Genomic DNA, 57,671 nt, shown 5'->3' with positions numbered 1-57,671 from the left:
GTAAGGGGTAAACTCCAATGGGTCCAAGCTCTCGAAGCAGGTATCTCATACAATGCCAGCGTAATAAATAGAACGGCGAGACAACAGCCCAACAGCATTTTTTGCAACGTCCGATAGCGAATCCACAGTGTAACCTCGTTTTTACGATTATTTTTTTGCATAACAAAACGCCTCCGTCCTATACAGATACTAATAATCTATATGGGACGAGGCGTGTAGATAGTACAACTCAGGCATGAACAAATTCCTTCATACCTTCAATCAGCACTTGAGCAACCTCCGGTCGTGTAAATTCAGGTGGCGGGCAAACCCCAGAGCGCAACAATTCCCGTACCTTGGTGCCCGAGAGCGTTAAATGTTGCTCCTTGGGATGTGGGCATGTTTTACTTGAAGCCATGTTTCCACATCGGGTGCAATAAAAGCTGTGTTCAAAGAACAATGGAGTAATCCCCAGCTCTTCAGGTGTAAAGTGCCTGAAAATTTCCTGTGCCTCGTAGGTACCATAATAGTCTCCTACACCAGCATGATCCCTTCCAACAATAAAATGGGTGCAGCCATAGTTCTTTCGCACAATAGCATGAAAAATGGCCTCTCTAGGGCCCGCGTATCGCATGGCAGCAGGAAATACCCCCAGAAAAGTCCGATCAGCCGGATAATAATTGTCCAGCAGCACCAGATAGCTCTTCATACGCACATCTGCCGGAACGTCATCTGACTTGGTTTCACCAACGAGTGGGTTTAGAAACAATGCATCCACAATCTCCATCGCGCTTTTTTGGATGTACTCATGTGCTCGGTGTACCGGATTTCGTGTTTGAAAACCGACCACTGTTTTCCAGCCTTTTTCTGCAAAATAGTCGCGTGTCTGTGATGGTGTATAGTAAAACTCACTAAATTGTGTGGCCTCCGGCCGATTCAGCACTTGCACAGATCCACCAACATACGTAGCAGGTCGATCTAACAGTTTGTTTACGCCAGGATGAGCCGGGTCATCCGTCTTGAATACTCTTCTGGCTTCCTCAGCCTGATCTACCTGATAAATACTTTCAATATTAAGTACAGCATAAATGGTACCGTCTGTTTCCCCCACTAAAGCCACCTGCTGACCTAATTTCAATTCACTGGCTATACTTTCTGCAACTGCAAGAGTAATGGGAATACTCCAGACTGTACCATCGGCAAGACGCATATCTGTTACCACTGACCTATAGTCAGATTCATTCATAAACCCCGTCAAAGGAGAGAAAGCCCCCACTCCAATTAAATCCAGATCAGAAATGGTCCATGAGTTTACACGGATAGGAAACAATTCCCTCGCAGTCTGCAAAAGCGCTTTTTGTTCCGGGCCTGTAATGATTTTATCAACAAGTGTTCCGCCATGCGGAAGAATTGCAGTCATAATGCACTTCCCTTCTTCTTCATAAATATGACTCATAGCTACCTGAATATCATTTTATTGATGGAGCCCGCATTCCGTTTTCTCATTGCCAGACCAACGACCTGCACGAGGATCTTCACCTGGTAGGACCTCACGGGTACATTGCTCACAACCGATACTTGGATAATTGCGGTCATGCAATGGATTATACAGCACTTCATGAGTGCGGATATAGTTCCATACATCCTCGGATGTCCAGCTTGCCAAGGGGTTAAATTTAACGAGTCCAAACTTTTCATCATACTCTATCTTTTTTGAATTCGCACGAGTAGGGGCCTGATCGCGGCGAATACCGGTAATCCATGCATCGTATTGCGACAAAATGCGTGTCAGCGGCTCAACTTTGCGTATACCACAACATGTGTTAGGATCTGTTTTCCACAGTTCCTCTCCATGTTTAGCCGCTTGCTCTTCGGGAGTAATTAAGGGAGAGACTCTAACAAAATCCAAGTTGTACCTGGCCTTCATCTGATCTCGCGTATCGTAAGTTTCTTGAAAATGAAAGTCGGTGTCCAAGTAAAAAATGTCGGTGGAAGGGCTAATTTTTTGAAGCATGTCTACTAGTACTACATCTTCTGCTCCGAAGCTACAAGCAAAGGTAAGATTGGGAAATGTAAGAACAGCATACTGGATAATTTCCTCTGGCGTAGCATCTTCCAGTTCAATTGCCTTGACTCTAATCAACGCTTCTTTCTCCAATAAATTCATTATCAATGCGCCTCCATATGAAGATTCATAAATAGTGTCACTCCAATACCGACTAAACTAATAAGATTAAATACAGTATAAAACTTTCTTAATCATTGTCAATCCAAGGCAAAATGTCCTGATGCAAGCATTTATCCACCCAAACTTGTAGGAATGTTGTTCTGTCAGCATTCTTTAATGCTTTCTTGCGTATCCAACCAAGTTCATTGACTTTATATAAAATATTCTTATACCAAACATTTGAGAATGGTACATAAGCTCTTTGGTTACTAAAGGTAACTATTGTAGCTGAAAGTATGCTTGAATTAGGGATTTTTTCCGTCAAGAAAGATGGCTTGTTCTCCACCCTGTCGAAGACAAAGATGTACTAACAGTACGCTTTTAAAAAAAGGCCTTTCTTATACAACAACATATGGAAGTAGTTTGGTCCTTGAAGGAATATTCCCTATGGTGACTTTGGAAGAGCAAACCGAACGTACGGATAAGCATTTTTTTGACAACCTATCATGCTACGTAAAATCACTTGGTTGAATGATTTGATAGCCAAAATGTTTTTTTGTACTTAACGTCTGCTTGCGGATTTTCTGAGTAAAATGCTTTAGAGTCAACTAGGAGCAGCGTATCCTAATCCTGTGCCCAGTGCGAGGCAGCCATCGGTAATACTGAACAACTTTGGGTTACTTGATCATGCAAAACTATCTATAGAAGATAACAAGCATCGTTTCTGAATCTAAGATTATCGAAGGACGCCAACTGAGGGATTTGAAAATACCTTTAGCTTCAGAATTCTTATTCTGCATTCAAAAGATGAAGTCCGTATGTGGATAAGTTCAGAAGAGGGTAAAAGCGAAATAGCATTTACCCGAATTTTTAGCCAGATGAAACCACTATACTATTCTGGAGCTCTGGCGTCAGCGATACCTTCATTGTGGAAATTATAAAAGAAATGACTCCGCACTGAATTCTTATTATGCCTCTATCCAATCCTATAGCGCTTGTAGAGGCAATTACCGAACAATTGATCCACTGGACACAAACAAGGCTCTTATCGCTCTGGAAGTCTTTTTAAAGCCTGTCATCAATGAGGAGCGATTTTATGAGAGTAAACAGTCGGACAATACAATAGTGCTCCTGGTTATAGTTTAGGGCGATTGCTGTGTAGACTATTTCCATTACCAGTAACATGTACATCGCCGTTACAATTGTAGCAGCTTAGGCAGCGGACATTGCTAGGCTAAGGATCGTCCTGCTGCCCAGTGCGCACAAATAAAAAGAGGTATTCCTTGCCCTATCCCTAGCTGCGCCCAAAACAGCTCTACAAGAGGCATAGACAACCCCTCCAGAACATATCAAGGAGATCTTTACATAAACAGGTGATACCAAAGTATCCTCACAAAACAGCACTTAGCAAAGAATATTAAGACCAGGCTAAACTAAATAGCCGGACAATATATTTAGTCACAGGTTATAAACATTACAGAATAAACTACGTTGAAATAGCAAACTGTATTTGTGTATAACAATATCATCTTCAATTCCTTCGTGGATAACTTCTCGTTTTCCGTGCATTTGCATGCGGTTATTTATGTATTCGCTGAAACATGCCGAAACTCATAGCTTTAAACTAGGTCTACTTATCCACATGTGGGTAATGATTAGGAAATTAAAAAAGAACCCTTTCCATAAGGAAAAGGTTCTTCTGTATTCGAAATATTAACGTTTCGAGAACTGTGGTGCACGACGAGCGGCTTTGAGTCCGTACTTTTTACGTTCTTTCATACGTGGGTCACGAGTCAAGAATCCTGCTTTTTTCAAAGCTGGACGGAATTCCGGATCTGCTTTCAACAGAGCACGGGAAATACCGTGGCGAATTGCGCCGGCTTGACCAGAGATACCACCACCATGAGCGATAACGAGTACGTCATAGCTACCAACTGTTTCTGTCAGGTTCAGTGGTTGTTTTACGATCAGTTTGAGAGTTTCCAAACCGAAATATTCATTAATATCACGCTTATTGATGACAATGCGTCCTTCACCCGGTACGAGACGAACACGAGCTACCGAATGTTTACGACGACCTGTCCCATAGTATTGTACTTGTGCCATGAAACTGTCCTCCCTTTTAATTATCCGCGAAGTTCGTAAACTTCAGGTTTTTGTGCTGCATGTGGATGCTCAGTGCCTCTGTAAGCTTTAAGTCTCAGCTTCATTTTCTCGCCTTGACGAGTTTTAGGAAGCATACCGTGAACAGCCAATTCCAACATGCGCTCAGGCTTGTTCTTAACCATTTCTTGTGCAACCGTTACTTTCAGACCACCCGGATGCAGGGAGTGACGGTAGTATTTCTTGTTCTCCATTTTTTTACCGGTCAATACGATTTTTTCCGCATTGATTACAACAACAAAATCACCTGTGTCCACATGTGGTGTAAATTGTGGCTTGTGTTTGCCGCGAATCAACGCAGCCGCTTCGCTTGCCAGACGACCGAGCGTTTTGCCTTCGGCATCAATGATGTGCCAGTTGCGCTCAACTTCATTTGGCTTCGCCATATACGTAGTACGCATGAAAAGTATCCTCCTTAAGTTCGTTAACAGAAATCATCATTTATCTTCGTTCGTTAAGTTGCTGCATTATTGATGGATTAGATGTTACTTTAAAGTGATTATCTTAATTGGGGCTGTGGGAAAGCCATTAAGAAAACACAACTTTTATATTACAGGATAACCATCAATTCCGCAAGGGTAAAATCAATGTTTTTTGATGTTTTCGTCGTACTCTACATTCCAGAGCGTTAAAGCGTGTCCAACAGCCGTAGGTCCAGCCTTTGAACGACTTTTCGCCTCCAAAATGGAAGGAATATCATCCGACGATTTTTTGCCTTCTCCCACTTCCAGCAAAGTCCCCATAATAATCCGAACCATGTGCTGCAAAAATCCGCTACCTGTAATATAAGTATGGATAATTCCCTGATCATCCGAGCCCGGACGTGAAAAGGAATGGTCTACTGTCATATAGGCTTCGTAAATAGTGCGAACATGATTCGTCTTTTGGGAACGTCGAGATGCGAACGAAGTATAGTCAAAGGTGCCAACTAAATGAGCCAACCCTTCCTCCATCGCTCTTACATCCAGACTCGTTGGATGATGGGCCTGTGTACGACGGTGAAAGATGTCCGGAAACCGGTTCGCATTAATACTGTACCGATATGTCTTCCGCTTCGCCATGCGGCGTGCATGAAAGGACATTGGCACCTCTCTCGCATCCGTAACGATGATATCACGAGGCAACCAGGCATTAAGTGCCAGACACCAGCGCTGTATTGGAATCGGCGATTCAGTGTGAAAATTGAATACCTGCCCGTATGCATGTACACCTGCATCTGTACGGCCTGAGCCTGTAATTTTAAGACGCTCGCCCGTCAATGAGTAGATAGCATGTTCAAGGCAGTCCTGAATGGTGTTACCGTTAGGCTGCGTCTGAAAGCCATCATAGTGGGTTCCGTCATAGTTCACCTTCATGCACAAGTTCCGCATGCTTCTCACACCTTTATAGGGGTAGTCTCTGGCCTTACAAGGAATAACCGAACATAACAAAGGAGAAGCCCCTCAAGGACTCCTCCAAGAGAAAAAAAGGGTTGTTCAGAATCAAGCCGATTCTGTCCACCCTTCCCTCATCTTCGCCTGTTTACGCGCGGTCAACCAATTCCAGATATACCATTGGAGCGGCGTCGCCACGACGAGGTCCCAATTTCAAGATACGAGTGTATCCACCTGGACGCTCAGTGTAACGTGTAGCCAATTCGCTAAACAGCTTTTGGATTGCATCCTGCTCACCATCCAAAGTTTCACGGCGAACGAACGCAGCCACTTGGCGACGTGCGTGCAGATCTCCTTTTTTCGCTTTGGTGATCAGTTTTTCAGCAATAGAACGAACTTCTTTTGCTTTAGCCTCAGTAGTTTGGATACGCTCATACAAGAACAGATCGGTTACCAAATCACGAAACAAAGCTTTACGGGCACTGGAGTTACGGCCCAATTTTTGGTATGCCATGTAATTTCCCCTCCTTCACAAAAACGTTGCTGTACTATTCTTCCGTACGAAGTCCTAAACCAAGTTCCTCGAGCTTCTCTTGTACTTCTTCCAAAGATTTGCGACCCAAGTTACGGACCTTCATCATATCTTCTTCAGATTTAGTCGTGAGTTCTTGTACCGTATTGATACCAGCGCGCTTAAGGCAGTTATAGGAACGGACGGAGAGATCCAGCTCTTCGATCGTCATTTCAAGAACTTTTTCTTTCTTGTCTTCTTCTTTTTCAACCATAATTTCAGCATCTTTAGCCTCGTCCGTGAGACCCACGAACAACATCACATGCTCGGTCAAAATTTTGGCTCCAAGGCTCACTGCTTCCTCGGGACGAATACTTCCGTCAGTCCAAACCTCAAGTGTCAGCTTGTCATAATTCGTAACCTGGCCGACACGCGTATTTTCTACGCCGTAGTTCACGCGTGCAATCGGAGTGTAGATGGAGTCGACGGGAATGACGCCGATCGGCTGGTCATCACGTTTGTTCCGATCCTGCTTAACGTAACCGCGACCGCGATTGGCAAAAATACGCATGTGAAGTCTCGAACCCGGTCCGAGCGTAGCAATGTGAAGATCCGGATTAAGAATTTCCACATCACTATCCGCACGGATATCTCCTGCCGTTACAACTCCTTCGCCTTCCGCATCGATTTCGAGTACTTTCTCTTCATCCGAGTGGATTTTAAGCGATAAAGCTTTCAAGTTCAGAATGATCTCCGTTACGTCTTCCTTCACACCGGGAACCGTTGCAAACTCGTGCAGAACCCCATCGATTTGAACCGATGTGACTGCTGCCCCCGGTAACGAGGATAACAGAATACGGCGAAGCGAGTTTCCAAGCGTCGTACCGTATCCGCGTTCCAGCGGTTCTACTACGAATTTTCCATAGGTGCCATCATCATTGACGTCAACCGTCTCAATTTTCGGCTTTTCGATTTCTATCACTGCAATATCCCTCCTTCAAAACGTCGCTCCTATATGAAACATTCACCTTATCCATAGTCTATCATGCAGTATACCTAAACATCCATTCTTGGCAGTTTGTGCCGGATCTATACTACACGCAGAGGAGAAATCTCATTAGACGCGACGACGTTTTGGAGGACGGCATCCGTTATGAGGTACCGGAGTTACGTCTTTGATCAGGTTAACTTCCAAACCAGCAGCTTGCAAAGAGCGGATTGCTGCTTCGCGACCTGCACCAGGTCCTTTAACCATGACTTCGACAGTTTTCATGCCGTGTTCCATAGCAGCTTTAGCAGCAGTTTCTGCGGCCATTTGCGCTGCGAATGGAGTAGATTTACGGGAACCACGGAATCCCATGCCGCCTGAGCTGGCCCAAGAGATTGCGTTACCGTGTGGATCTGTGATCGTAACGATCGTGTTGTTGAACGTGGAACGGATGTGTGCCACGCCAGTCTCGATATTTTTACGGTCACGGCGTTTTGTACGTACAACTTTTTTCGGTTTAGCCATTGAATGTTATCCTCCCTTCTTATTTCTTTTTGTTCGCTACAGTCCGACGAGGACCTTTACGCGTACGAGCATTAGTTTTAGTACGTTGTCCGCGAACAGGCAACCCACGACGGTGACGAACACCACGGTAGCAGCCAATCTCAGTCAGACGTTTAATATTCAAGGAAATTTCACGACGCAGATCGCCTTCTACTTTAACTTCTTTGTCGATCGTTTCACGTAATTTGCTCACTTCATCTTCAGTCAAATCACGAACACGCGTGTTTGCACTGATGCCTGTTTCCTTCAAGATTTTCTGAGAAGTCGTTTTACCGATTCCGAAAATGTAAGTCAAGGCGATCTCAACGCGTTTGTCACGTGGCAAATCCACACCAGCTATACGAGCCATTTTACGCTACACCCCCTTCTATTAACCTTGTTTTTGTTTGTGTTTCGGATTTTCGCAAATAACCATTACATTCCCTTTGCGGCGAATGACTTTGCATTTTTCGCAAATAGGTTTTACAGAAGGTCTTACCTTCATGTTGATTACCTCCTCCAAGCTTTACCCTGGTAAAACTCGCTTCGTGAACATTCACATCGTTTTGCCGAGCAAAACAAGTTTTTTTAAATGATATACGTTTAATAAAAACCTGCATGAATTACTTGCGGTACGTTATACGGCCTTTGGTTAAATCGTAAGGCGATAACTGTACAACCACCTTGTCGCCTGTCAAAATACGGATAAAGTGCATCCGCAGCTTTCCGGAAACATGAGCAAGAATTTGATGACCGTTCTCCAGCTCTACCTTGAACGTAGCGTTCGGCAGTGGCTCGATTACCGTACCTTCAACCTCAATGACATCTTCTTTGGCCAAAGTCAGTCTCCTTTCTCTTCAGCTTGGTATTCGGACGAATCCAGGAAAGTTTTCACTGCATGGCGCAGCTTTCCATTCGTCACCCGACCGCTTTCGTTTAAACTGTTTACAATCTCGCTACTAATCTTTGGCTGAGGCACCAAATGAAGAACATTTTTCTTCTTCGCTTGATCAAACTTTCGTTTATCCCCATCCGCAATATATACAAACCTGCTATCTGCTACTGAAACGACAACCGCAATCTGTCCGGCACCTCTGCCTTTCAGAATCTTCACCAGCTGACCGATTTGCAGGTTTCCTTGCTGAATCATTCCAATCACCTACGCACTCAGTTTCGTGAAAATGTCCATGCCGCCCGTTTCGCACGTCACCGCTTGCTCGTTATGAGCACATGAGGTTACGTTGATCGTAACGACCGTCCAGTTGTCTTCCAGCGTCCCTACATGGTGAGAACCTATTTGAATCATAGATTCAATAGCCAGCACAATGCCGGTTTTCAGCCTCGGCCCCTGCTCAGGAATACCACGGTTTGGATTCTCAATATATTGCCGAATGGCATGCGACATTGTAAACTGGCGAGTTTTCGCGATGATATCGCCTTTGTTTAACTTGCTTTTGCCGGGAAATCCGTGCACCAGTTGTTCGTTGACTGAAGCGCAAATGCTAGCAGGAAAACCGTTATAACCTTTAAAAGACGGCACAGCTCCCTGACTGCGAATATACCGATCAGCTAAATGATCAAGTTCACCGGTCGTAATACCGGGCTCGATGTGTCCTGCCAAGAAATGATCCGTTTCCGTAACTATTCTCTCAGCTTTCCTCATAAAGCTTGATTCCGCCCCCCGACTTGCAAATGATCATTACAGCTAACCCCGCAACAAGGACACGATATTTTGGGAAACCACATCAATATCCTGTTCTCCGTCGATATGACGCAGAAGATTCTGGTTCTCATAAAACGTGAGGAGTGGTGCTGTTTTATTACTATATTCGTCAAGTCGTGTTCTTACGCTATCTTCATTATCGTCAGGACGCTGATAGAGTTCCCCACCGTCTTTGTCGCAAATGCCTTCAACCTTAGGAGGATTAAAGACAATATGATAGCTAGTTCCGCAGGTTTTACAAACCCGCCGTCCTGTGATTCGTGCCAACAAGTTGTCACTATCCACTTTCAAGTTAATAACGTCATCTAGCTTCGTATTCAAACGACCCAAAATTTGATCCAAGGCTTCAGCCTGAGCCAAAGTTCTTGGAAAACCGTCCAGCAAGAACCCTTTCTTGCAATCTGGCTGTTGCAGCCGTTCTTCAACGATGCCGATTGTTACGTCATCCGGAACAAGTTCACCCTTGTCGATATATTCTTTAGCTTTAATGCCAATAGGTGTTCCCTGTTTCATCGCTAGGCGAAAAGCATCACCTGTCGAGATATGAGGAATGCCGAATTCCTTCACAATGACATCTGCTTGTGTACCTTTACCAGCCCCCGGAGGGCCCATGATCAAAATATTCACAATCTGTCACTCCTCAAGACGACCCCTACACAAGAAACAGCACAAAAGGTGCCGGTAAGCATGCGAACATCCTAAGCCGGTACCTATTGCCTATTTGTTGATGAAGCCTTTGTAATGGCGTTTGATCAGTTGGCTTTCGATTTGCTTCATTGTATCCAATGCTACACCAATGATGATGAGCAATGAAGTACCGCCAATTTGCACGGAACGAGGCAAGCCCGAAAGCGAACCGAAGAATACCGGCAAAACGGATATGACTGCCAGAAACAAAGCTCCTGTCATTGTCAAACGTGACATTACTCGTGTCAAGTATTTCTCCGTGGCTTTACCCGGACGAATTCCCGGAATATAACCGCCGTTTTTCTTCATATTGTCGGCCATTTGCTGCGGATTCATCTGTACAAAGGTATAGAAGAATGTGAAACCGATAATCATTACGACATACAAAACCATGCCCAGCGGCTTGTCATAATACAAGTAAGTGGTAACCCACTTAGCCCAAACATGATCTGCCCAGAAACTCGCAATAATTGTCGGGAATTGCAGCAATGATACCGCAAAGATTACCGGAATAACGCCTGCCGCATTAATTTTCATCGGAATATGCGTATTCTGGCCACCGTACATTTTGTTGCCAACTACACGTTTCGCGTATTGTACCGGGATTTTCCGAATACCTTGCTGGATGTAGATAACACCAACAATAATCAGAACAATCACCAGAGCAATTATAATTGCCTTCAGAATATTCATAAACAGCTGATCCGCCTGAATAAACTGAGATTCTACAACCGTCCGAATATGTCTTGGAATACCCGCCGCAATCCCTGCGAAGATAACAATAGAGATACCATTGCCGATTCCCTTTTCGGTAATTTGCTCACCGAGCCACATAAGGAACGTAGTTCCTGCTGTAAGCACAATGGCAATGACCAGATAATCTGCAAAAGTGGCTCCTGGAATCATCGCTGCACCGTACAGTCGATTAAAGCCAATCGACGTTCCGAATGCTTGAATCAGGCCAAGTATCACCGTACCATAACGCGTAATTTGAGCCAACTTCTTTTTACCATGCTCTCCTTGTTTAGCCCATTCCGCAAGTTTCGGAATCACGTCCATTGACAGCAACTGTACAATGATGGACGCTGTAATATATGGCATAATCCCGAGGGCAAAGATCGAAAACTGATACAATGCGCCCCCTGAGAAGGTGTTAAGGAGTCCAAACAACTCGCTTCCTGCTTGATCCTGAGAAGTAAAGACTTGCTTGTTCACGCCGGGAACCGGCACGAAGGAGCCAATACGATATACAAAGAGTATAAACAGGGTGAACAGGATTCGGGTTCTAAGATCCTCAACCCGCCATATATTTTTCAGGGTCTTGAACATTAGATCACCTCGGTTTTACCGCCGGCAGCTTCAATTTTCTCTACCGCAGATTGAGAGAACTTGTTCGCTTTAACTGTCAATTTCACAGTGATTTCACCGTTACCCAGAATTTTAATTCCGGATTTGGCGTTTTTCACAATGCCATTGTTCAGCAAAAACTCAGGGCTTACTTCTGTACCCGCTGCAAAACTGTTCAAATCTTCGATATTCAAAACCGCATACTCTTTACGAGTAGGATTTACGAAACCGCGTTTAGGCAAGCGACGATACAGTGGGTTTTGACCACCCTCGAAGCCCGGACGTACACCACCGCCGGAACGAGCGTTTTGACCTTTATGACCACGACCAGAAGTTTTACCCGTACCGCTACTAGGACCACGACCCAAACGTTTACGTTCTTTGCGGGAGCCTGGAGCTGGGGAAAGCTCATGTAACTTCATCGTTCGTTGCACCTCCTTGATTATTGTTAAAATACTTTATTACTTAAGCCTCAATTTCTTTAACAGAAACCAAATGGCTAACTTGATTAATCATCCCGCGAATAGCTGCATTGTCGGGTTGAACTACTTTATGGTTGATTTTACGCAAGCCGAGCGTTTTAACAGTCGTTCTCTGATTACCAGGACGGCCGATCAACGAACGAACGAGGGTAATTTCTAATTTCGCCATGATATTCCCTCCTTAGCCCAGCAGCTCTTCGATGGATTTGCCGCGCAATTTTGCAACTTCTTCAGCGCGTTTCAAACGGGACAAACCTTCCAAAGTCGCATTGACCATATTCATGGAATTCGAAGAACCCAAAGATTTTGTCAAGATATCACCTACACCAGCAAGTTCCAGTACAGCACGAACCGGACCGCCAGCGATAACTCCAGTACCTTCCGATGCCGGTTTCAACAGAACCCGGCCAGCACCGAACTTACCTGTAACAAGGTGAGGAATTGTTGTTCCTACGAGTGGAACGTGAACCAGGTTTTTCTTAGCATCTTCAATACCTTTGCGAATTGCATCAGGTACTTCGCCAGCTTTACCGATTCCAGCGCCTACCCAGCCGTTTCCGTCGCCCACTACTACCAGAGCACTGAAGCTGAAACGGCGTCCGCCTTTGACAACTTTAGCTACACGATTAATATTTACTACTCTTTCAGTCAGTTCCAAAGTATTCGGATCTACACGCAAGTCGTTAACCTCCTTTTGAGAAATGTCTTAGAATTCAAGGCCTGCTTCGCGAGCTGCATCAGCCAAAGCTTGAATCCGTCCATGATACAAGTATCCACCACGGTCAAATACGATGTTAGCATGACCTTTTTCTTTCGCACGTTTAGCAACGAGTTCGCCAACCTTACGAGCTGCTTCTACACTACCGCCGTTTTTGATTTCACTGCTCAGTTCTTTATCCATAGTGGATGCAGATACCAATGTTACACCAGCTACATCATCAATCAGTTGTGCGTAGATATGCTTGGAAGAGCGGAATACGTTCAAACGAGGACGTACAGCCGTACCTTCGATTTTCTTACGTACACGCAGATGTCTTCTGACACGTGCTTTATTTTTATCTTGTTTTGTAATCATCTCAAGTTTTCACTCCCTTCAGTTTGCCTTTTAAAACTTTATACTAAGACGCACTGGGTAAAAAAGAAGTACGAAGTCTTTCCAGCAGAAAGACCGCACAAAGTCGGTAAGAAACTTATTTCTTCTTACCGGCTTTACCTTCTTTACGAATGATGCGCTCGCCTTCGTATTTAATCCCTTTACCTTTGTACGGTTCAGGTTCACGAACGGAACGAATTTTAGCAGCGTAAGCACCTACACGCTCTTTATCAATTCCGCGAACGATGATTTTAGTGTTCGAAGGAACTTCGAATTCGATGCCCGCTTCCGGTGTGATTTCAACCGGGTGAGAGTATCCAACGTTCAAAACGATTTTATCTCCGGATTTGCTTGCACGATATCCGACCCCAACCAGCTCCAGAGATTTTGAAAACCCTTCAGTTACACCACTTACCATGTTGTTGACAACGCTGCGGGTTGTTCCATGCAAAGAGCGGTGAAGTTTGTTGTCCGAAGGACGAACTACATTAATTTCATTGTTTTCCACAGTAACGGACATGTCTTTATGAAGCTCACGAGTCAATGTTCCTTTAGGACCTTTAACTGTGATTGCTGTGTTGTTCAAAGTCACGTCAACACCACTTGGTACTGTGATTGGTTTACGACCAATACGGGACATATCTGTTGCACCTCCTATCTTTTAAACGTTATCTTACCAAACGTAGCAAACAACTTCTCCGCCGGCTTTGGACTGACGCGCTTCTTTGTCGGTCATGATACCTTTGGATGTTGAAATGATTGCGATCCCGAGTCCACCCAGTACGCGTGGAATCTCATTGCTCTTCGTGTAAACGCGAAGACCTGGTTTACTGATTCTTTTCAAACCTGTAATAACACGCTCGTTGTTCGCACCGTATTTCAAGAAAATACGGATGATCCCTTGTTTGCTATCTTCAACAAATTCCGCATCACGAATGAATCCTTCACGTTTCAGGATGTCGGCGATTTGTTTTTTCATTGTAGATGCAGGCATTTCTACTGTTTCGTGACGAACTGTGTTCGCGTTACGAATACGAGTAAGCATATCTGCAATTGGATCAGACATAGTCATTGTGTATAAACCTCCTTCCCAAACAGGACTTTTTACCAGCTTGCTTTTTTCACGCCAGGAATCTGGCCTTTATAAGCTAATTCACGGAAGCAAATTCTGCAGATCTTAAACTTTTGCAGTACCGAATGTGGACGACCACAACGCTCGCAACGAGTGTAAGCACGAACTTTAAACTTTGGTGCGCGTTGTTGTTTGACTTTCATCGAAGTTTTTGCCACTTAGCCTGACACCTCCTAAATAGTTTCGGAGAACAGGGTGTCTTTAAAATCAGACGCCCGAAACGTTATGCCAACATTATTTTGCGAAAGGCATGCCCAGCTGAGTCAGAAGCTCACGGGACTCTTCGTCAGTTTTGGCAGTCGTTACGATAACGATGTCCATACCACGAACTTTATCAACTTGATCATACTCGATTTCCGGGAAGATCAACTGTTCTTTCAGACCAAGCGTGTAGTTACCACGTCCGTCGAAAGCTTTTGTTGATACACCATGGAAGTCACGTACGCGAGGAAGAGTAATGTTGAACAATTTGTCCAAGAAATAATACATACGCTCGCCACGAAGTGTTACCTTTACACCGATTGGCATGTTTTCACGCAATTTAAAACCTGCGATAGATTTTTTCGCGCGAGTGATTACTGGCTTTTGACCAGCGATCAGCTGCATGTCGTTGAGAGCTGAATCAAGCACTTTGGAGTTTTGGACTGCGTCGCCAACACCCATGTTGATTACAACTTTCTCGATTTTAGGCACTTGCATCACTGTTGTATAGTTGAACTTCTGCATCAAAGCAGGAGTGATTTCTTTCAAGAAACGTTCTTTCATTCTTGTTGTAGCCATGAATCATATACCTCCTTTCTTTAAAAAATAATTAGTCGATCACTTCGCCAGAACGTTTTGCAATGCGCACTTTTTTTCCGTTGTCCAAAACTTTGTAACCAACACGGGTTACTTTTCCGCTCTTCGGATCAATGTGCATAACGTTGGAAACGTGAATCGGAGCTTCTTTCTCGATGATGCCGCCTTGTGGATTCAGCTGATTAGGCTTTTGGTGTTTTTTAATCATGTTAACACCTTCCACAAGCACACGGTTTTGACGAGGGTAGGCAGCGATAACGCGACCTTTTTTACCTTTATCTTTACCTGTAATCACCAGAACAGTGTCGTCTTTTTTGACGTGCAGCTTGTTGTTATGGGATTCCAGAACTTTTTTCACTTTTGGCATTTCGTACACCTCCTACGGGCACATTTTAAGGTGAGTTTAGATCACTTCCGGAGCCAAGGAAACGATTTTCATGAAGTCCTTGTCACGAAGTTCGCGAGCAACTGGTCCGAAAATACGAGTACCACGTGGGCTCTTGTCTTCTTTAACGACCACTGCTGCGTTCTCGTCAAATCCGATGTAGGAACCGTCTTTACGGCGGATAGAACGTTTAGTACGAACAACAACCGCTCTTACTACATCACCCTTTTTGACAACGCCGCCTGGTGTTGCTTGTTTTACGGAACAAACGATCAGGTCACCAATTTGAGCTGTACGACGTCCCGTACCACCGAGCACACGGATACACATCAGTTCCTTCGCGCCGGAATTGTCAGCTACAGTCAAACGTGTAAATGGTTGAATCATTTATTTATCCTCCTTTCGGAAAAACTACACTACATTAGATTATAACAGCTTTTTCAACGATTTCGACCAGTCTCCAGTTTTTGTCTTTGGACAAAGGGCGAGTTTCCATGATTTTAACAGTATCACCGATTTGTGCAGTGTTGTTTTCATCATGAGCTTTGAATTTCTTAGTTACTTTAATGCGTTTATGGTAGAGATCATGTTTTTTGTAAGTTTCTACAGCAATCACAATCGTTTTATCCATTTTGTCGCTGACTACTTTACCGACTAATACTTTACGGGCATTACGTTCGCTCATTGTTGGCCTCCTTCCTAATTACAGGCGGATTTTCCACCCGGTCTGATATCTTAGCTAATCCCAAGTTCTCTTTCACGGATCACAGTTTTAGCACGAGCAATTTCCTTACGCACAGCGCCGATCCGAGTCGGGTTATCAAGCTGACCGGTAGCGAGTTGAAAACGAAGGTTAAAAAGTTCTTCTTTAAAACCGGAGATCTTTTGTTCGATTTCAGCAGTGGTTAGGTTGCGGAATTCACTAGCCTTCATTTGCTTCACCACCCAATTCTTCACGTTTCACAAACTTAGTTTTGATTGGCAGTTTGTGAGCGGCAAGACGCATTGCTTCACGAGCAATCTCTTCCGGAACACCAGCAAGTTCAAACATAATCTTGCCTGGTTTCACTACTGCAACCCATTTTTCTACGTTACCTTTACCACTACCCATACGAACCTCAAGAGGCTTCTGAGTAATTGGTTTATCAGGGAAAATTTTAATCCAAACCTTACCACCACGTTTGATGTAACGAGTCATCGCAATACGAGCAGCTTCGATTTGACGGTTAGTAATCCATGCAGGTTCAGTAGCTTGCAAACCGTACTCACCAAAGTTCAGTGTAGTACCGCCTTTTGCACGCCCCTTCATATGACCACGTTGTTGTTTACGATGTTTTACGCGTTTTGGTACCAACATGATTAGTTGCCTCCTTCCTGAGGAGCTTGTTTCTTAGCTGGAGGAAGAACCTCTCCACGATAGATCCATACTTTTACGCCAAGACGGCCGTAAGTAGTATGAGCTTCCGCTGTACCATAGTCAATGTCGGCACGAAGCGTATGCAGTGGAACAGTTCCTTCGCTGTACCCTTCGGAACGAGCGATTTCGGCACCGCCAAGACGTCCGCCTACTTGAGTTTTAATTCCTTTTGCTCCGGAACGCATAGTTCTTTGAATCGCTTGTTTCAAAGCACGACGGAAAGAAACACGACGTTCCAATTGTTGTGCAATGCTTTCAGCAACCAAGATTGCGTCCAGTTCAGGATTTTTAATTTCAGAAATATTGATGTGCACCTTTTTACCGCCTGCGATTTTAGTAATTTCATTACGCAGATTTTCAACTTCGGAACCACCCTTACCGATAACCATACCTGGTTTCGCAGTGTGAATCGTTACATTGACACGGTTAGCTGCTCTCTCGATTTCAACACGGGATACAGCGGAGTCTTTCAATCTTTTTTTCAGATGTTCACGAATTCTAACGTCTTCCAGCAAAAGATCACCGAAATCTTTGCCTGCATACCATTTGGATTCCCAATCACGGATAATACCGATTCGGAGTCCGACGGGATTTACCTTTTGGCCCACACGTTTTCCCTCCTTATTTTTCAGATACCACCAGAGTAATATGACTGGTGCGTTTGTTAATACGGCTTGCACGACCCATTGCACGCGGGCGGAATCGTTTCATTGTAGGACCTTGGTTTACAAAAACCTGAGATACTACCAATTTATTTACGTCCAAAGAGTAGTTGTGATCTGCATTTGCAATCGCAGAATTCAACAATTTCTCAACGACTGGAGAAGCGGACTTTGGAGTGTGACGAAGAATTGCAATCGCCTCACCAACCTGCTTACCGCGAATCAAATCGATAACAAGTTTCACTTTGCGAGCAGAAATCCGTACGGATTTAGCATGTGCTTTTGCTTCCATTGAGTTTACCTCCTCTCAAACACTACGCTGTGTTGATTATCTTCTTGTTTTCTTATCGTCATCCGTATGGCCTTTGTACGTACGTGTTGGAGCAAATTCGCCCAATTTGTGTCCGACCATATCTTCCGTTACGTATACTGGCACGTGTTTACGGCCATCGTATACACCAAACGTATGTCCGATAAATTGCGGGAAAATCGTAGAGCGACGGGACCAAGTTTTGATTACCACTTTTTTCTCCGACTCGTTCAAAACCTCTACTTTTTTCAACAGGTAACCATCAATGAATGGTCCTTTTTTGAGACTGCGACCCATTTATGAATCCTCCCTTCGTTAAAACGTAGTCGTTCCTTAATATGTTAACGTGCGACTTAAGCGCACGTTTTATTACTTAGTACGACGACGAACGATGTACTTATCAGATGCTTTACCTTTTTTACGTGTCTTGTAACCAAGGGTTGGTTTACCCCATGGAGACATTGGAGATTTACGTCCGATTGGAGCGCGACCTTCACCACCACCGTGTGGGTGATCGTTAGGGTTCATTACAACACCGCGAACTTCAGGACGTTGTCCCAACCAGCGACTACGACCAGCTTTACCGATTTTCACCAGTTCATGGTCTTCGTTACCTACAGAACCGATTGTCGCGCGGCAAACTTTCAGAATGCGGCGAACTTCACCAGAAGTCAAACGAATTGTAACATACTTTTCTTCTTTACCAAGAAGTTGGGCTTCCGTACCAGCGGCACGAACGAGTTGGCCACCTTTACCCGGTTTCAATTCGATGTTGTGGATAACCGTACCTACTGGAATGTTTTCCAATGGCAAAGAGTTACCGATTTTAATATCGGAACCTGCACCGGATACCACTTCGTCTCCTACTTTCAGACCTTTAGGAGCGATGATGTAACGTTTTTCACCATCCACATAGTGGATAAGTGCGATGTTGGACGTACGGTTTGGATCATATTCGATCGTAGCAACGCGGCCCGGTATTCCATCTTTGTTACGTTTGAAGTCAATAATACGGTACTTACGTTTGTGTCCGCCGCCATGATGACGAACCGTAATTTTACCTTGGTTATTGCGTCCAGCTTGCTTGCTCAGAGGTGCCAGCAACGATTTCTCGGGCTGATTAGTTGTAATCTCCTCGAAAGTAGATACAGACATAGCACGTCTGGCCGGGGACGTTGGTTTATACTTTTTAATTGGCACTGAGTTTCCCTCCTTACTTTACAGTTTCAATTATACCGTTTCAAAAAACTCAAGCGGCTTACTGTCTTTGCTCAGCGTTACGAACGCTTTCTTCCACTCGCTCGTATAGCCGGAATGACGTCCGTAGCGTTTTGGTTTTGCAGGAACACGAAGCGTATTTACGTTACTTACTTTCACGTTAAAAATGGCTTCGATTGCTTTTTTAACTTCGACTTTGTTAGAACGAATGTCAACCTCGAAAACGTATTTCAAGTCATTCATCATACCAGCCGTACGTTCGGTGATAACCGGACGTTTGATAATATCACGAGGATCCTTCATTACGCGAGCACCTCCTCTACCTTCTGAACTGCTTCCTTCGTAATGATCAGTTTGTCGTGTCCGAGCACATCAAGAACATTAATGCCATCTGCGGCTACAAACTTCACACCAGGAATATTACGAGCGGACAGTGCTACATTATCATCATAACTAGGAGCTACGATCAATGCTTTACGATCAGCTTTAAGGTTATTCAAAATGGCTGCGAATTCTTTCGTTTTAGGTCCGTTCAGTGTAAGAGCGTCCAATACGATAATTTCATTCTCAATCACTTTGGATGACAACGCCGATTTGATCGCCAGACGACGAACTTTCTTAGGCAATTTGTATGCATAGCTGCGTGGAGTCGGACCAAATACAGTACCGCCACCAACCCATTGCGGTGCACGGATCGAACCTTGACGAGCGCGGCCAGTACCTTTTTGTTTCCAAGGTTTACGTCCGCCACCACGTACTTCAGAACGTCCTTTTACTTTGTGAGTACCTTGACGCAGGGAAGCCAATTGCATAACAACAGCGTCATGAAGAACGTGCTTATTCGGCTCGATACCGAACACTGCATCGTTCAATTCAATTTCACCAACTTGGCTGCCGCTAATATTAAATAGTGCTACTTTTGGCATTTCGTGTTCCTCCTTTCTTCAGTTGTTTATTTTTTCACCGTTTCTAATACTTTAACGAAGCTATTTTTAGGTCCTGGAATGGAACCTTTCACGAGCAACACATTACGTTCTGTATCGATCTTAACAACTTCAAGACGTTGGATAGTTACCGTTTCATGCCCCATGTGTCCTGGCAGGTGTTTACCTTTAGGAACGCGGTTAGCTTGAATGGAACCCATAGAACCTGGACCTCTGTGGTAACGCGAGCCGTGTGCCATTGGTCCGCGGCTTTGTCCCCAACGTTTGATAACGCCGGCAAAACCTTTACCTTTAGAAATACCTGTTACGTCAACGAACTCGCCTTCTGAGAAGACATCAGCCTTCAGTTCTTGGCCAACCTCGTACGCAGCAAGGTCGATGCCACGAAGTTCACGAACGTAGCGCTTAGGTGCAGTATTTGCTTTTTTCGCATGTCCTGCTTCAGGTTTGTTGGATCTTTTTTCTTTTTTATCAGAGAAACCGAGTTGGATAGCTTCGTATCCATCGTTTTCCAGATCTTTCTTTTGCAGAACAACACAAGGACCTGCTTCGATAACCGTAACAGCAAGTACGTTACCTTCAGGGGTAAACACTTGAGTCATTCCGAGTTTTTTTCCTAAGATACCTTTCATGTTGACACCTCATTTCTTTTCCTAATTACATATTACAATTTAATTTCGATATCTACACCGGACGGCAGGTCCAAGCGCATCAAGGCATCCACAGTTTGTGGAGTCGGGTTAACAATGTCGATCAAACGCTTGTGTGTGCGCATTTCGAACTGCTCCCGGGAATCCTTGTACTTGTGTACCGCACGGAGAATAGTAATGATTTGTTTTTCAGTTGGCAGCGGAATTGGCCCGGATACACCTGCGCCCGAACGTTTTGCTGTTTCAACAATTTTCTCAGCGGATTGATCAAGAATTCTATGATCGTAAGCTTTCAAACGGATACGAATTTTTTGCTTTGCCATTTTAGTCCCTCCTTCTATCGCCCAATTTGGTATCGGACATACTCCGTGAAAATTTTCCGACAGCCCTCCCATGGCAAAGGGGCCGGGTGTGTCAGTAACCTCTCACATCATCGCACAGTCACAAACAACATTAGTTATTATATCGAATAGTTCTGCCTATTGCAAGCAAAAACGAAAAAACAATGCATCTTATTTTCAAAAGATACAATTGTGCTCGCAGCTCGCGATTTTTTTCAAGAGAAAAGCCCCCGCACCAGGGCAGGGGCTCGTTAAGCTTCGTTCCAATACAACGTTACTCGTTCCAGTACACTGTTGCTCTATTTAAAGGCAAAAACCTTCTTATTTGGAGATTGTTGCTACGGCACCAGCGCCAACTGTACGTCCGCCTTCACGAATAGAGAACTTAGTTCCTTCTTCGATAGCGATCGGGTTGATCAGTTGAACAGTAACCGTGATGTTATCACCAGGCATTACCATTTCGGAACCTTCTGGCAAAGTAATGATTCCAGTTACGTCAGTTGTACGGAAGTAGAACTGTGGACGGTAACCAGTGAAGAAAGGTTTGTGACGTCCGCCTTCTTCTTTAGTCAAAACGTAGATTTGAGCAGAAAATTCTGTATGTGGGTTAACAGAACCTGGTTTAGCCAATACTTGGCCGCGCTCGATTTGTGCACGATCTACACCGCGAAGCAGTGCGCCGATGTTGTCACCAGCTTGAGCGGAATCAAGCAATTTACGGAACATTTCTACGCCTGTTACTACGGATTTACGGGATTCTTCTTGAATACCGATGATTTCGATTTCGTCGCCCACTTTAACTGTACCACGCTCTACACGGCCTGTAGCAACTGTACCACGACCAGTGATGGAGAATACGTCCTCGACAGGCATAAGGAAAGGCTTGTCAGTGTCGCGTTCTGGAGTTGGGATATAAGTGTCGATTGTTTCGAACATTTCAACGATTTTCTTAGCCCAGTCGCCATCTGGGTTTTGCAGTGCTTCACGAGCGGAACCACGAGTGATTGGAGTGTCGTCGCCTGGGAAGTCATACTCGCTCAGCAAGTCGCGAACTTCCATTTCAACCAATTCCAGCAACTCTTCGTCTTCAACCATGTCGCATTTGTTCAAGAATACAACGATGTAAGGAACACCAACTTGGCGGGACAACAGGATGTGCTCGCGAGTTTGCGGCATTGGGCCGTCAGCTGCGGATACAACCAGAATCGCTCCGTCCATTTGTGCAGCGCCAGTGATCATGTTTTTAACATAGTCGGCGTGACCTGGGCAGTCAACGTGTGCATAGTGACGGTTAGGTGTTTCATACTCCACGTGTGCAGTGGAGATTGTGATACCGCGTTCGCGCTCTTCTGGAGCTTTATCGATTTGATCGAATGCTACAGCAGCACCACCGTAAGTTTTGGACAATACAGTTGTGATTGCAGCAGTCAAAGTAGTTTTACCATGATCGACGTGACCAATAGTACCGATATTAACGTGCGGTTTGTTACGCTCAAACTTAGCCTTTGCCATTTGAACAATTCCTCCTCAATAACTTGTTTTATTTTAGGCTGCCGGATGCCCTTTTGGTAAAACCCAGAGCATACCGGTCAGCTGATACATTGTATTACTCGCCGCCTTTGGTTTTGGCAACGATCTCTTCAGCAATGCTCTTCGGAACTTCTTCATAATGAGAAAGTTCCATGGAGAACACACCGCGTCCTTGTGTACCGGAGCGAAGTGTAGTCGAGTATCCGAACATTTCGGACAAAGGCACCTTCGCACGAATGATTTGAGCTCCACTGCGGGAATCCATACCTTCAATCCGACCACGACGGGAGTTCAACATACCCATTACGTCACCCATATATTCCTCAGGAACCGTTACTTCAACTTTCATAATCGGCTCGAGCAATACTGGTTTACATTTGTCTTTCGCTGCTTTCAGCGCCATTGATCCGGCAATTTTAAATGCCATTTCATTGGAATCGACATCATGGTATGATCCGTCCACGATTGTAGCTTTAACGTCCACAAGCGGGAAGCCTGCGATAACGCCGTTTTTCATTTGTTCCTCAATACCAGCAAGAGCAGGAGCGATGTACTCTCTAGGAACAGAGCCGCCGACTACCTTACTTTCGAATTGACTACCAGTACCTGGCTCAAGCGGTTCGAACTCAACCCATACGTGACCATATTGACCACGACCACCGGACTGACGAACGAATTTACCTTCGACACGTGCTGGAGCACGGAACGTTTCACGGTAAGCAACCTGTGGTTTACCCACATTTGTTTCTACCTTGAACTCACGACGCATACGGTCAATGATGATGTCCAAGTGAAGCTCACCCATACCCGCCAAGATGGTTTGACCTGTTTCTTCGTTAGTATGAGCGCGAAGAGTTGGATCCTCTTCAGTCAACTTACCGAGAGCTACAGACATTTTATCTTGGTCAGCTTTGGTTTTAGGCTCAACCGCGATTTCGATAACCGGATCAGGGAAGTTCATGGACTCGAGAATAACAGGACTCTTCTCATCACACAGTGTATCACCTGTACCTGTATCTTTCAAACCTACGGCAGCCGCAATATCACCAGAGTAAACTACAGTGATTTCTTGACGACTGTTCGCATGCATTTGAAGAATACGTCCGATACGTTCGCGTTTACCTTTTGTTGCATTCAATACGTAAGAACCGGATTGAAGAACACCGGAGTATACGCGGAAGAATGTCAACTTACCAACGTAAGGATCCGTCATGATTTTGAATGCCAATGCGGAGAATGGCTCTTCATCGGAAGAGTGACGTTCAACTTCCGTACCGTCTTCCAAATGCCCTTGAATACTTGGCACATCAATAGGAGCCGGCAAATAGTCGAGAACAGCATCCAACATCAGCTGAACACCTTTATTGCGGTAAGAAGATCCACAGATAACTGGGAAGATTTTAACTTCTACAACACCTTTACGGAGAGCGGCTTTAATTTCGGCAACCGAAATTTCTTCGCCTTCCAGGTATTTCATTGTCAATTCTTCGTCCAGTTCAGCAACCTTCTCGATCAATTCATTACGAAGTTCTTCAACTTGATCTTTGAATTCCGCAGGAACTTCTACTTCTTCGATATCTTGACCAAGATCATCTTTGTACATATGAGCTTTTTGTTCAACGATATCGATAATACCAGTAAAATCATTTTCTGCGCCGATTGGCAATTGAATCGCAACTGCGTTCGCTTGAAGGCGATCACGCATGTCAGAGACAACATTCAGGAAGTCGGCACCAATGATATCCATTTTGTTTACATATGCGATCCGTGGAACGCCGTAGCGATCAGCCTGTCTCCATACGGTTTCGGACTGAGGCTCAACGCCTTCTTTCGCACTGAAAACACCAACTGCTCCGTCCAATACACGAAGGGAACGTTCAACTTCAACAGTGAAGTCAACGTGCCCCGGGGTGTCGATGATATTGACGCGGTGACCTTTCCAGGCAGCGGTCGTCGCAGCGGAAGTAATCGTGATTCCGCGCTCTTGTTCTTGTTCCATCCAGTCCATTGTCGCAGCGCCTTCGTGAACTTCACCGATTTTGTGCGTACGGCCTGTGTAGAACAAGATCCGCTCTGTTGTTGTGGTTTTACCCGCGTCAATATGAGCCATGATCCCGATATTACGTGTATTTTTCAAGGAGAACTCTCTTGCCATGAAATGGGTCTCCCTTCAAAATTGAAGTTATTTTTTTGAGCTGAATCCTACCAACGATAGTGAGCAAACGCTTTGTTCGCTTCAGCCATTTTGTGCGTGTCTTCACGTTTTTTCACGGAAGCGCCTGTGTTGTTGGAAGCATCGATAATTTCAGCCGCCAAACGCTCTTCCATGGTTTTCTCACCGCGGTTGCGGGAGTAGTTTACGAGCCAACGTAATCCCAGGGACGTACGTCTTTCTGGTTTTACCTCGATTGGTACTTGGTAGTTGGCACCGCCGACACGGCGTGCTTTAACTTCCAGGACTGGCATGATATTCTTGATAGCTGCTTCAAAAACTTCCATCGGGTCATTCCCCGTACGTTCTTGGATAAGCTTGAACGCATTGTACAGAATGCTTTGAGCAACGCCTCGTTTTCCGTCGAGCATGATGCGATTGATCAAGCGGGTAACCAACTTGCTGTTGTATACCGGATCTGGCAACACGTCTCTTTTGGTAACTGGACCTTTGCGTGGCATGGATATCCCCCTTTCTTACATGTTAAACCGACATACGCGGTTTATATTCATTAGGATTTTTTAGCTTTAGGGCGTTTTGCGCCGTATTTGGAACGAGCTTGCATGCGGTTGTTTACGCCTGCAGTATCCAAAGCACCGCGAACGATATGGTAACGCACACCCGGAAGGTCTTTTACACGACCGCCGCGAATCAGCACTACGCTGTGTTCTTGAAGGTTATGTCCAATACCTGGAATGTAAGCAGTCACCTCTACACGGTTCGTCAAGCGAACACGAGCATATTTACGAAGTGCGGAGTTTGGTTTTTTCGGAGTCATAGTACCTACACGAGTGCACACTCCGCGTTTTTGCGGGGCACTGATGTCGGTAGCTTCACGTTTCAAGGCATTAAAACCTTTTTGCAAAGCCGGTGATTTCGATTTCTCGATTTTGGCTTGACGTCCTTTACGAACCAGTTGGTTAATAGTTGGCATGTTGGTTGCCACCCCCTTCCTCAATTTTTGCTGTTACTTTACAAACCTTATCTAAGCCCACAGACCCAGGCGGTTCATAAAAGAACAAATGAAAAGTCTTTGCCGCCAAGAATAACGATTCCTTAGACAAAAACGTTCCTTACCCTATTGTTTTACGATAGCAGCCATTGCGGCTCCCACTTCAATCCCACATGCAGCTCCGAGATTTTTCATTGTGTCTACGAGAGTCACTTTGACTCCTTGCTTGTTGCACAAAGCAATGATGTTGGAAGTGAGACGCTGATCTGCGTCTTCTGCCACATATACTTCTGAGGCAAAGCCCAATTCTACCATACGAATGGTTTGTTTGGTACCGATTTTGACATGAGCATCTTGCAGTCCTTGTTCTTTAGACATATCTCATTCCTCCGAAAAGACCCAATAGCATATAGGCTGCTCACGCACCTTTGCTATATTAGCATTGACTATAAGTAATGTCAAGACAATTATAAACTATAATTCATTTAAACAGAATAGTACGATTCTTTTTTGAAAAAAGCACCGGAGCACCGTCTGCTGTAGCTTTTATGCAAAGCTTATGTCTACGGTGTTCCGGCAATCATACTATTTTTATATTACTCGGCCGAAATTGGTTCGAGCTCCTCAGATGGAGACTGCCCCTCTTCCGGTTGGGCAAATTTCACGCTACGGTAACGGTTCATACCTGTTCCCGCAGGAATCAATTTACCAATAATTACGTTCTCTTTCAGTCCAAGCAACTGATCGACCTTGCCTTTAATAGCTGCATCAGTCAGGACACGAGTAGTTTCCTGGAAGGATGCTGCTGACAAGAAGGAGTCAGTTTCCAGAGATGCCTTGGTAATACCGAGCAGTACCGGCTTGGCTACCGCTGGTTCTTGGCCGCTGAGAATCGCTATCTTGTTTGCATTTTCATACTCATGGACATCAACAAAGGAGCCTGGAAGTAAGATCGTGTCGCCCGCATCAATGATACGGATTTTACGCAACATTTGACGAATCATAACTTCTACGTGCTTGTCGTTGATTTCTACGCCCTGGTTCCGGTATACGCGTTGAACTTCCTGAAGGATATAGTTCTGTACCCCGCGAATACCTTTAATACGCAGCATTTCTTTAGGATCAATCGAACCATCCGTCAGTTCGTCCCCAGCTTCAACAGTCATACCTTCGCTTACGCGCAGGCGGGAACCATACGTTACTGAGTATGTTTTCGTTTCGGCTTCACCCTGAATGTCGATCTCACGGCGGTCTTTACCTTCACGAACTTCTTTAACTGTACCGTCAATTTCACTAATCGTTGCCTGACCTTTAGGATTACGTGCTTCAAAAAGCTCCTGGATACGAGGCAAACCTTGTGTAATATCGTCTCCGGCTACGCCGCCTGTGTGGAACGTACGCATAGTAAGCTGTGTTCCTGGCTCACCGATGGATTGTGCAGCGATGATACCAACTGCTTCACCAATCTCAACGTGTTTGCCAGTAGCCAGATTGCGACCGTAACATTTCTTGCAGACGCCATGTTTAGCCCGGCAACTTAATACAGAACGTATTTGAACTTTGTGTACGCCAGCTTTAACAATCGCTTCAGCTTTGTCGGAGTCAATCAATTCGTTACGTCTAGCCAAAATCTCGCCAGTCTCAGGATGACGTACCGTTTCAAAGCAATAGCGACCTTCCAGACGGTCATAGAGATCCTCAATTACTTCTTTACCGTCCTGGATACGACTTACTGTGAAGCCTTTATCAGTTCCGCAGTCTTCTTCGCGCACGATAACATCCTGTGCCACATCTACGAGACGACGAGTCAGGTAACCGGAGTCAGCCGTACGAAGAGCTGTATCCGCCAAACCTTTACGCGCTCCGTGAGTGGAGATGAAGTACTCGAGTACTGTCAGGCCTTCACGGAAGTTTGATTTGATTGGGAGTTCGATAATACGTCCGGATGGATTGGCCATCAGACCACGCATACCGCCGAGCTGAGTAATCTGTGATTTGTTACCCCGCGCTTTGGAGTCCACCATCATCATGATGGAGTTGTAGCGATCCATGGACTTCATCAATACTTCGGTAATATCATCTTTCGCTTTAGACCAAATATCGATAATCCGGTCATAGCGTTCTTCATTCGTAATCAGACCACGACGGTACTGATTCGTTACAACTTGCGCTTTGTCTTCGGATCCCTTAAGAATCTCTTGTTTTTCCACCGGCACGATTACGTCCGATACAGCAACGGTTACCCCTGCACGAGTGGAATACGTAAAGCCAAGTTGCTTAATTTTATCCAGAATTACAGCTGTTTCTGTTGTATGGTAAGTCTCAAAACAACGGGCAATGATATTACCAAGGTAATCCTTGCCTACCCCGCTAGCTTGCGGAGCGTTTTGAATGGCTTCTGTAAGATTTACACCCTTCTCGTAAACAAAGAACTCCTCCGCAGTACCATAAAGCAGGTTCGCACGGGTAGCATCATTGATGTACGGGAAGCTTGCCGGGAAAATTTCATTAAAGATAATTTTACCAACCGTTGTGATCAACATCGCTTCCTGTTGTTTTTCCGTAAAGCTCGTTTTATTCAAAGCTTTAACCGGAATAGCTACACGAGCATGAAGTCCAGCTGTACCACGTTGGTAAGCCGATATAGCCTCATTCATGTTGCGAAGGATCATATTACTTCCTTCTTCTTCTTTGTTATCCATAGTCAGATAGAAAGAACCAAGAACCATATCCTGGGAAGGTGTAACAACTGGCTTGCCGTCTTTCGGATTCAAAATGTTGCCGGATGCTAGCATAAGCAAACGAGCTTCAGCTTGGGCTTCCGCAGACAACGGAACGTGAACAGCCATTTGGTCACCGTCAAAGTCGGCATTATATGCAGTACATACGAGCGGATGCAGACGAATCGCACGACCTTCAACCAAAATCGGTTCGAACGCCTGGATACCGAGTCTATGCAACGTAGGGGCACGGTTCAGAAGAACCGGATGCTCCTTGATTACTTCTTCCAGCACATCCCATACTTCTGCACTCACACGCTCTACTTTACGCTTCGCGCTCTTGATATTGTGCGCCAAACCTTTGTTCACCAGTTCTTTCATAACAAAAGGTTTGAACAGTTCCAGTGCCATTTCTTTTGGCAAACCGCATTGATACATTTTCAAGTACGGACCTACAACGATAACGGAACGACCAGAGTAGTCAACACGTTTTCCAAGCAAGTTTTGACGGAAACGTCCTTGTTTACCTTTCAGCATGTGGCTGAGGGATTTCAAAGGACGGTTACCTGGACCTGTAACAGGACGACCACGACGACCATTATCAATCAAGGCGTCAACAGCTTCCTGCAACATCCGTTTTTCATTTTGTACAATAATATCTGGCGCACCTAGATCTAACAGACGTTTCAGACGGTTATTACGGTTAATAACACGACGATACAAGTCGTTAAGGTCAGAGGTAGCGAAACGACCACCATCCAACTGTACCATTGGACGAAGCTCAGGAGGAATAACAGGAAGTACGTCCATGATCATCCAATCCGGTTGGTTGCCTGAGTTACGGAAGGCCTCAATAACTTCAAGGCGTTTGATCGCACGGTTACGACGTTGTCCTTGAGCTGTACGCAACTCTTCTTTCAAAAATTCTAACTCTTTGTCTATATCCAAATCTTGAAGAAGCTTTTTAACCGCTTCAGCACCCATACCTGCCTGGAAGCCATAGCCGTATTTCTCACGGTAGCTACGGTATTCTTTTTCGGACAGGAGTTGTTTTTTCTCCAAAGGCGTATCTCCTGGATCGGTTACAACATAAGATGCGAAGTAAATGATCTCTTCCAGAGATCTTGGAGACATATCAAGAGCAAGACCCATACGACTTGGAATGCCTTTGAAGTACCAAATGTGCGATACAGGAGCAGCCAACTCAATATGGCCCATACGCTCACGGCGAACCTTAGCGCGAGTAACTTCTACTCCACAACGGTCACAGACAACACCTTTATAGCGTACACGTTTGTACTTACCGCAATGACATTCCCAGTCTTTCGTAGGTCCGAAAATTTTCTCGCAAAATAGTCCTTCTTTTTCCGGTTTAAGCGTACGATAGTTAATCGTCTCCGGTTTTTTGACTTCTCCGCGGGACCAAGAACGAATCTTTTCGGGGGAAGCAAGCCCGATTTTCATATATTCGAAATTGTTAACGTCCAACAAGGAGCAACCCTCCTTAACCAAATCCTGAGTTTTTAGGTTTGATACCGCCCAGCAGCACTGGGCGGTATCAAGAAACCTGATCCATCCTAGAATGGATCAAGGTATATAACAAAGCTGATATGAGTCAGTTAGCAGCCAAACTACTCTACGCCAACCTCAGAGCCTTCCAGATTCAAACTCAGCTTATCGCCGCTTGTGTCATCCTCATCATCAAGCTCTCTCATTTCGATCTCTTGTTCGTCTTCAGACAGAATCTTCACGTCCATACCCAAGCTTTGCAGCTCTTTGATCAAGACCTTAAATGATTCTGGAACACCCGGTTCAGGTACATTTTCACCTTTGACAATGGATTCGTAAGTTTTAACACGTCCAACCACATCATCGGATTTCACAGTCAAAATTTCCTGAAGCGTGTACGCCGCGCCGTAGGCTTCCAATGCCCATACTTCCATCTCCCCGAAGCGCTGTCCACCGAATTGAGCTTTACCACCCAATGGTTGCTGCGTAACGAGAGAGTAAGGACCTGTAGAACGAGCATGGATTTTATCATCGACCATGTGCGCCAGTTTAATCATGTGCATGACACCGACAGTAACTTCACGTTCAAAACGATCACCCGTACGTCCGTCATACAACACAGTCTTACCATTACGCTGCATGCCTGCCTCTTCCATTGTATCGAACACGTCATACTCCTTGGCACCATCGAATACTGGAGTTGCCACATGAATACCAAGACGCATTGCAGCCATACCCAGATGGACTTCAAGCACCTGTCCGATGTTCATCCGTGAAGGTACCCCCAGCGGGTTCAGAACGACCTGTACTGGTGTACCATCCGGCAGGAACGGCATATCTTCTTCAGGCAAAATACGGGCAACGACACCCTTGTTACCGTGACGTCCAGCCATTTTATCGCCTTCGGAGATTTTACGTTTTTGAGCAATATATACACGAACCAACTGATTTACACCTGGTGGCAGTTCATCACCATTTTCACGTGTAAACACCTTTACATCTACAACAATCCCATCTGTTCCGTGAGGAACTCTCAAAGAAGTATCGCGAACCTCGCGTGCCTTCTCACCAAAGATTGCGTGTAAGAGACGTTCTTCAGCTGTCAATTCAGTCACACCTTTAGGTGTAACTTTACCAACAAGAATGTCACCTGCACCGATTTCGGCACCAATACGAATGATTCCACGCTCATCCAAGTTGCGAAGCGCCTCTTCACCGACATTTGGAATGTCACGAGTGATTTCTTCAGGTCCAAGTTTCGTGTCACGAGCCTCGGATTCGTATTCCTCAATATGGATCGAGGTGTATACATCCTCCTTGACCAGTTTCTCACTCAGCAGGATCGCATCCTCGTAGTTGTAACCTTCCCAAGTCATGAAGGCAACGACAACGTTACGTCCCAACGCCAACTCACCCATCTCTGTAGATGGACCATCCGCAAGAATATCGCCAACTTTGACAATATCTCCTCTGTTCACAATCGGGCGTTGGTTGATGCAAGTTCCTTGGTTAGATCGCATAAATTTGTGTAATTTATACTTAACAATGTCGCCCTTCACTTCAGCACCATCTACAGTTTCGATACGACGCAACCAAATTTCGTTAGCCGAAGAGCGTTCGATAACTCCGTTGTATTTGGATACAATGCAAACACCAGAATCTTTTGCAGACTTGTGCTCCATTCCTGTTCCGACCAATGGAGACTTCGGAATCAATAGTGGGACAGCCTGACGTTGCATATTGGAACCCATCAATGCGCGGTTAGAGTCATCATTCTCCAGAAACGGAATCAGTGCTGTCGCAACTGATACGACCTGTTTAGGTGATACGTCCATGTAATCGACACGGCTACTAGCCATTGGAATAATGTTATCAGACTGTTTGTTATAACGGACAATGACGACCTCATCCTTAAAGGTGTTTTCCTCCGTCAATTCCGCGTTCGCCTGAGCTACGATGTAGTTATCTTCTTCATCAGCAGTCAGGTAATCAATCTGGTCTGTAACTTTTCCAGTTTTTGGATCTACCCAACGATAAGGAGCTTCGATAAATCCGTACTCGTTGATACGTGCAAATGTGGACAAAGAGTTGATCAAACCAATGTTTGGTCCCTCTGGTGTCTCGATAGGACACATACGGCCGTAGTGACTTGGATGGACGTCACGCACTTCCATGCCTGCGCGTTCACGCGTCAAACCGCCGGGTCCGAGTGCGGACAGACGACGTTTGTGCGTTAATTCAGCAAGCGGGTTTGTCTGATCCATAAACTGAGACAGCTGCGAGCTACCAAAGAACTCTTTAATCGAGGCAATTACCGGACGTATGTTGATCAACGCTTGTGGCGTAATTACATTAGCATCCTGAATCGACATTCTTTCACGCACCACGCGTTCCATACGGGACAAACCGATACGGAACTGGTTTTGGAGCAACTCACCTACAGAACGTAAACGACGGTTACCCAAATGGTCAATATCGTCCGTACTTCCGATACCGTGAAGCAAGTTAATAAAATAACTGATGGAGGAAATAATATCGGCAGGCGTAATATTCTTAACCGATTTATCAATATTTCCGTTAGCAATCAGTTTCACTACTTTACCGTCCTCAATTGGCGAGAACACATCAATCGTTTGAAGTGGAATATCATTGCTTTCCAGCACGCCGCTAGCAACATGATACGTGCGGTGTCCTACTGATTCCTCCAGTTGGGCCAGAATCTCGTCCAACAGGCGACGATCCACCATTTGTCCTGCTTCAGCGATAATTTCACCAGTTGTTGTATCAATCAATGTCTCAGCAAGACGTTGATTGAACAGACGGTTTTTGATGTGAAGCTTTTTATTGATTTTGTAACGGCCTACGTTGGCCAGATCATAACGTTTTGGATCAAAGAAGCGTGCAACAAGCAAGCTCTTTGCGTTATCCAGTGTAGGTGGCTCACCCGGGCGAAGACGCTCATAAATTTCAATCAGCGCTTTCTCCGTGGAATCCGTATTGTCTTTATCAAGTGTGTTGCGGATATATTCGTCATTGCCGAGCAAATCCAGAATCTCAGCATCAGTGCCAAAGCCAAGTGCACGCAGCAACACCGTAACCGGAATTTTACGGGTACGGTCAATCCGGACATAGATAATATCCTTCGCATCCATCTCCAGTTCGAGCCAAGCCCCCCGGTTAGGAATTACCGTTGCGGTGTATGTTGTTTTCGCATTCTTGTCGACTTTTGTGCTGAAATAGACGCTGGGAGAGCGAACCAACTGGCTGACAATAACCCGTTCCGCACCGTTAATAATAAACGTACCCGTTTCAGTCATCAGCGGGAAGTCTCCCATGAATACTTCCTGCTCTTTCACTTCCCCGGTCTCTTTATTAATAAGCCGGACTTTTACCCGAAGCGGTGCTGCATACGTAACGTCGCGTTCCTTTGCGTCGTCAACGGTATATTTGGGTTCTCCGAGAGAATAGTCGATAAACTCCAAAATCAGATTTCCAGTGAAATCTTGAATTGGTGAAATATCCCGAAACATTTCCCGTAATCCTTCCTCCAAAAACCAATCATAGGATTTTTGTTGGATCTCAATCAGGTTCGGAACCTCGAGTACCTCATTAATACGTGCATAACTGCGCCGAGTGCGTCGACCATATTGAACAAGATGTCCTGCCAACTTAAACTCACCCCTCATGTCTACTCACTTTAAAAATACATTGCGAACCTCTGTTTGTGACCTTATAATAAGACACATACAGAAGATTCAATCTTACAAATACAGAAAAGCCCTTACTCGAATGCATTCGAAAAAAGAGCAACGTATCTGCAGAATCCTCTTACCGGAAGATCTTCATCACTTGTAGATTTGCCCAAAATGGTTGTATTATACGTAATAGCGATAAATACTATACCTACTACGCATAAATCTATTGACATTTCAACAAACTAAAGCCATGAAGGGCATCCTAATACTGACATTTTATAATGATATCACAGACCAGGATTCAAGTCAATGGTCCTATTGCATTTTCTTAAAAACTTTTTTTGGCCTTCAAAATTCGATAGCCTTTATCCTTTGTAACTTCCTCCACATGACCGAAAAGACTCTCTATCTTAGCACTCGCCGAAGGGGCCCCCTGCTTTTTCTGAATGACTACCCACAAAGTTCCACCCTCATTTAAATGCTCATAAGCAAGTTCAAAAATGGTATGCACTGTTTCTTTTCCTGCACGTATAGGAGGATTCGTCAAAATTACGTCAAAACGTTCATTCTTCACTTCCGCAAACAAATCGCTTTGCTTAACGGTGACATTCTTAACCCCATTACGTTCCGCATTCTCTATCGCTAGTTGAACGGCTCGCTCATTAATATCAACCATTGTGACGTGTCCTTCTGAGACAAGCGCGGCTGCCGCCAAACCAATCGGCCCGTAACCGCATCCTACATCTAATACCGAGGCTTGTGCAGGAAGCTGCATCGCTTCAATCAGCACGCGACTCCCATAATCAATGCCCTGCTTCGAAAAAACGCCTGAATCGCTGACAAAACGGTATGACCGCCCCCGCAGCACTGTTTCCAGGCTCCGTCTTTCATGCGCCGTCTCTGGCCGCTTGGAGTAGTAATGATCAGCCATTCATGCCCACCTCTTTCGGTTGTACTACCATCATAGCCTTTACAATTACCTTTCAGACATGCTGGCACTACCGTTTTACAGCAACAAACCCCTTGAAGATCACCTCAAGGGGTTTGTTTTAGTTCATTGTCTGCTAGAAAGCAGTCAATTATTTCACTTCTACAGAAGCGCCTGCTTCTTCCAATTTTGCTTTAATGGATTCAGCTTCTTCTTTAGCGATTTTTTCTTTCAGTGGTTTTGGAGCGTTGTCAACCAGTTCTTTTGCTTCTTTCAGGCCAAGACCTGTGATTTCGCGAACTGCTTTGATAACGTTGATTTTGGAACCGCCAGCGCTTGTCAAGATTACGTCGAACTCGGATTGCTCAGCTTCAGCTGCGCCACCTGCTGCGCCACCTGCTACAGCTACTGGAGCTGCTGCAGTTACGCCGAATTCTTCTTCGATTGCTTTCACGAGATCGTTCAGTTCCAATACGGACATACCTTTAATTGCTTCCAAGATTTGCTCTTTACTCATGGTTGAACCTCCATTTAAATTCGTATTTTTTTGTTCTCAACTGCTATACAGCAGGTTTAATCCCTAACTTATGCGCTTTGCTCTTCTTTTTCTGCAACAGCTTTAACTGCAAGCGCGAAGTTGCGCACAGGAGCTTGAAGCACGCTGAGGAGCATGGAAAGGAGACCTTCGCGGGATGGCAGTTCTGCCAGTGCTTTGATTTCCTCAACACCGATAACGCGACCTTCTACAACTGCACCTTTCAGTTCCAGTGCATTGTTCTTCTTAGCGAAATCGTTCAAGATTTTAGCTGCAGACACTGCATCATCTTTGCCGAACGCGATTGCAGTAGGACCTGTCAATACTGCGTCCAGTTCAGTCAATTCTGCTGCCGCAGTTGCACGGCGGAGCAGTGTGTTTTTCAGCACTTGAAATTCGATTCCGGCTTCGCGAAGCTGCTTACGCAGCTCAGTTACTTGGGCAACATTCAGACCGCGATAGTCTGCAACCACAGTCGTTACGCTCTCACGTAATTTTGCAGCTACAACTTCAACAGCTTCTTGTTTTGCTTGAATCACCTTTGCATTTGCCAAACTGTACACCTCCTGATCAATTTATCCGCTTTGTTCGAAGCACCCGATCTGGTGATCTCACAAAGCTTGCTTTCATAAGCATGAAAAAAGCCTCCGTAGAGTACGAAGGCTTGATAAATCTACATGGACGGGACAAGCCCGTCACATGAAACGTTCTATCATAACACCTCGGTAGGAAATTAAGCCCTAAGGCACCTACTGTCTACGGTAAGCATATTCAACTTTAATGGTCAGTCACAAGGACTCACAACTTTTATAGAATAACAATTTTGATTGAACATGTCAATCAAAATATTATCTGTAAACAGATGCGTTCACACGTGCACTTGGTCCCATAGTCGAAGAAATAGCGATGTTTTTCAGGTATACACCTTTAGCAGCCGCTGGCTTCGCACGGTTCAAGGCTTCAACCAAGGCTTTAAGGTTCTCGTTCAGCTGTTCAGCACTGAAGGAAGCTTTGCCGATTGGTGCATGAATTTGACCGGCTTTGTCGAGACGGTATTCGATTTTACCGGCTTTAATTTCTTGAACAGCCTTGGCAACGTCGAAAGTAACTGTGCCTGCTTTAGGGTTAGGCATCAAACCTTTACCACCGAGCAAACGACCCAGTTTACCAACCTCACTCATCATATCAGGTGTCGCAACGCAGACGTCGAATTCAAACCAGCCTTGTTGGATTTTGTTGATCATATCTTGATCGCCAACAAAATCAGCGCCAGCAGCTTCCGCTTCTTTCACTTTGTCACCTTTTGCAAATACCAGAACGCGTTGTGTTTTACCCGTACCATGCGGCAGGACAACAACACCACGAACAGCCTGGTCTTGTTTACGGGAATCTACGCCCAGACGAACTGCAGCTTCAACGGTTTCGTCGAATTTAGCAGTCGCAGCCTTTTTCACCAGTTCAACGGCTTCTAAAGGCTCGTAAGTTGCTTCGCTGTCAATCAGCTTAGCAGCTTCCAGGTACTTCTTACCATGTTTAGCCATAATGTTTTCCTCCTTATGTGGTATTAGCGGATATTCCTCCCACACTTGCCGGACAGTCAAACTGCCGGCACACGTAGATTAATAAAATTAATCTACGATGGTGATACCCATGCTGCGAGCAGTACCTTCAACCATACGCATTGCCGATTCTACGGAAGCTGCGTTAAGGTCAGGCATTTTTTGCTCTGCAATTTGACGAACAGCAGCGCGATTTACAGTTGCAACTTTCGTTTTATTCGGTTCACCGGAACCTTTTTCGATTTTAGCAGCAACTTTCAACAGAACAGCAGCCGGTGGAGTTTTGGTGATGAACGTAAAAGAACGATCCTCAAATACCGAAATTTCAACCGGAATAATCAGGCCTGCTTGATCAGCAGTACGAGCATTGAACTCTTTACAGAATGCCATGATGTTGACACCTGCTTGACCCAAAGCTGGACCTACTGGAGGCGCTGGATTAGCTTTCCCTGCAGGAATCTGCAGTTTTACCATTTTAATTACCTTTTTTGCCATGGATGACACCTCCTTGACTCAATAGTGGTAGACGGACCTATCGATCCTCCCACAAGAAACCTGTAAGAAAAATCTATATTTTCTCCACTTGAGTATAATCCAACTCAAGCGGGGTTTCCCGTCCAAACATGTTGACGTGAACTTTAAGCTTGCTCTTCTCAACCAAAATTTCTTCCACGGAGCCCACAAAATTCGCAAAAGGACCAACTTTAATTCGCACGGATTCCTTAACATCGAATTCAATCTTCGGTTTCGGCTCTACCATGCCCATATGCTTCAGAATCTGTTCAACTTCTTCTGGAAGCAATGGCGTCGGTTTGGAACCCGAGCCTGTTGACCCTACAAATCCCGTAACACCTGGTGTGTTGCGTACAACATACCAAGAGTCGTCGGTTTGGACCATTTCGACTAAGACATAACCAGGGTAGACTTTACGCATAACGGTTTTTTTCTTACCGTCCTTGGTTACCAGTTCTTCTTCCATAGGAACAAGAACACGGAATATCTTGTCTTCCATGCCCATGGACTCAACGCGTTTTTCCAAATTGGCTTTGACTTTGTTCTCATACCCTGAATAGGTATGAACGACGTACCATCTTTTTTCCATATCAAGCCACCTGGAACCCTTCCTAGATAATCGCTTCGATCACAGCGGAAATGCCGATGTCGAGAACCCAAAAATAAATCGTGACGAACGCAATTGTCCCTATGACAATCAGCGTATAGTTGGTCAGTTCTTTACGATTGGGCCAGCGAACCTTCTTGAGTTCAGCCCAGCTTTCAGAGAAAAAGGAAAACAGAGACTTGAAACTGCGTTTCACGCCGACTACACCTCCAAAAACTATCTGGTTTCCCGATGAGAAGTCTGTTCGTTACAGGACTTACAGAATTTCTTCATCTCCATGCGGTCGGGGTGATTACGCTTGTTTTTCGTCGTTGTGTAATTTCTTTGTTTGCATGTTGTACAAGCCAAAGTAATAATTACCCGCATGATGTGCACCTCCCGAAGACATCCAACACCGGAAGTCTCATAATTGATCCTAAAAAAAACCGCGAATTTAGGCCTACCTAAAACACTTTATCACACGGGGTTTTCCATGTCAACGAATGTTTGCATACAATTCGCAGTCCCGACTGTGGTGCATTTTAACATCTGTGCATCCTTTTAAACTGTTCTCTGAAAAGCCGCTTCAAAAATCAAGGCGATATCTATTATTCGTCTTTTTTAGTATAAATCATTTGTAACACTTATAAACCTGCATAGCCTACCTATAACGAATAAAAAAAGACTCGGACTCGAGCCTTTTTCCCTGTCAGCCTCTACTTTCAACTATCTCTTACTTCCAGATACTTTTCAAGTTTACGCTTGACCCGTTGCAGCGCGTTATCAATGGATTTCACATGGCGGTCAAGATCCTCTGCAATCTCCTGATACGAACGTCCGTCCAGATACAACATAAGTACCTTGCGTTCCAGTTCGCTCAGAATCTCGGACATCTTGTCCTCAAGGCCCACAAATTCTTCCTGATTGATGATCAGCTCTTCAGGGTCACTTACTTGTGTTCCGCAAATCACATCGAGCAACGTCCGGTCTGACTCTTCATCATAGATGGGCTTGTCCAGAGACACGTAAGAGTTCAGAGGAATGTGCTTTTGTCGTGTAGCCGTCTTAATTGCCGTAATAATCTGTCGTGTAATGCACAACTCGGCGAAAGCCTTGAACGAAGCAAACTTGTCTCCCTTAAAATCACGAATGGATTTGTAGAGACCAATCATGCCCTCCTGAATAATATCCTCGCGATCAGCACCAATCAGGAAGTAGGATCTGGCCTTGGCCCGCACAAAGTTCCGGTATTTGTTGATCAGAAACTCCAGCGCTTCCCCATCACCTTCATGGACTGCTCCGACAATGTCTTCATCATTTTTGTAATCAAACTTTGACAACATGATATCCTTGAGGTCCACACTCACTAACAATCCCTCCGGCTGCAACGCAAGGTACCCGTTACTCTCTCAAATATACGACAAGTATACGCGATGTAACCTGATACCGTCAACCACAACAACCTAAAAAAGAAGAGCGCTAACAAAATTGTCAATGGTTTCAAAATGGAGTGGCGTCCAATTATTGGTTTATTCTCTTCTCCATCGTTCAAACAACTTTCGAAGCTCCGGGCTCAGTTTGGCATCTAGCGAGTTACGGGACAATTTAGCACTATCCTGCTGGATTCGCTTCTGCACTTCTCTTTCGGATTCCTCAATCTCGATCAGTAATTCTCGCGCCGACACCCTAAGTGCACCTTGCCCAAATGCGACATGTTGCTCTACCTGATCGCTTGTCGCTACGTAAATACTTCTTCTTTTACTGCTCAGCTCCCGAACCAATCGCTCGATGCACTCATCAGCAGTTTCTTTTTCTCTGGTAAAATAAATCTGGACTTTGCTCTGAGCAAAAGTTTTACCTAATCCTGGCACCCTGTAAGCATCAAATACGACGATGACTCTTCTGCCGGAATACGCCTGATGATCCGCCAGTCGTTCAAGAAGTCTGTCCCTCGCTTCCTGCATACCAGATTGTACCAGTGCGGAAAGTTCGGGCCAGGCTCCAATCATGTTGTAACCGTCCACAAGCAGAACATCCCGCGTGTCAGCCATATCGTTAGCCCCGTGCCTGTCGTCCGCGCAATACTTCGTACATGACAACACCTGCAGCTACAGAAGCATTAAGGGAATTAATTTGCCCCGCCATTGGCAGCTTGACGAGTACATCGCATTTCTCACGAATCAAACGGCCCATACCTTTATTTTCGTTACCAATGACAATGGCTACTGGTCCCGTGAATACTCCATTCCCAAAGACAGGGTCTGTCGCTGTAACATCCGTGCCAACTACCCATACACCTTCTTCTTTAAGACGATCAATGGTTTGTCCCAGATTGTTTACACGCGCCACCGGAACGTACTCCACAGCACCTGCCGATGTTTTGGACACCGTTACAGTTACAGCTGCAGAACGCCTTTTCGGCACAATAACACCATGCGCTCCAGTACAGTCCGCTGTACGAAGGATGGAGCCCAAATTATGAGGGTCTTCAATTTCATCCAGCAAAATCAAAAACGGCTCTTCTCCCTTATCACGAGCAGTTGCGAGCAATTCTTCCACTTCAACATAGGCAAAAGGCGCAGCTTGCGCGACCACTCCCTGATGTTGAATGCCCGGAACCATTTGATCCAGCTTACGCTTGTCCACCTGCAAAACAATAATTCCTGCTTTTTTCGCCTCAGCTGTAATCGGCAGTGTCAAATGTTTTTGCGCATTATCCGCAATCCAAATTTTATTTATTGTTCTGCCTGAACGCAATGCCTCCGTTACCGAATGCTTACCGGCAATCCATTCTTCTTCCATCTCTAGCTTCCTCCCGGGAAACGGCTGATACTTGTTCCATCCAGTCCATTCCCATTTATGATTTTCCTGTATTTTCCATTTGTGCAATTCCGTACGTAATCAACTCTCTTAATCTGTCCAAATGTCCATCACAATAAAGAGATCCAATCAACCCCTCCAGTGCAGTGGCGTGCCGATACTCAAGCACATCAGCATTTTTGGGCAAACTTCCTGATTTAGCATTTCTTCCTTGTCGGACAATATCGCGTTCTTCTTCCGTCAGTACATTTTCCAATAGCCCTAACATGCGACTCTGCGCCTTGGCGGAGACTAGCCCTGTGGCTCGCCGATGCAGATGATTTGGACGCAGGTTAGGCTGTGCCAACAAATATTGCCGGACAGCTACCTCGTACACTGCATCACCAATGTAAGCTAGTGCAATGGGAGGCATCAAACGTGCTGGCTTGGACGCAGGGTACGGGAACCAGTTCCCCGTACCTTCCGATGCTCCTGAGTTCAGTGGCTTATCATTCATTTTCGCCGCCACCGCATCCCCTGCGCCGTATCTTCAAGCACAATGCCTTTTGCAGCCAACAGATCGCGAATTTCGTCAGCTCTACCCCAATTTCTGGTCTTACGAGCTTCGACACGTTCTGCAATTAACTGCTCAATTTCGTCATCCAGCAACTCTTCACTCGGCTCCGAATAAATGCGAAGCACGTTATTCATCGAATGAAAGGTATGCAATACAGCTTGTAATTCTGCCTGATGTACGACATCTCGTTGCAACAAATGGTTTGCTTCGCTAACCCAATCGAATACAGCAGTAATCGCATCAGGTGTGTTGAAATCATCATTCATTTTTTCGCCAAACTGCTGCAAAATTCCGTCGAGCTTCGTTTGCAGTTCCGTCGATACTCCCTCATTACCTTTCAGCGCATTAGCTAAACGATGCTTCACATTGGCAACTGCATTGGCGATCCGTTCGACACTGTTCTCCGCCTGACTCATAGTCTCTTGGTTGTAGTTTAACGGATTTCGGTAATGCGTCGACAACATAAAATAACGTATAGCCTCAGGCTTGTGATGAGCGCGCAAATCTTTAACTAAAATACCATTACCGAGTGATTTCGACATTTTTTCATTATCTATGCGAATATATCCGTTATGCATCCAGTAGCGGGATAATGGCTTACCTGTAATCACTTCGGATTGTGCGCATTCACATTCATGATGCGGAAATTGCAGATCCTGTCCGCCCCCATGAATATCCAGTGTATCCCCCAAATAATGGCGAGCCATAGCAGAGCATTCGATATGCCAGCCTGGTCGTCCATTTCCCCAAGGGCTCGACCAATGAATTTCGCCCGGCTTCGCTGCCTTCCAGAGTACAAAGTCCTCGGCATTTTCCTTGCGTTCATCCACATTGATACGAATTCCGAACTGAAGCTCTTCCAGATTTTGACCTGACAGTTGTCCGTAATCTTTGAACTTTTTGGTCCGATAGAACACGTCGCCATCATTCTCATAGGCATAGTCTTTGTCTACCAATTCCTTAATAAAATCAATAATCAGATCCATGCTCTCTGTTACACGAGGGTTCATACTGGCAGCAGGAACATTCAATCCTGTCAGATCCTCATGGTAGGCAGCAATAAATTTCTCAGCAACTGCCGAAACATTCATGTCAAGTTCCCGAGCTTTGCGGATTAGTTTATCATCGACATCCGTAAAATTCACCACATAGTTTACATCATAGCCCAAGTACTCCAGGTAGCTACGCACCACATCAAATACAATTACAGGTCGTGCATTGCCAATATGAATGTAATCATACACGGTAGGACCGCATACATACATTTTAACCTTTCCAGGCTCCAGTGGCACAAAAGGCTCCCGACTCCTCGTCATTGTATTATAAATTTGAAGCGGCATTGTTATGTTCCTCCCTCATGAAAATCATTTTTCTAATGTATTCTCTTGGGCCACCTGATGTTTCTGAGCGGATGCCCCATCCTTCAAATCAGACATTTCTGCACGCAAACGTTCTATTTCCCGTTGAAGCTCTCGCATAGAATCCACAACCGGATCAGGCAACTGATGACTAAGTCGGTCTGGACGCCTACCATCCTGTCTGACAACTCGCCCCGGGATGCCCACCACCGTACTGTTTGGTGGAACTTCTTTGAGCACAACCGAGTTAGAGCCAATGTTGGATTGTGCCCCAATCGTGAAAGAGCCTAATATCTTCGCACCAGAGCCGATAACAACATTATTCCCAATGGTCGGATGGCGCTTCCCTTTCTCTTTCCCAGTCCCGCCGAGTGTGACCCCCTGATACAATACGACATCGTCGCCAATCTCACAGGTTTCCCCGATGACAACTCCCATGCCATGGTCAATGAACAGCCGATCTCCGATACGAGCGCCAGGATGAATTTCAATGCCTGTCATAAACCTTGATACCTGGGATATAACACGGGCTAGAGTACACCAGTTTCGCAAATAAAACCAATGTGCGATTCGGTGTGCCCAAAGGGCATGAACACCGGAATACGTAAAAATGACCTCCAGCTTACTCCGGGCGGCCGGATCATTATCCAAAACAGTCTGAATGTCGGATTTGAAATGTCTGAACATGTCGCCCTCCTATTCCCTTCATATCCTTGCCGCATCATCACAACACTTCACGTTCCGCCAATTTTCGCATCCACCAGCACTCTTCGACATTTTTCTATCTATAACGAGTCTGAGTCTGATAAAAAAGAAAAAGCGCCTCCGCAGCCTAAGCTGCAGAGACGCATGAACGTGGTCCCACTCTGCTTTCGAACATATCTGCTGCATAAAAAGCAGATAATCCGTCTTTGGCGTCCTGTAACGGGAACGAATCGGCACGCCCTTGTCACATCAGCATTTGATGCTAATGAGGGTTCGGGCGCACGGCTCCCAGGCGCATTTCCTCCGCAGGTCAACTGGACGGCTCTCAGCCTGGGGTTTCCCCTCGACCGTCCTCTCTGGCAGATGCCCTTATGCAGTGTACTTCTCCTGTTCGCAGCCTTTACACGTAAATATCAATCCGTATCAATGGAGTCATTATAGCGAAAAGACAACAAATTGACAAGAAATATCAGCCTTTAATTTGTGCCTTGAGACGATCCAGTACCTTGTCACGTCCAAGCAAAAAGATAGTTTCATTCAGATCCCGTCCATGCGTTTGGCCTGTAAGAGCCACACGAATCGGCATGAATAATTGTTTCCCCTTAAAACCGGTTTCCTTTTGAACTTCTTTGATCAGCTTAGCCATTTGTGGAGCTGTAAATTCCTCACTCGTTTCAACTTTACCTGCAAAAGCTCTAAGTACCTCAGGAACCTGCTCTTCGGCCAATACAGCTGCTGCTTCAGCATCCAGTTCCAGATGTGAACGGAAAAACAACTCAGACAACGTTACAATATCGGACGCAGATGTCATCTGTTCCTGGTATAAGCGAACAAGGGCCTTAGCCCAATCCAGTTGTTCCGCAGACAGCTCAGTAGGCAACAGCCCCGCTGTCTGGAGATGTGGAATCGCCATGCTGGCAATTCGCTCAGGATCAGCCTTTTTAATATAGTGATTGTTCAAATAAGCAAGCTTATTTGTATCAAACACAGCTGGACTTTTGGACAAACGATTAGGATCGAAAATCGAAATCAGTTGTTCCCGATCATAGATCTCTTCTTCGCCTTCTGGGGACCAACCCAGCAGTGCGATGAAGTTGAATATAGCTTCTGGCAAATAGCCCAACTTGTCATACTGCTCCATAAACTGAATAATGGATTCGTTACGTTTACTGAGCTTTTTGTGATCCTCACCTACAATCAGCGTCATATGACCGAAGCGTGGCGGTTCCCACCCGAGAGCTTCAAAGATCATCAACTGCCGCGGTGTATTGGAAACATGGTCTTCGCCCCGTAGTACATGCGATATTTTCATCAAATAATCGTCAACTGCTACAGCGAAGTTATATGTCGGAATACCGTCTTTTTTGACGATAACAAAATCGCCGCTTTCCTTGGAATTGAACGTAATTTGTCCTTTAACGATATCGTCAAACGTATATTCACGATCTTCCGGTACACGAAAACGAATACTTGGTACACGGCCCTCTGCTTCAAATGCCTGGCACTGTTCTTCTGTTAGATCACGATGTTTTCCAGAATAGCGCGGTGTCTCCCCACGTGCCGTCTGCTCTTCACGCTCGCGCTCCAGCTCTTCTTCAGTGCAGTAACAGCGGTAAGCCAAACCACGATCCAGCAAATCCTGCCAGTATGTTTTATATATGTCCAAGCGTTCAGTCTGACGATAAGGTCCAAACTCTCCTCCCACGTCTACGCTCTCATCCCAGTCCATACCCAACCATTTCAAATATTTAAGTTGGCTTTCTTCTCCGCCCTCAATATTGCGCTTCACATCTGTGTCTTCGATACGAATAATAAATTTCCCACCTTGATTGCGGGCAAACAAATAATTAAATAATGCCGTTCTGGCATTTCCAATGTGCAGATGCCCTGTAGGGCTTGGTGCATAACGTACACGAACTTCCGTGCTCATATAATCTCCTCCAAATTGAATTACTCAAGATGATAGCATTTACTTGATAAGACAGACAACCGATTGAGCCGCGATTCCTTCACCCCGGCCGGGAAACCCGAGTTGCTCTGTCGTGGTCGCCTTGACGTTCACCTGGGATAGCTCCTCTGCTTCCAGCGCCCGAGCGATGACTTCATTCATCTGCGGAATATACGATGCCATTTTGGGCTTTTGTGCGATAATCGTAGAATCGATATTCCCCAAGCGATATCCTCGCTCTTTAGCTAGCCCCCACACATGCTCCAGTAGCTTAAGACTGTCAGCATCCTTAAATTCTGGGTCATTATCCGGAAAATGCTTCCCGATGTCTCCCAAGCCAAGCGCGCCCAGGATAGCATCGCTAATGGCATGCAGCAGTACGTCTGCATCGGAATGGCCCAATAAACCTTTTTCATACGGAATATTCACACCTCCGATGATGCATGGCCTTCCTTCCACCAGCTGGTGGACGTCAAATCCTTGTCCCACTCTGATCATTTGATATCCTCTCCCTCTGTTTTCACCCATAGCGCCGCCATATCCAAATCCTCCGGTGTAGTAATTTTGATGTTCTTGTAGCTGCCTTGAACGACAGTAACCGGAATGCCTAGCCGCTCTATCAGCATAGAATCATCTGTTCCCAAGAATCTCGACTGCTCCGCTTCCTCATAGGCTCGCAGCAGATCGGAAAGACGAAAAGTCTGTGGCGTTTGAATACTCCACAGACTTCGGCGATCCGGCGTTGCTGTAATGATACCATCCCCGTTCACTTGCTTGACCGTATCCTTTACAGGTACTGCCGCTACAGAAGCACCAGTACGCTGGGCTGCCTCAAGGCATGAACGTACAAGCTCAGGTTGAATGAGTGGACGCACACCATCATGCACCATCACCCAATCCGCTTGTAAGTGGCGCAGACCGCGATAGACCGAATGCTGGCGTTCACTGCCACCAGCCACCACCCGTACATTTTTACCGATTTTGTATTGATGAATCCAATCTCGGCAGCGTTCCACATCTGCTGTCCCAGTCACCATCACCATTTCATCCACTTCGGGCATAGCTGCGAATATTTCAAGTGTATGTATGAAGATGGGCTTGTCCCGCAAAAGCAGAAATTGCTTGCTCTCCTGCGTCCCCATACGGGAGCCGCGCCCTGCTGCCACAATGACAACTCCTACCCGATTGTTCATTCAAATAACTCCTGCCCTGATCGCACTTGGACGATCCGTATGATAACACATCTACTTCATCATACCGCGTTTATTGAGCTTTTTCCAATAATTTCGGTTTGGCAAAGATCATACGTCCGGCCGAGGTCTGAAGTACACTCGTGACCAGCACCTCCATAAGAGAGCCAATATAGTCACGTCCGCCTTCCACAACAATCATCGTACCATCATCCAGATAGGCTACACCCTGCCCATGCTCCTTGCCGTCTTTAATAATCTGCACCATAATTTCCTCACCGGGCAGTACGACAGGCTTCACTGCATTCGCCAAATCGTTAATATTCAGCACTGATACACCTTGCAGTTCGCATACTTTATTCAGGTTAAAATCGTTAGTTACAACTTTACCCTGTAACACCTTTGCCAGCTTGACCAACTTACTGTCAACCTCTGAAATTTCCTCAAAATCACCTTCGTAAATGAGCACATTCACATCCAGCTCTTTTTGGATTTTATTCAAAATATCCAGGCCCCGTCGTCCACGATTACGCTTAAGTAAATCTGATGAATCTGCAATATGCTGAAGCTCCTCTAACACAAATTCAGGAATCACAATCGTTCCTTCAATAAAACCTGTCTTGCAGATATCTGCAATACGCCCATCTATAATGACGCTGGTGTCCAAAATTTTATGTTCCTCCAGCTTGCGTTCTTCTGCACCCGTTCCCCGACCAAAAAAGCCAGAACTCCAAAAGGATGACAGCTCGTCCCGCTTTTCTAGTCCAACCATCAATCCCACATATCCACATATCACGGTAACAGCCGTCTGGATAAGTTGACCCGGGGCCCCCAACCATGAAAAAAGCGGATAGACTGCTAAGGAAAGTATCAATCCCACCGCTAAACCAATCACACCTGCCATCATCTCGTTCATCGGAATTCGTACCAAGCCTTCAATGCCCTGTTGCAACCGGTTCGCCACGGATGCTCCTGCGAATGAGCACCCGGCCATAAATAACACTGCTCCCGCCATCATCCAAACAACCATTCCCGGTAAAGACCCATCACTCAACCATTCTGGCATCCACGATACAATGCCCCCTACCCGCTGGTATAACGTATAGCCAAACCATGCTCCGCACAATCCTGTAAAAGTTAAAATAGCCTTTCTCCACATTGAATCTCTATACCTCCTTTATTTTCTTTTCATTAGTCTGCTATTTATTGGATACATAGCATTTCTCTTACCAGTATGATCCATTTCCCACATAACTAACCCTGTGTTTTCACTTTTTATGCATAAAAAAAGCATTTATCTCCTTGAAATAATTCAAGGAAATAAATGCTTATACTTGCTTGATACTACCGCTGTGAATGACGATATTGATCGTCCTGTTCTTCCTGACTGGAACGATCCCGATCACGCCCACGTCTGCGTGATAGTTTACGAATGTTCAGCTTCATACCATACAATGCATACAGCACCAGTGGCACAAAAATCAGCTTCGACAGCTGGTCAGGGAATTTAACAGCCAACACCACCGCTGCAATTACGACCCATGGAGCCACCCAAATTGCTTTTTTCGGGAGGCCAACCTTTTTAAAATTTGGATATTTCATGGAGCTGACCATCAAATAAGAGACCAGCAACATGGCAATCGACATGTATAACAAAGAAATATCGTTATGGAATAAGGACAAAGTGGCTAATACGCCACCTGCTGCCGGAATTGGTAGACCCGTAAAATAACCTGGTACACCAGGACGTACGTTAAATCGAGCCAAACGCAACGCTCCGCACATCGGGAAAATGGCAGTAACCGTCCAAGCGAGAGCCGAATTCGCATCATGAAAAGCAACCATGTACATAATAACTGCGGGAGCAACACCAAAAGATATCATATCTGATAAGGAGTCCAGTTCTTTACCGAATTCGCTTTGGGCATTCAGGACCCGGGCCATTCTTCCATCCAGTCCGTCCAACAACATGGCGACAATAACCATAATAGCGGCAAGACTGTATTTTCCGTCTACAGCCAATAAAATGGCGATCATTCCGAGAAACAAGTTACCTAAGGTACACAAGTTCGGAATTGATTTGGTAATCATCTCTTCACCTCAATGTATGAATTGTTCCATTATAATCCTTTCACTGTATTACATTTACATTTGCCTGTCAATGAAAACTTGTTCCTGCAAACGTTTAAGACCTTCTTTAATCGTACGCGCACGAACCTCTCCAATACCATCCACTTCATCCAGTTCTTCTATCGTTGCTGTGATGACATGTGGAAAACGTCCAAACCGCTCTACCAGATTATGAATAATCACATTCGGTAAACGCGGTATCTTGTTCAGTACCCGATAGCCGCGTGCAGCAATATACTCCTCTGATGTCGCAGCTGAAGAAGGGTAGCCTAGTAAACGTACAATATGATTCACATCCAACAATTCGTCGTCCGTAGAACGTTTGAGTCCCAATATAATTTCACGAATCTTTTCGTCGCTATCGTCTTTGGCATAATCCTTATACAACAACCATGCTTCTTCCTCAATATTGCTGACAAGCTCTTCCATCTGCATACTAATTAGACGGCCCTCATTTCCGAGCTCGTTAATAAATCGTTTGATCTCCATTTTGATGCGCAGCACCATTTCGATCCGTTGGATGACATTAACGACCTCCGGCATGGTAACCAGCTCTTCAAATTCAGATGCTGTCAAATTCGTAGAGGCTTGCCCCAACACAGATCTATATTTTTCTAACGTCTGAATAGCCTGATTGGCTTTCGTTAAAATAACCCCGATTTCCTTGAGCGCATACCGTAATGTCCCCTGATACAAGGTAATAATATTACGCCGCTGGGAAATAGACACAACTAATTTGCCAGTCTGCTTTGCAACTCGTTCTGCTGTCCGGTGCCGAATTCCTGTTTCAATTGAAGAAATGGAGGAGTCCGGAATCAGTTGCGTATTGGCATATAAAATTCGTTTTAAATCCTCGCTTAATATGATTGCGCCGTCCATTTTAGCCAACTCATATAAATAGTTCGGTGAAAAATCACAATTGATGGAGAAACCGCCATCCACGACTTCCATAACTTCTGGGCTATAGCCAACGACCAGAAGAGCACCCGTTTTGGCACGCAAAACGTTTTCCAACCCGTCGCGAAAGGGAGTTCCCGGTGCCACAAGCCGCAGCAAATCGTTCATTTTATCCAGTTGGCTCGCTTCTTTCATTCTCAATGCCCCCTAATCTAATGCGGCTGCTAGTGCATCTGCCACCGTTCCTACTCCTATAATTTGTATCCCTTTCGGATGTGTCCAACCCTTCAAGCTTTTCTCCGGCATGATCACCCGTTTGAAACCTAGTTTCTCCGCTTCTCGTACTCGCTGTTCTGCTCGGGATACCGCGCGCACCTCACCTGTCAGTCCCACCTCGCCAAAAATCACATCATACGGCTTTGTAGGAGCATCTCTAAAGCTGGAAGCAATACTCACAGCTATAGCCAAATCTACCGCCGGTTCATCCAACTTTACACCTCCGGCTACGTTGAGATAAGCGTCCTGGTTTTGCAAAAACATGCCCATCCGCTTTTCTAGCACGGCTATGATTAATCCCATTCGATGATGATCGACTCCTGTGCCCATCCGGCGTGGAGATGGAAAATGCGTAGCTGCAATCAATGCTTGCAGTTCAACCAATACAGGCCGGGTTCCTTCCATACTGGCTACAACAGTAGAACCCGCCACCCCTAGTGGGCGTTCAGACAGAAACAACTCGGAAGGATTGGATACCTCACGCAAACCGCTTTCAGCCATTTCAAAAATACCAATTTCATTTGTAGAACCAAAACGATTTTTAACTGCACGCAAAAGCCGATACGTATGATGACGCTCTCCTTCAAAATAAAGCACACAATCAACCATATGTTCCAACAAACGCGGACCTGCAATGGCACCTTCCTTGGTCACATGCCCTACCAGTACCGTAGCAATACCTAGCCCCTTGGCAATTCGCATAAAGCGTGAAGTACATTCCCGCACCTGAGCCACACTACCTGGTGCACTCGTCACCTCAGGCAAATATACAGTCTGTATCGAGTCGATGACCAAAAACTCCGGCTTCAAGCTGTCCACCGCTTCTTCAATCGTCTCCAAATTCGTCTCACATAATACGTATAGGCTGGGGGACAAGGCACCGAGTCGATCTGCACGTAGTTTCGTTTGACGGACAGATTCCTCACCAGACACGTACAGCACCTTTAAACCAGTTAAAGCCAGCTCATTAGATGTTTGCAGCATAAGCGTAGATTTACCGATTCCCGGATCACCGCCCACCAAAACGAGTGAACCCGGCACCACACCTCCACCGAGTACTCGATTCAATTCGCCAATTCCCGTCAAAATTCGTGTTTCTTTGCCACTCTCCACCTCTATAATAGGGAGTGGCTTGTCTTTTGTGCTATGAGTAAGAAGGGAAGACCCCATTCCTTGAGTTTTTACAACGCTTTCCGTTTCTTCGACCATGGAATTCCATGCCTGGCATCCAGGACATTTTCCGTACCATTTGGGCGATTCATATCCACATTCCGTACAGGAAAACTTAGTTTTCACTTTAGCCATACTTTGTTCCTTGGCTCCTTATTGACGACGATGATGTCAAATTTATGTTCATACAGCCCAGAAAGAGCTGTAACAATAAAAGTTTACCATTGAAGCTTGGCGGACGTAAAGCAATATCACAAACTTTCCCAAAGCATTTACCCAACCTTTTCACCGTGTTTTATACACAAAAAGGGTGTCTTCGCAATAGCTTTCCAGCCTGCGAGACACCCTTTTCTACTATTTATTTAGTAAACTGCCTTAGGACTTGGCAGATACATTATCCTTTTTCGTTACAGTCAATGCACCGTTCTCCTCATCAATGAAGAGAGAGTCACCTTTAGTGATGTTGCCAGTCAATAGTTCCTCGGACAGGCGATCTTCAATATGCTTCTGGATTGCACGACGCAATGGACGCGCACCATACGCTGGATCAAAGCCTTCCTTGGCAAGGAATTTTTTAGCATTGTCTGTCAACTCGAAGTCCACTTCATACTCATTCAGGCGCTTACGCAGCTCCTCAGACATGAGTGACACAATTTCAGCAATATGTTTTTCTTCGAGAGAATGGAAAACGATAATTTCATCAATCCGGTTCAAGAACTCAGGACGGAAACTTTTCTTCAATTCATCCATCACTTTGCCCTTCATATTATCGTAATCCGCTCCAGCGTCCACTACAGCTGTAAAACCAAGCGTGGAGTTACGTTTAATCGCCTGTGCACCAACATTTGATGTTAGGATGATGAGTGTATTACGGAAATCAACGACACGACCTTTGGAATCTGTCAGACGACCATCTTCCAGTACTTGCAGAAGAATATTGAATACTTCTGGGTGTGCTTTTTCAATTTCATCCAGCAATACAACAGAGTAAGGCTTACGGCGTACCTTCTCGGTCAGTTGACCGCCTTCCTCATATCCAACGTACCCTGGAGGCGCTCCTACCAGACGAGACGTTGAGTGTTTCTCCATATATTCAGACATATCAATACGGATAACCGCATTTTCATCTCCAAACATGGATTCAGCCAAGGCGCGTGCCAACTCTGTTTTACCAACCCCAGTTGGACCGAGGAAAATAAAGGACCCAATTGGACGCTTCGGATCTTTCAGTCCGGCACGTGCCCGGCGAATCGCCCGGCTTACTGCCTTAACTGCTTCGTCCTGTCCAATTACCCGCTCATGCAGCAACTCTTCCATATTCAACAAGCGGTGTGTTTCTTCCTCTTTCAGCTTGCTGACTGGAACACCTGTCCAGATTGCAACGACTTGAGCGATATCCTCTGGGGTAACTTCAGAATCTGTACGCCCCTGTTGTTCTTTCCATTGGTTTTTCGTCACGTCTAGCTCTTCGCGGATTTTTTGCTCTGTATCGCGCAACGCTGCCGCTTTTTCAAACTCCTGACTTTGTACCGCTGAATCCTTTTCTTTACGGATATCTTCCAGACGGTTTTCCAGCTGTTTCAGGTTTGGCGGTACAGTGTAAGAATTCAGCCTTACTTTGGAGCCCGCTTCATCAATAAGATCAATAGCCTTATCTGGAAGGAAGCGGTCGGTGATATAACGATCTGACAATTTTACGGCCGCTTCAATAGCTTCATCTGTGATCTTTACACGGTGATGCGCTTCGTAACGGTCACGCAGACCATACAAGATTTGAATCGCCTCTTCTGGAGAAGGTTGATCCACTGTAATGGGTTGAAAGCGACGCTCCAAAGCAGCATCTTTCTCAATATATTTGCGGTATTCATCCAGCGTGGTCGCACCGATGCATTGCAGCTCGCCACGTGCTAGAGCAGGTTTCAGGATGTTGGACGCATCAATTGCGCCTTCCGCTCCACCAGCACCAATCAGCGTATGCAGCTCATCAATGAACAACACGATATTACCCGCTTGACGAATCTCGTCCATAATTTTTTTCAAACGATCCTCGAATTCGCCACGATACTTGGTGCCTGCTACCACAGAGCCCATATCCAGTGTCATTACGCGCTTGTCGCGCAATGTTTCGGGAATCTCATTCGCTATGATTTTTTGAGCCAATCCTTCGGCAATCGCCGTTTTACCTACCCCAGGCTCACCAATCAGAACCGGATTGTTCTTTGTACGGCGGCTGAGCACCTGAATTACGCGTTCAATTTCCTTGCTACGCCCAATAACAGGGTCCAGGTTGTTTTCCTTCGCAGATGCCGTCAGATCGCGTGCCAGACTGTCCAGGGTTGGCGTGCTGACATTAGCTGGAGCACCGTGATGGCTGGAAACAGCCTCGCTGCTGCCGAGCAATTGAAGCACTTGCTGACGCGCTTTGTTCAGACTGATGCCCAGGTTGTTCAGTACGCGTGCTGCTACGCCTTCGCCTTCACGAATAAGACCAAGCAAAATATGTTCTGTACCTACATAGGTATGGCCCAGTTTGCGGGCTTCATCCATAGACAGTTCGATGACTTTTTTGGCACGTGGAGTATAGGCAATGTTCGTCGGTTGCTCTTGACCGCGTCCAATCAACGTTTCCACTTCATCCTGGATTTTTTCCAGTCCCAGGCCCAAACCGATTAAGGCTTTCGCTGCTATTCCTTCACCTTCACGAATGAGGCCTAGCAAAATGTGCTCTGTACCAATGTTGTTGTGTCCCAATCGAACTGCTTCTTCCTGAGCCAAAGCAAGCACTTTCTGTGCACGTTCCGTAAATCTTCCAAACATCATATATCCTGCACCTCCACAGTGTGTATTTCAGATCATTTTATATATTAAAGGGTTGTGCCTAATTTTTGCCGGATCAGCTTCGCCCGGTACATATCGCGCTCTTCGGTATTCATTTTATCCCCAAAGCTTTTTTGCAGGAACCCGGGTTGTGTCATCACATTCAGCTCATTCATCGCTGCGGTGGAAGGACGCTCCAAAATCCCCAAATCTACGCCAAGACGTACATCAGACAGCCGCTGTGCAGCCTCCTTGGAATCCAATACTGCTGCATACGACAAAATACCGAATGAACGCATCACCCGATCTGTAATTCGCAGCATAGATTCATTCATTAGCCTTTCTCTGGCAGAACGCTCGTGCTCAATAATTTGTAGCACCACGCCATGTAGATTCTCAATAATCTCCGCTTCGGTTTGTCCCAGTGTAATCTGATTAGACACCTGAAACAAATTTCCGACCGCTTCGCTGCCTTCACCGTAAATGCCGCGAACTGTAAGACCTACCTGTGAAACAGCAGACAATATACGATTGATTTGATGAGTCATGACTAATGCGGGCAAATGCATCATCACCGAAGCTCTCATACCTGTGCCGACATTCGTTGGACAACTGGTTAGAAAACCTCTCCGATCATCAAATGCATAATCAACATGCGCTTCAAATGCATCATCAATAACCATAGCGCGTTCCCAAGCTTCTCTAACCTGACATCCCGGATATAAGCACTGGATACGCAGATGATCCTCTTCGTTTATCATAACACTAACCGATTCATCATCGCTAATTAAGACAGCACCGTTACGAGATTCGTTCGCCAAATTAGGACTAATCAAATGCTTCTCAACCAGCACCTTCTTGTCGATCTCATCCAACTCGGATATTTTCAACGTATGAAAAGTACCAAAACCGCCTAAATCATCATACTGAAGGATATCCGTCAAGCGCTGAAGTGCTTCTGCCGACTGCTGATTGGTAGCAAGCATGGGAAAAGGCAGATGCTGCAAGTTACGCGCAATTCTTACCCGGCTGCTAATGACAATCTCCGAATCCGCAGCATCACCACGCATCCAGTCACTTAGCGGCTTCTCCGTAAACCGAATATTGGGCATTACGCATCCCTCCTACTCTTCACAAACTTTACTCTTCAGTCATTTCTTTTTCAAGCTCTCTGATTTGATCCCTAAGCTCAGCAGCTGATTCAAACTCTTCCTGTACAATATGCTGTTGCATCTCTTTTTTCAAATCGTCAATTTGCCGTTTAACCTTCAGTCGGCCACCAGTGCGAACCGGAACTTTACCAACATGATTCGTACTGCCATGCACACGCTTGAACAGAGGGTCCAGACGATTATCAAAATATTGATAGCACGACGGGCATCCGAAACGTCCCAGCTTACTAAACTGTGCATAGGTCATGCCACAATCCTTGCATTGCAGGTTCTGCGGACCACTGTGGCCTGGAGACTGGCTCTTTGTACTGGAGTCAAAATCCAACATCCCCGACAGCAAGCTATGAATTGAAAAGCCGTTAGGTGTTCCAGGGATCATCTCCCCTTTTTCCTTCGCACACGTCTCACAAATATGAAACTCTGTCTTTTCGCCATTCACAATTTTGGTGAAATGCAAAGTTGCCGGCCGCATATTACATTCTTGGCACAGCATAAAAGCACCTCCTTCAATGTCAGGATTTAATACCCACCCTACATCCAAACATTAGTCTCTATTCACACACTATTTGGTCGCCAGCAACGAGATCAGCATAGCCTTAAGCAATCTTGCTCGCAGTTGATCACGATAGGGAAGCTTCAGTAATAATGTATCCCTCGATAAAGCAGCCTTCATTAGATTAGCTTCCCTTTTGCTTAAAAAATGGGCTTCCTCTAACTGATAAATCAGTCCTTCTGCTGCTGATTGGCTAATTTCCTCCCCGATGCTCTGATGAAGATGTGTATGGATGGCATGCTGTGCGGGTAGCTGAATTCGCTGAATACGAATGTAGCCTCCACCACCGCGTTTACTTTCCACCACATAGCCTTTTTCCAGCGTAAACCGGGTGCTAATTACATAATTAATTTGCGACGGCACGCAGGAAAAGCGGTCAGCCAGATCATTACGCTGAATCTCCACTAAACCTTGGGGACTTTCCAGCAATATACTCTTCAAATATTGTTCAATAATATCGGAAACATTGCGCATTTCATCATCCTCCACTAACGGAAACGCAAGTATTCAAGTACATTTCACGCTCCACAGAGTCCGCCGTATATTGAACTTAACCAAACGGTAAAGTCACGAATCTAAGCTGTATTGAGGCTATTGCCTGTTCTACATCCATTGAAATGTACCGTTTTGTCTCTAGTGTGGCCTTTATTTGCGATTAATCATACACTTCTCTTATGTTCATAAGAGTCAGCTCCTAACTATACGCAAATCATTTCAATTCTCGTTTGCTTCTTTACTATCGAAATTACTTCATACGGCCAATCCATCAGCATAATACTTCTACAGCATCACACTAGGTTTGATTGACTTTGACTTTCTTTGACTATATTCACATTATAGCACATTATTCATTTTTGCCAAGGGGTCAATACCATTTTTCGCAATCTAATTATGTTTTATACAATACCATAAAAAAACTCTTCCCATTACAGAAAGAGTTTTGAAAATAATGATAACCACACAAGTTATATTCTCTGAAAGATGAGCTTAAAAGATCTAAATAGGCCTTTATCAGAAAAAATCTAATAAAAACGTTTGATTTACTGGTATTACGCGTTTAAGGGCAGACACAGACTCACTACTCCCTTCAATCCGCTCCCACTTATACAGATCATCAGCCTGCTGATAGCCAAGCATCAGAGTCGTCAGTGACTGAATCCCAAGTTTCAAGTTAGCTACTATGGCGTTTTCAGATGAATTGCTTATATCCACTCTCTCCAGATGTCCTTGCCCCTCCGTAGTAATCGTTAATCTCCATAATCCATCATTCCATGGAGCATACCGATCTGTCAGATTTAAGGTTAAACTTGTTTCCTCTTCAAGCTGTTCAAAAGGGTATCTTTCTACAAAAGCAGCTGCATCCACAATACGTCCCATAAAATAAGGCACAGTTTCCTGTTGAATCCGTGGATCATCGAGTAAAAATGGCAAATTGTCATCTGCTGGAACGTAAATAAATTTACCTTTGGCTATCATTGAGTCATGATTTGCAAAATAAGTCCATAAAGCCCGACGAACCGTCTCATTTTCATATACCAACTCATCACAATTCAACTGTTTATCTTCAATTTTGTATAGTGCATATCCTTGCGGAATGCCTGTTTCTGAGTAATATACCGCAGTTCGATAGTTCTCATTTAAAATCCGCTCTTGCCACCATTCCTTATCTCGTACCAGCGTGCCATTATAACGAGATGCATACGCTTGATACACTTGGTCCAGTTCTGAAATATCCTTGATATCGCGTTTGACTGTACCTTCTGTTTTAAGTTTTGCAGGGAATTTATCAATGGGAATGACGTATTTTTTGTACTCTGTATACGTTTCCCATCCAAATTTACGGTAGAAGGCAAAGGAGAATGGATGCAAAAAAGAAAGGCTTTGTCCCGCAGACTTCATCTCTTCAAGTGCATGCGTCAATAAACGTGATACCATGCCTCCGCGACGCTTTTCTGGCCACGTCGCCACACCAGCAATGCCCCCCATATCAAAAACCTGACCATTTATGTATACCTGAAGCGGTAACAAAGTCAGTTTAGCATTTAAGTCATGTCCGTCGAATATTCCCCATGTTTGTTCTGGTTTGAATTTCTTCTTGGCCTTTTCCAGATCCTCTAGGGACATTGTAAACTGAAAAGCATATTGAGATAATTCAATAGCCGCTTCAAATTCCTCACGCTGTAATTGTCTGATCTCCATATCTTCATCACCTCGCTCGTATACTTGGACATCCATAAAAAAGATTACACACTTAGAGTGTGGCAAACCCCATTCTCTCTGTCAACCTTAGAAGCAGGTGGCCATCTAAAAATGCATAAAAAAGGATGATAATCTCATTGAGATTATCATCCTCAGAGTGTCGAGAAAGTCCAACGGACTTTCCGGCACTTTATTTTTTATTTGGGGAAACTCAACTTTTAAAACAAA

At 45.2% G+C, this 57,671-nt stretch carries 70 protein-coding genes and 1 other annotated feature (1 of these 71 running past the window's edge); all 70 genes read right to left on the bottom strand.

Annotated elements, in window-relative coordinates:
• Positions 1–161 carry the beginning of an N-acetylmuramoyl-L-alanine amidase CwlD gene (gene cwlD, locus G9G53_RS24830; RefSeq protein ID WP_029514481.1) on the bottom strand. The gene continues 616 nt to the left of window position 1, outside the view, so only the first 161 of its 777 coding nucleotides appear in the window; its start codon is at positions 159–161; the stop codon falls past the left edge of the window.
• Between the two features lie 68 nt (positions 162–229).
• Positions 230–1,399 carry a sulfate adenylyltransferase gene (gene sat / locus G9G53_RS24825; RefSeq protein WP_165150812.1) on the bottom strand — a complete coding sequence of 390 codons (1,170 nt, stop codon included), beginning with the start codon at positions 1,397–1,399 and terminating at the stop codon, positions 230–232.
• Positions 1,400–1,453: 54 nt separating this feature from the next.
• Complete coding sequence (locus G9G53_RS24820) at positions 1,454–2,146, bottom strand: phosphoadenylyl-sulfate reductase (RefSeq protein ID WP_029514483.1); 693 nt, start codon at positions 2,144–2,146, stop codon at positions 1,454–1,456.
• 1,713 nt (positions 2,147–3,859) lie between these two features.
• Entirely contained in the window at positions 3,860–4,252 is a 393-nt protein-coding gene (rpsI, locus tag G9G53_RS24815; RefSeq protein ID WP_013312140.1) for a 30S ribosomal protein S9, read from the bottom strand.
• A gap of 20 nt (positions 4,253–4,272) precedes the next feature.
• A complete protein-coding gene (gene rplM, locus G9G53_RS24810; protein ID WP_013312141.1) occupies positions 4,273–4,710 on the bottom strand; it encodes a 50S ribosomal protein L13 in 438 nt (145 codons plus the stop codon).
• Positions 4,711–4,893: 183 nt separating this feature from the next.
• Entirely contained in the window at positions 4,894–5,679 is a 786-nt protein-coding gene (truA, locus tag G9G53_RS24805; RefSeq protein ID WP_165150811.1) for a tRNA pseudouridine(38-40) synthase TruA, read from the bottom strand.
• Between the two features lie 151 nt (positions 5,680–5,830).
• Positions 5,831–6,196, bottom strand: a complete 366-nt coding sequence (rplQ, locus tag G9G53_RS24800; RefSeq protein ID WP_013312143.1) for a 50S ribosomal protein L17 — start codon at positions 6,194–6,196, stop codon at positions 5,831–5,833.
• 34 nt (positions 6,197–6,230) lie between these two features.
• Entirely contained in the window at positions 6,231–7,175 is a 945-nt protein-coding gene (locus G9G53_RS24795) for a DNA-directed RNA polymerase subunit alpha (RefSeq protein ID WP_007432558.1), read from the bottom strand.
• Between the two features lie 135 nt (positions 7,176–7,310).
• Entirely contained in the window at positions 7,311–7,706 is a 396-nt protein-coding gene (gene rpsK, locus G9G53_RS24790) for a 30S ribosomal protein S11 (RefSeq protein WP_013312144.1), read from the bottom strand.
• A 19-nt stretch (positions 7,707–7,725) separates the two neighbouring features.
• On the bottom strand, positions 7,726–8,094 hold the full coding sequence (rpsM, locus tag G9G53_RS24785) for a 30S ribosomal protein S13 (protein ID WP_007432560.1): 369 nt from the start codon (positions 8,092–8,094) through the stop codon (positions 7,726–7,728).
• Positions 8,095–8,115: 21 nt separating this feature from the next.
• Entirely contained in the window at positions 8,116–8,229 is a 114-nt protein-coding gene (gene rpmJ, locus G9G53_RS24780; RefSeq protein WP_003333770.1) for a 50S ribosomal protein L36, read from the bottom strand.
• Between the two features lie 118 nt (positions 8,230–8,347).
• Positions 8,348–8,563 carry a translation initiation factor IF-1 gene (infA, locus tag G9G53_RS24775; RefSeq protein ID WP_006212898.1) on the bottom strand — a complete coding sequence of 72 codons (216 nt, stop codon included), beginning with the start codon at positions 8,561–8,563 and terminating at the stop codon, positions 8,348–8,350.
• 2 nt (positions 8,564–8,565) lie between these two features.
• Entirely contained in the window at positions 8,566–8,874 is a 309-nt protein-coding gene (locus tag G9G53_RS24770; RefSeq protein ID WP_013312145.1) for a KOW domain-containing RNA-binding protein, read from the bottom strand.
• Between the two features lie 9 nt (positions 8,875–8,883).
• Entirely contained in the window at positions 8,884–9,387 is a 504-nt protein-coding gene (locus tag G9G53_RS24765; RefSeq protein WP_165150810.1) for a M24 family metallopeptidase, read from the bottom strand.
• Between the two features lie 42 nt (positions 9,388–9,429).
• A complete protein-coding gene (locus G9G53_RS24760; RefSeq protein WP_029514486.1) occupies positions 9,430–10,074 on the bottom strand; it encodes an adenylate kinase in 645 nt (214 codons plus the stop codon).
• A 90-nt stretch (positions 10,075–10,164) separates the two neighbouring features.
• Positions 10,165–11,463: a preprotein translocase subunit SecY gene (gene secY, locus G9G53_RS24755; protein ID WP_013312148.1), complete on the bottom strand. Its 1,299-nt coding sequence runs from the start codon at positions 11,461–11,463 to the stop codon at positions 10,165–10,167.
• Positions 11,463–11,903, bottom strand: coding sequence for a 50S ribosomal protein L15 (gene rplO / locus G9G53_RS24750; protein WP_013312149.1), 441 nt, complete (start codon positions 11,901–11,903; stop codon positions 11,463–11,465). The genes secY and rplO overlap by 1 nt, the downstream gene beginning before the upstream one ends.
• 43 nt (positions 11,904–11,946) lie before the next feature.
• Complete coding sequence (gene rpmD, locus G9G53_RS24745; RefSeq protein ID WP_013312150.1) at positions 11,947–12,132, bottom strand: 50S ribosomal protein L30; 186 nt, start codon at positions 12,130–12,132, stop codon at positions 11,947–11,949.
• Positions 12,133–12,144: 12 nt separating this feature from the next.
• Positions 12,145–12,642: a 30S ribosomal protein S5 gene (gene rpsE, locus G9G53_RS24740; protein WP_013312151.1), complete on the bottom strand. Its 498-nt coding sequence runs from the start codon at positions 12,640–12,642 to the stop codon at positions 12,145–12,147.
• 27 nt (positions 12,643–12,669) lie between these two features.
• Positions 12,670–13,038 carry a 50S ribosomal protein L18 gene (gene rplR / locus G9G53_RS24735; protein WP_007432568.1) on the bottom strand — a complete coding sequence of 123 codons (369 nt, stop codon included), beginning with the start codon at positions 13,036–13,038 and terminating at the stop codon, positions 12,670–12,672.
• A 115-nt stretch (positions 13,039–13,153) separates the two neighbouring features.
• On the bottom strand, positions 13,154–13,696 hold the full coding sequence (gene rplF / locus G9G53_RS24730) for a 50S ribosomal protein L6 (protein WP_013312152.1): 543 nt from the start codon (positions 13,694–13,696) through the stop codon (positions 13,154–13,156).
• Between the two features lie 33 nt (positions 13,697–13,729).
• The gene (rpsH, locus tag G9G53_RS24725; RefSeq protein ID WP_007432570.1) at positions 13,730–14,128 is read right to left on the bottom strand and encodes a 30S ribosomal protein S8; all 399 of its coding nucleotides are present in this window, start codon (positions 14,126–14,128) and stop codon (positions 13,730–13,732) included.
• A 32-nt stretch (positions 14,129–14,160) separates the two neighbouring features.
• Positions 14,161–14,346 carry a type Z 30S ribosomal protein S14 gene (locus G9G53_RS24720; RefSeq protein ID WP_010348808.1) on the bottom strand — a complete coding sequence of 62 codons (186 nt, stop codon included), beginning with the start codon at positions 14,344–14,346 and terminating at the stop codon, positions 14,161–14,163.
• 76 nt (positions 14,347–14,422) lie between these two features.
• Positions 14,423–14,968 (bottom strand): 50S ribosomal protein L5, encoded by a 546-nt coding sequence (gene rplE / locus G9G53_RS24715; protein ID WP_007432571.1) that lies wholly within the window; start codon positions 14,966–14,968, stop codon positions 14,423–14,425.
• A gap of 31 nt (positions 14,969–14,999) precedes the next feature.
• Positions 15,000–15,353 carry a 50S ribosomal protein L24 gene (rplX, locus tag G9G53_RS24710; protein ID WP_013312155.1) on the bottom strand — a complete coding sequence of 118 codons (354 nt, stop codon included), beginning with the start codon at positions 15,351–15,353 and terminating at the stop codon, positions 15,000–15,002.
• A 36-nt stretch (positions 15,354–15,389) separates the two neighbouring features.
• A complete protein-coding gene (rplN, locus tag G9G53_RS24705; RefSeq protein WP_007432573.1) occupies positions 15,390–15,758 on the bottom strand; it encodes a 50S ribosomal protein L14 in 369 nt (122 codons plus the stop codon).
• Positions 15,759–15,792: 34 nt separating this feature from the next.
• Positions 15,793–16,056, bottom strand: a complete 264-nt coding sequence (rpsQ, locus tag G9G53_RS24700) for a 30S ribosomal protein S17 (protein WP_007432574.1) — start codon at positions 16,054–16,056, stop codon at positions 15,793–15,795.
• Positions 16,057–16,106: 50 nt separating this feature from the next.
• The gene (gene rpmC / locus G9G53_RS24695; RefSeq protein WP_007432575.1) at positions 16,107–16,304 is read right to left on the bottom strand and encodes a 50S ribosomal protein L29; all 198 of its coding nucleotides are present in this window, start codon (positions 16,302–16,304) and stop codon (positions 16,107–16,109) included.
• Complete coding sequence (gene rplP / locus G9G53_RS24690) at positions 16,294–16,728, bottom strand: 50S ribosomal protein L16 (RefSeq protein ID WP_007432576.1); 435 nt, start codon at positions 16,726–16,728, stop codon at positions 16,294–16,296. Before rplP ends, rpmC begins: the two co-directional genes overlap by 11 nt.
• Before the next feature lie 2 nt (positions 16,729–16,730).
• Positions 16,731–17,396 carry a 30S ribosomal protein S3 gene (rpsC, locus tag G9G53_RS24685; protein WP_013312156.1) on the bottom strand — a complete coding sequence of 222 codons (666 nt, stop codon included), beginning with the start codon at positions 17,394–17,396 and terminating at the stop codon, positions 16,731–16,733.
• A gap of 13 nt (positions 17,397–17,409) precedes the next feature.
• On the bottom strand, positions 17,410–17,742 hold the full coding sequence (gene rplV, locus G9G53_RS24680; RefSeq protein WP_013312157.1) for a 50S ribosomal protein L22: 333 nt from the start codon (positions 17,740–17,742) through the stop codon (positions 17,410–17,412).
• Between the two features lie 36 nt (positions 17,743–17,778).
• Positions 17,779–18,057: a 30S ribosomal protein S19 gene (rpsS, locus tag G9G53_RS24675; RefSeq protein WP_029514489.1), complete on the bottom strand. Its 279-nt coding sequence runs from the start codon at positions 18,055–18,057 to the stop codon at positions 17,779–17,781.
• A gap of 72 nt (positions 18,058–18,129) precedes the next feature.
• Entirely contained in the window at positions 18,130–18,960 is an 831-nt protein-coding gene (rplB, locus tag G9G53_RS24670) for a 50S ribosomal protein L2 (RefSeq protein WP_029514490.1), read from the bottom strand.
• A 30-nt stretch (positions 18,961–18,990) separates the two neighbouring features.
• A complete protein-coding gene (gene rplW / locus G9G53_RS24665) occupies positions 18,991–19,281 on the bottom strand; it encodes a 50S ribosomal protein L23 (protein ID WP_013312159.1) in 291 nt (96 codons plus the stop codon).
• Positions 19,281–19,904, bottom strand: coding sequence for a 50S ribosomal protein L4 (rplD, locus tag G9G53_RS24660; RefSeq protein WP_013312160.1), 624 nt, complete (start codon positions 19,902–19,904; stop codon positions 19,281–19,283). The genes rplW and rplD overlap by 1 nt, the downstream gene beginning before the upstream one ends.
• A 26-nt stretch (positions 19,905–19,930) precedes the next feature.
• On the bottom strand, positions 19,931–20,554 hold the full coding sequence (rplC, locus tag G9G53_RS24655; protein WP_165150809.1) for a 50S ribosomal protein L3: 624 nt from the start codon (positions 20,552–20,554) through the stop codon (positions 19,931–19,933).
• A gap of 32 nt (positions 20,555–20,586) precedes the next feature.
• Entirely contained in the window at positions 20,587–20,895 is a 309-nt protein-coding gene (gene rpsJ / locus G9G53_RS24650) for a 30S ribosomal protein S10 (protein ID WP_005544556.1), read from the bottom strand.
• Between the two features lie 339 nt (positions 20,896–21,234).
• Positions 21,235–22,425, bottom strand: coding sequence for an elongation factor Tu (gene tuf / locus G9G53_RS24645; protein WP_023990558.1), 1,191 nt, complete (start codon positions 22,423–22,425; stop codon positions 21,235–21,237).
• A gap of 94 nt (positions 22,426–22,519) precedes the next feature.
• Positions 22,520–24,598, bottom strand: coding sequence for an elongation factor G (gene fusA / locus G9G53_RS24640; RefSeq protein ID WP_029514491.1), 2,079 nt, complete (start codon positions 24,596–24,598; stop codon positions 22,520–22,522).
• A gap of 47 nt (positions 24,599–24,645) precedes the next feature.
• Positions 24,646–25,116, bottom strand: coding sequence for a 30S ribosomal protein S7 (gene rpsG / locus G9G53_RS24635; RefSeq protein ID WP_007432586.1), 471 nt, complete (start codon positions 25,114–25,116; stop codon positions 24,646–24,648).
• Between the two features lie 50 nt (positions 25,117–25,166).
• Positions 25,167–25,589, bottom strand: coding sequence for a 30S ribosomal protein S12 (rpsL, locus tag G9G53_RS24630; RefSeq protein ID WP_007432587.1), 423 nt, complete (start codon positions 25,587–25,589; stop codon positions 25,167–25,169).
• Between the two features lie 144 nt (positions 25,590–25,733).
• Positions 25,734–25,985 carry a ribosomal L7Ae/L30e/S12e/Gadd45 family protein gene (locus G9G53_RS24625; RefSeq protein ID WP_007432588.1) on the bottom strand — a complete coding sequence of 84 codons (252 nt, stop codon included), beginning with the start codon at positions 25,983–25,985 and terminating at the stop codon, positions 25,734–25,736.
• Positions 25,986–26,203: 218 nt separating this feature from the next.
• Entirely contained in the window at positions 26,204–29,818 is a 3,615-nt protein-coding gene (gene rpoC, locus G9G53_RS24620) for a DNA-directed RNA polymerase subunit beta' (protein ID WP_029514492.1), read from the bottom strand.
• Between the two features lie 140 nt (positions 29,819–29,958).
• The gene (rpoB, locus tag G9G53_RS24615) at positions 29,959–33,504 is read right to left on the bottom strand and encodes a DNA-directed RNA polymerase subunit beta (protein WP_029514493.1); all 3,546 of its coding nucleotides are present in this window, start codon (positions 33,502–33,504) and stop codon (positions 29,959–29,961) included.
• A 355-nt stretch (positions 33,505–33,859) separates the two neighbouring features.
• Positions 33,860–34,462 (bottom strand): class I SAM-dependent methyltransferase, encoded by a 603-nt coding sequence (locus G9G53_RS24610; RefSeq protein WP_165150808.1) that lies wholly within the window; start codon positions 34,460–34,462, stop codon positions 33,860–33,862.
• 148 nt (positions 34,463–34,610) lie between these two features.
• On the bottom strand, positions 34,611–34,976 hold the full coding sequence (rplL, locus tag G9G53_RS24605) for a 50S ribosomal protein L7/L12 (RefSeq protein ID WP_029514495.1): 366 nt from the start codon (positions 34,974–34,976) through the stop codon (positions 34,611–34,613).
• Positions 34,977–35,044: 68 nt separating this feature from the next.
• Positions 35,045–35,548: a 50S ribosomal protein L10 gene (gene rplJ / locus G9G53_RS24600; RefSeq protein WP_013312168.1), complete on the bottom strand. Its 504-nt coding sequence runs from the start codon at positions 35,546–35,548 to the stop codon at positions 35,045–35,047.
• A 74-nt stretch (positions 35,549–35,622) separates the two neighbouring features.
• Positions 35,623–35,774 (bottom strand) — a sequence feature (ribosomal protein L10 leader region).
• 68 nt (positions 35,775–35,842) lie between these two features.
• Positions 35,843–36,535: a 50S ribosomal protein L1 gene (gene rplA, locus G9G53_RS24595; RefSeq protein WP_013312169.1), complete on the bottom strand. Its 693-nt coding sequence runs from the start codon at positions 36,533–36,535 to the stop codon at positions 35,843–35,845.
• A gap of 87 nt (positions 36,536–36,622) precedes the next feature.
• The gene (gene rplK, locus G9G53_RS24590; RefSeq protein ID WP_007432595.1) at positions 36,623–37,048 is read right to left on the bottom strand and encodes a 50S ribosomal protein L11; all 426 of its coding nucleotides are present in this window, start codon (positions 37,046–37,048) and stop codon (positions 36,623–36,625) included.
• A 73-nt stretch (positions 37,049–37,121) separates the two neighbouring features.
• The gene (nusG, locus tag G9G53_RS24585; protein WP_007432596.1) at positions 37,122–37,655 is read right to left on the bottom strand and encodes a transcription termination/antitermination protein NusG; all 534 of its coding nucleotides are present in this window, start codon (positions 37,653–37,655) and stop codon (positions 37,122–37,124) included.
• 22 nt (positions 37,656–37,677) lie between these two features.
• Positions 37,678–37,869, bottom strand: coding sequence for a preprotein translocase subunit SecE (gene secE, locus G9G53_RS24580; protein WP_013312170.1), 192 nt, complete (start codon positions 37,867–37,869; stop codon positions 37,678–37,680).
• Between the two features lie 20 nt (positions 37,870–37,889).
• Complete coding sequence (rpmG, locus tag G9G53_RS24575) at positions 37,890–38,039, bottom strand: 50S ribosomal protein L33 (protein ID WP_023990562.1); 150 nt, start codon at positions 38,037–38,039, stop codon at positions 37,890–37,892.
• Positions 38,040–38,374: 335 nt separating this feature from the next.
• A complete protein-coding gene (sigH, locus tag G9G53_RS24570; RefSeq protein WP_165150807.1) occupies positions 38,375–39,019 on the bottom strand; it encodes an RNA polymerase sporulation sigma factor SigH in 645 nt (214 codons plus the stop codon).
• A 162-nt stretch (positions 39,020–39,181) separates the two neighbouring features.
• Positions 39,182–39,703: an NYN domain-containing protein gene (locus G9G53_RS24565; RefSeq protein ID WP_007432599.1), complete on the bottom strand. Its 522-nt coding sequence runs from the start codon at positions 39,701–39,703 to the stop codon at positions 39,182–39,184.
• Between the two features lie 4 nt (positions 39,704–39,707).
• Positions 39,708–40,454 (bottom strand): 23S rRNA (guanosine(2251)-2'-O)-methyltransferase RlmB, encoded by a 747-nt coding sequence (gene rlmB, locus G9G53_RS24560; protein WP_013312173.1) that lies wholly within the window; start codon positions 40,452–40,454, stop codon positions 39,708–39,710.
• 55 nt (positions 40,455–40,509) lie between these two features.
• On the bottom strand, positions 40,510–40,968 hold the full coding sequence (locus G9G53_RS24555) for a Mini-ribonuclease 3 (protein ID WP_029514497.1): 459 nt from the start codon (positions 40,966–40,968) through the stop codon (positions 40,510–40,512).
• Complete coding sequence (cysS, locus tag G9G53_RS24550; RefSeq protein WP_029514498.1) at positions 40,965–42,368, bottom strand: cysteine--tRNA ligase; 1,404 nt, start codon at positions 42,366–42,368, stop codon at positions 40,965–40,967. Before cysS ends, G9G53_RS24555 begins: the two co-directional genes overlap by 4 nt.
• A gap of 24 nt (positions 42,369–42,392) precedes the next feature.
• Complete coding sequence (cysE, locus tag G9G53_RS24545) at positions 42,393–43,073, bottom strand: serine O-acetyltransferase (RefSeq protein ID WP_029514499.1); 681 nt, start codon at positions 43,071–43,073, stop codon at positions 42,393–42,395.
• 487 nt (positions 43,074–43,560) lie between these two features.
• Positions 43,561–45,021 carry a glutamate--tRNA ligase gene (gltX, locus tag G9G53_RS24540; protein ID WP_029514500.1) on the bottom strand — a complete coding sequence of 487 codons (1,461 nt, stop codon included), beginning with the start codon at positions 45,019–45,021 and terminating at the stop codon, positions 43,561–43,563.
• 39 nt (positions 45,022–45,060) lie between these two features.
• The gene (gene ispF / locus G9G53_RS24535) at positions 45,061–45,537 is read right to left on the bottom strand and encodes a 2-C-methyl-D-erythritol 2,4-cyclodiphosphate synthase (RefSeq protein ID WP_025723806.1); all 477 of its coding nucleotides are present in this window, start codon (positions 45,535–45,537) and stop codon (positions 45,061–45,063) included.
• Positions 45,534–46,232, bottom strand: a complete 699-nt coding sequence (gene ispD / locus G9G53_RS24530; RefSeq protein WP_029514501.1) for a 2-C-methyl-D-erythritol 4-phosphate cytidylyltransferase — start codon at positions 46,230–46,232, stop codon at positions 45,534–45,536. The genes ispF and ispD overlap by 4 nt, the downstream gene beginning before the upstream one ends.
• A gap of 70 nt (positions 46,233–46,302) precedes the next feature.
• Entirely contained in the window at positions 46,303–47,388 is a 1,086-nt protein-coding gene (locus G9G53_RS24525; RefSeq protein ID WP_029514502.1) for a PIN/TRAM domain-containing protein, read from the bottom strand.
• 185 nt (positions 47,389–47,573) lie between these two features.
• Entirely contained in the window at positions 47,574–48,320 is a 747-nt protein-coding gene (pssA, locus tag G9G53_RS24520; protein WP_069011498.1) for a CDP-diacylglycerol--serine O-phosphatidyltransferase, read from the bottom strand.
• 54 nt (positions 48,321–48,374) lie between these two features.
• Positions 48,375–49,451 (bottom strand): DNA integrity scanning diadenylate cyclase DisA, encoded by a 1,077-nt coding sequence (gene disA, locus G9G53_RS24515; protein WP_013312183.1) that lies wholly within the window; start codon positions 49,449–49,451, stop codon positions 48,375–48,377.
• A 12-nt stretch (positions 49,452–49,463) separates the two neighbouring features.
• Positions 49,464–50,837 (bottom strand): DNA repair protein RadA, encoded by a 1,374-nt coding sequence (gene radA / locus G9G53_RS24510; protein WP_013312184.1) that lies wholly within the window; start codon positions 50,835–50,837, stop codon positions 49,464–49,466.
• Positions 50,838–51,077: 240 nt separating this feature from the next.
• A complete protein-coding gene (gene clpC, locus G9G53_RS24505; protein ID WP_023990572.1) occupies positions 51,078–53,522 on the bottom strand; it encodes an ATP-dependent protease ATP-binding subunit ClpC in 2,445 nt (814 codons plus the stop codon).
• A gap of 44 nt (positions 53,523–53,566) precedes the next feature.
• Positions 53,567–54,631: a protein arginine kinase gene (locus tag G9G53_RS24500; protein WP_165150806.1), complete on the bottom strand. Its 1,065-nt coding sequence runs from the start codon at positions 54,629–54,631 to the stop codon at positions 53,567–53,569.
• Positions 54,632–54,659: 28 nt separating this feature from the next.
• On the bottom strand, positions 54,660–55,184 hold the full coding sequence (locus G9G53_RS24495; protein WP_029514506.1) for a UvrB/UvrC motif-containing protein: 525 nt from the start codon (positions 55,182–55,184) through the stop codon (positions 54,660–54,662).
• Between the two features lie 69 nt (positions 55,185–55,253).
• A complete protein-coding gene (locus G9G53_RS24490; protein WP_013312188.1) occupies positions 55,254–55,718 on the bottom strand; it encodes a CtsR family transcriptional regulator in 465 nt (154 codons plus the stop codon).
• 537 nt (positions 55,719–56,255) lie between these two features.
• Positions 56,256–57,443 (bottom strand): GNAT family N-acetyltransferase, encoded by a 1,188-nt coding sequence (locus tag G9G53_RS24485; protein WP_165150805.1) that lies wholly within the window; start codon positions 57,441–57,443, stop codon positions 56,256–56,258.
• Positions 57,444–57,671: the final 228 nt, after the last annotated feature.

It is taken from the genome of Paenibacillus sp. EKM206P (assembly GCF_011066155.1).
Lineage (GTDB): Bacteria > Bacillota > Bacilli > Paenibacillales > Paenibacillaceae > Paenibacillus > Paenibacillus polymyxa_D.
Note: the sequence above shows the minus strand (reverse complement) of the source record. Positions and strands in the feature narration are given on the sequence as shown.

Coding starts and splice junctions, on each gene's coding strand:
- sat (WP_165150812.1), bottom strand. CDS start 1,399: ATGACTGCAATTCTTCCGCATGGCGGAACACTTGTTGATAAAATCATT.
- G9G53_RS24820 (WP_029514483.1), bottom strand. CDS start 2,146: ATGAATTTATTGGAGAAAGAAGCGTTGATTAGAGTCAAGGCAATTGAA.
- rpsI (WP_013312140.1), bottom strand. CDS start 4,252: ATGGCACAAGTACAATACTATGGGACAGGTCGTCGTAAACATTCGGTA.
- rplM (WP_013312141.1), bottom strand. CDS start 4,710: ATGCGTACTACGTATATGGCGAAGCCAAATGAAGTTGAGCGCAACTGG.
- truA (WP_165150811.1), bottom strand. CDS start 5,679: ATGCGGAACTTGTGCATGAAGGTGAACTATGACGGAACCCACTATGAT.
- rplQ (WP_013312143.1), bottom strand. CDS start 6,196: ATGGCATACCAAAAATTGGGCCGTAACTCCAGTGCCCGTAAAGCTTTG.
- rpsK (WP_013312144.1), bottom strand. CDS start 7,706: ATGGCTAAACCGAAAAAAGTTGTACGTACAAAACGCCGTGACCGTAAA.
- rpsM (WP_007432560.1), bottom strand. CDS start 8,094: ATGGCTCGTATAGCTGGTGTGGATTTGCCACGTGACAAACGCGTTGAG.
- rpmJ (WP_003333770.1), bottom strand. CDS start 8,229: ATGAAGGTAAGACCTTCTGTAAAACCTATTTGCGAAAAATGCAAAGTC.
- G9G53_RS24770 (WP_013312145.1), bottom strand. CDS start 8,874: ATGATTCAGCAAGGAAACCTGCAAATCGGTCAGCTGGTGAAGATTCTG.
- G9G53_RS24765 (WP_165150810.1), bottom strand. CDS start 9,387: ATGAGGAAAGCTGAGAGAATAGTTACGGAAACGGATCATTTCTTGGCA.
- secY (WP_013312148.1), bottom strand. CDS start 11,463: ATGTTCAAGACCCTGAAAAATATATGGCGGGTTGAGGATCTTAGAACC.
- rplO (WP_013312149.1), bottom strand. CDS start 11,903: ATGAAGTTACATGAGCTTTCCCCAGCTCCAGGCTCCCGCAAAGAACGT.
- rpmD (WP_013312150.1), bottom strand. CDS start 12,132: ATGGCGAAATTAGAAATTACCCTCGTTCGTTCGTTGATCGGCCGTCCT.
- rplR (WP_007432568.1), bottom strand. CDS start 13,038: ATGATTACAAAACAAGATAAAAATAAAGCACGTGTCAGAAGACATCTG.
- rplF (WP_013312152.1), bottom strand. CDS start 13,696: ATGTCCCGTATTGGTCGTAAACCAATCACAGTACCAAGTGGTGTTGAC.
- rpsH (WP_007432570.1), bottom strand. CDS start 14,128: ATGACTATGTCTGATCCAATTGCAGATATGCTTACTCGTATTCGTAAC.
- rplE (WP_007432571.1), bottom strand. CDS start 14,968: ATGGCTACAACAAGAATGAAAGAACGTTTCTTGAAAGAAATCACTCCT.
- rplX (WP_013312155.1), bottom strand. CDS start 15,353: ATGCCAAAAGTGAAAAAAGTTCTGGAATCCCATAACAACAAGCTGCAC.
- rplN (WP_007432573.1), bottom strand. CDS start 15,758: ATGATTCAACCATTTACACGTTTGACTGTAGCTGACAATTCCGGCGCG.
- rpsQ (WP_007432574.1), bottom strand. CDS start 16,056: ATGAGCGAACGTAATGCCCGTAAAGTATTAGTCGGTAAAGTAGTCAGC.
- rpmC (WP_007432575.1), bottom strand. CDS start 16,304: ATGAAGGCTAGTGAATTCCGCAACCTAACCACTGCTGAAATCGAACAA.
- rplP (WP_007432576.1), bottom strand. CDS start 16,728: ATGTTGGTACCAAAACGCGTAAAACATCGTAAACAACAACGTGGTCAT.
- rplV (WP_013312157.1), bottom strand. CDS start 17,742: ATGGAAGCAAAAGCACATGCTAAATCCGTACGGATTTCTGCTCGCAAA.
- rpsS (WP_029514489.1), bottom strand. CDS start 18,057: ATGGGTCGCAGTCTCAAAAAAGGACCATTCATTGATGGTTACCTGTTG.
- rplW (WP_013312159.1), bottom strand. CDS start 19,281: ATGAAGGATCCTCGTGATATTATCAAACGTCCGGTTATCACCGAACGT.
- rplD (WP_013312160.1), bottom strand. CDS start 19,904: ATGCCAAAAGTAGCACTATTTAATATTAGCGGCAGCCAAGTTGGTGAA.
- rplC (WP_165150809.1), bottom strand. CDS start 20,554: ATGAAAGGTATCTTAGGAAAAAAACTCGGAATGACTCAAGTGTTTACC.
- rpsJ (WP_005544556.1), bottom strand. CDS start 20,895: ATGGCAAAGCAAAAAATTCGTATCCGTTTGAAAGCTTACGATCATAGA.
- tuf (WP_023990558.1), bottom strand. CDS start 22,425: ATGGCAAAGGCTAAGTTTGAGCGTAACAAACCGCACGTTAATATCGGT.
- fusA (WP_029514491.1), bottom strand. CDS start 24,598: ATGGCAAGAGAGTTCTCCTTGAAAAATACACGTAATATCGGGATCATG.
- rpsG (WP_007432586.1), bottom strand. CDS start 25,116: ATGCCACGCAAAGGTCCAGTTACCAAAAGAGACGTGTTGCCAGATCCG.
- rpsL (WP_007432587.1), bottom strand. CDS start 25,589: ATGCCAACTATTAACCAACTGGTTCGTAAAGGACGTCAAGCCAAAATC.
- G9G53_RS24625 (WP_007432588.1), bottom strand. CDS start 25,985: ATGTCTAAAGAACAAGGACTGCAAGATGCTCATGTCAAAATCGGTACC.
- G9G53_RS24610 (WP_165150808.1), bottom strand. CDS start 34,462: ATGGCTGATCATTACTACTCCAAGCGGCCAGAGACGGCGCATGAAAGA.
- rplL (WP_029514495.1), bottom strand. CDS start 34,976: ATGAGTAAAGAGCAAATCTTGGAAGCAATTAAAGGTATGTCCGTATTG.
- rplA (WP_013312169.1), bottom strand. CDS start 36,535: ATGGCTAAACATGGTAAGAAGTACCTGGAAGCTGCTAAGCTGATTGAC.
- rplK (WP_007432595.1), bottom strand. CDS start 37,048: ATGGCAAAAAAGGTAATTAAAATGGTAAAACTGCAGATTCCTGCAGGG.
- nusG (WP_007432596.1), bottom strand. CDS start 37,655: ATGGAAAAAAGATGGTACGTCGTTCATACCTATTCAGGGTATGAGAAC.
- rpmG (WP_023990562.1), bottom strand. CDS start 38,039: ATGCGGGTAATTATTACTTTGGCTTGTACAACATGCAAACAAAGAAAT.
- G9G53_RS24565 (WP_007432599.1), bottom strand. CDS start 39,703: ATGGCTGACACGCGGGATGTTCTGCTTGTGGACGGTTACAACATGATT.
- rlmB (WP_013312173.1), bottom strand. CDS start 40,454: ATGGAAGAAGAATGGATTGCCGGTAAGCATTCGGTAACGGAGGCATTG.
- G9G53_RS24555 (WP_029514497.1), bottom strand. CDS start 40,968: ATGAATGATAAGCCACTGAACTCAGGAGCATCGGAAGGTACGGGGAAC.
- cysS (WP_029514498.1), bottom strand. CDS start 42,368: ATGCCGCTTCAAATTTATAATACAATGACGAGGAGTCGGGAGCCTTTT.
- cysE (WP_029514499.1), bottom strand. CDS start 43,073: ATGTTCAGACATTTCAAATCCGACATTCAGACTGTTTTGGATAATGAT.
- gltX (WP_029514500.1), bottom strand. CDS start 45,021: ATGAGCACGGAAGTTCGTGTACGTTATGCACCAAGCCCTACAGGGCAT.
- ispF (WP_025723806.1), bottom strand. CDS start 45,537: ATGATCAGAGTGGGACAAGGATTTGACGTCCACCAGCTGGTGGAAGGA.
- ispD (WP_029514501.1), bottom strand. CDS start 46,232: ATGAACAATCGGGTAGGAGTTGTCATTGTGGCAGCAGGGCGCGGCTCC.
- G9G53_RS24525 (WP_029514502.1), bottom strand. CDS start 47,388: ATGTGGAGAAAGGCTATTTTAACTTTTACAGGATTGTGCGGAGCATGG.
- pssA (WP_069011498.1), bottom strand. CDS start 48,320: ATGATTACCAAATCAATTCCGAACTTGTGTACCTTAGGTAACTTGTTT.
- disA (WP_013312183.1), bottom strand. CDS start 49,451: ATGAAAGAAGCGAGCCAACTGGATAAAATGAACGATTTGCTGCGGCTT.
- radA (WP_013312184.1), bottom strand. CDS start 50,837: ATGGCTAAAGTGAAAACTAAGTTTTCCTGTACGGAATGTGGATATGAA.
- clpC (WP_023990572.1), bottom strand. CDS start 53,522: ATGATGTTTGGAAGATTTACGGAACGTGCACAGAAAGTGCTTGCTTTG.
- G9G53_RS24500 (WP_165150806.1), bottom strand. CDS start 54,631: ATGCCCAATATTCGGTTTACGGAGAAGCCGCTAAGTGACTGGATGCGT.
- G9G53_RS24495 (WP_029514506.1), bottom strand. CDS start 55,184: ATGCTGTGCCAAGAATGTAATATGCGGCCGGCAACTTTGCATTTCACC.
- G9G53_RS24490 (WP_013312188.1), bottom strand. CDS start 55,718: ATGCGCAATGTTTCCGATATTATTGAACAATATTTGAAGAGTATATTG.
- G9G53_RS24485 (WP_165150805.1), bottom strand. CDS start 57,443: ATGGAGATCAGACAATTACAGCGTGAGGAATTTGAAGCGGCTATTGAA.